54 protein-coding genes and 1 pseudogene (2 of these 55 only partly in view) are annotated in these 55,488 nt (G+C 72.3%); 37 read left to right on the top strand and 18 right to left on the bottom strand.

Annotated elements, in window-relative coordinates:
• The 4 genes in view from ACFYW5_RS32695 to ACFYW5_RS32710 are tightly spaced (at most 59 nt apart) and all read left to right on the top strand, a layout consistent with a single transcriptional unit that may run on beyond the window.
• Positions 1-659, top strand: partial view of an LD-carboxypeptidase gene (locus ACFYW5_RS32695; protein ID WP_389420747.1) — the 3' portion only. 265 nt of this gene lie to the left of the window's left edge; the window shows 659 of its 924 coding nt (coding positions 266-924); its start codon lies off the left edge, out of view; it ends in the stop codon at positions 657-659.
• Between the two features lie 57 nt (positions 660-716).
• Positions 717-2,519 carry a CocE/NonD family hydrolase gene (locus ACFYW5_RS32700; protein ID WP_389420748.1) on the top strand — a complete coding sequence of 601 codons (1,803 nt, stop codon included), beginning with the start codon at positions 717-719 and terminating at the stop codon, positions 2,517-2,519.
• A 59-nt stretch (positions 2,520-2,578) separates the two neighbouring features.
• Positions 2,579-2,854 carry a DUF1049 domain-containing protein gene (locus ACFYW5_RS32705; protein WP_389420749.1) on the top strand — a complete coding sequence of 92 codons (276 nt, stop codon included), beginning with the start codon at positions 2,579-2,581 and terminating at the stop codon, positions 2,852-2,854.
• A gap of 19 nt (positions 2,855-2,873) precedes the next feature.
• Positions 2,874-3,440 carry a GNAT family N-acetyltransferase gene (locus ACFYW5_RS32710; RefSeq protein WP_389420750.1) on the top strand — a complete coding sequence of 189 codons (567 nt, stop codon included), beginning with the start codon at positions 2,874-2,876 and terminating at the stop codon, positions 3,438-3,440.
• Here ACFYW5_RS32710 and ACFYW5_RS32715 read toward each other — a convergent pair.
• Positions 3,431-3,778, bottom strand: a complete 348-nt coding sequence (locus tag ACFYW5_RS32715) for a VOC family protein (RefSeq protein ID WP_389420751.1) — start codon at positions 3,776-3,778, stop codon at positions 3,431-3,433. The two genes, ACFYW5_RS32710 and ACFYW5_RS32715, sit on opposite strands and share 10 nt — an antisense overlap.
• A gap of 100 nt (positions 3,779-3,878) precedes the next feature.
• Between ACFYW5_RS32715 and ACFYW5_RS32720 the strand changes: the two genes are divergently transcribed.
• Positions 3,879-4,367: a phage holin family protein gene (locus ACFYW5_RS32720; RefSeq protein ID WP_389420752.1), complete on the top strand. Its 489-nt coding sequence runs from the start codon at positions 3,879-3,881 to the stop codon at positions 4,365-4,367.
• Positions 4,368-4,480: 113 nt separating this feature from the next.
• On the opposite strand, the gene ACFYW5_RS32725 is transcribed toward ACFYW5_RS32720, so the two are convergent.
• On the bottom strand, positions 4,481-5,437 hold the full coding sequence (locus ACFYW5_RS32725) for a TIGR03557 family F420-dependent LLM class oxidoreductase (protein WP_389420753.1): 957 nt from the start codon (positions 5,435-5,437) through the stop codon (positions 4,481-4,483).
• Between the two features lie 172 nt (positions 5,438-5,609).
• Here ACFYW5_RS32725 and ACFYW5_RS32730 point away from each other — a divergent pair, with 172 nt between their 5' ends.
• Genes ACFYW5_RS32730 through ACFYW5_RS32790 form a run of 13 tightly spaced genes read left to right on the top strand, consistent with a single transcriptional unit; the run spans position 5,610 to position 15,101 of the window.
• Complete coding sequence (locus tag ACFYW5_RS32730) at positions 5,610-7,091, top strand: NAD(P)/FAD-dependent oxidoreductase (protein WP_389420754.1); 1,482 nt, start codon at positions 5,610-5,612, stop codon at positions 7,089-7,091.
• Between the two features lie 9 nt (positions 7,092-7,100).
• Positions 7,101-8,948 carry a transketolase gene (locus tag ACFYW5_RS32735; RefSeq protein WP_389420755.1) on the top strand — a complete coding sequence of 616 codons (1,848 nt, stop codon included), beginning with the start codon at positions 7,101-7,103 and terminating at the stop codon, positions 8,946-8,948.
• Positions 8,945-9,883 carry a non-homologous end-joining DNA ligase gene (ligD, locus tag ACFYW5_RS32740; protein WP_389420756.1) on the top strand — a complete coding sequence of 313 codons (939 nt, stop codon included), beginning with the start codon at positions 8,945-8,947 and terminating at the stop codon, positions 9,881-9,883. Before ACFYW5_RS32735 ends, ligD begins: the two co-directional genes overlap by 4 nt.
• Positions 9,884-9,935: 52 nt before the next feature.
• The gene (locus tag ACFYW5_RS32745) at positions 9,936-10,274 is read left to right on the top strand and encodes a gas vesicle protein (protein ID WP_389420757.1); all 339 of its coding nucleotides are present in this window, start codon (positions 9,936-9,938) and stop codon (positions 10,272-10,274) included.
• 54 nt (positions 10,275-10,328) lie between these two features.
• On the top strand, positions 10,329-10,751 hold the full coding sequence (locus ACFYW5_RS32750; protein ID WP_389420758.1) for a gas vesicle structural protein GvpA: 423 nt from the start codon (positions 10,329-10,331) through the stop codon (positions 10,749-10,751).
• Positions 10,748-11,509, top strand: coding sequence for a GvpL/GvpF family gas vesicle protein (locus ACFYW5_RS32755; RefSeq protein WP_389420759.1), 762 nt, complete (start codon positions 10,748-10,750; stop codon positions 11,507-11,509). Before ACFYW5_RS32750 ends, ACFYW5_RS32755 begins: the two co-directional genes overlap by 4 nt.
• A 4-nt stretch (positions 11,510-11,513) precedes the next feature.
• Positions 11,514-11,741: a gas vesicle protein GvpG gene (locus tag ACFYW5_RS32760; RefSeq protein ID WP_389420760.1), complete on the top strand. Its 228-nt coding sequence runs from the start codon at positions 11,514-11,516 to the stop codon at positions 11,739-11,741.
• Entirely contained in the window at positions 11,738-12,409 is a 672-nt protein-coding gene (locus tag ACFYW5_RS32765) for a DNA primase (RefSeq protein ID WP_389420761.1), read from the top strand. Before ACFYW5_RS32760 ends, ACFYW5_RS32765 begins: the two co-directional genes overlap by 4 nt.
• Positions 12,406-13,512 (top strand): SRPBCC family protein, encoded by a 1,107-nt coding sequence (locus ACFYW5_RS32770; RefSeq protein WP_389420762.1) that lies wholly within the window; start codon positions 12,406-12,408, stop codon positions 13,510-13,512. The genes ACFYW5_RS32765 and ACFYW5_RS32770 overlap by 4 nt, the downstream gene beginning before the upstream one ends.
• A complete protein-coding gene (locus tag ACFYW5_RS32775) occupies positions 13,509-13,844 on the top strand; it encodes a gas vesicle protein (RefSeq protein WP_389420763.1) in 336 nt (111 codons plus the stop codon). The genes ACFYW5_RS32770 and ACFYW5_RS32775 overlap by 4 nt, the downstream gene beginning before the upstream one ends.
• Entirely contained in the window at positions 13,844-14,638 is a 795-nt protein-coding gene (locus tag ACFYW5_RS32780) for a GvpL/GvpF family gas vesicle protein (protein ID WP_389420764.1), read from the top strand. Before ACFYW5_RS32775 ends, ACFYW5_RS32780 begins: the two co-directional genes overlap by 1 nt.
• Complete coding sequence (locus ACFYW5_RS32785; protein WP_389420765.1) at positions 14,635-14,823, top strand: gas vesicle protein; 189 nt, start codon at positions 14,635-14,637, stop codon at positions 14,821-14,823. Before ACFYW5_RS32780 ends, ACFYW5_RS32785 begins: the two co-directional genes overlap by 4 nt.
• A complete protein-coding gene (locus tag ACFYW5_RS32790) occupies positions 14,820-15,101 on the top strand; it encodes a gas vesicle protein K (RefSeq protein WP_389420766.1) in 282 nt (93 codons plus the stop codon). The genes ACFYW5_RS32785 and ACFYW5_RS32790 overlap by 4 nt, the downstream gene beginning before the upstream one ends.
• 48 nt (positions 15,102-15,149) lie before the next feature.
• On the opposite strand, the gene ACFYW5_RS32795 is transcribed toward ACFYW5_RS32790, so the two are convergent.
• A complete protein-coding gene (locus ACFYW5_RS32795) occupies positions 15,150-15,971 on the bottom strand; it encodes a class I SAM-dependent methyltransferase (RefSeq protein ID WP_389420767.1) in 822 nt (273 codons plus the stop codon).
• A gap of 90 nt (positions 15,972-16,061) precedes the next feature.
• The gene (locus ACFYW5_RS32800; protein ID WP_389420768.1) at positions 16,062-17,555 is read right to left on the bottom strand and encodes a bifunctional phosphatase PAP2/diacylglycerol kinase family protein; all 1,494 of its coding nucleotides are present in this window, start codon (positions 17,553-17,555) and stop codon (positions 16,062-16,064) included.
• A 61-nt stretch (positions 17,556-17,616) separates the two neighbouring features.
• On the opposite strand from ACFYW5_RS32800, the gene ACFYW5_RS32805 reads away from it, so the two are divergent.
• The 3 genes from ACFYW5_RS32805 (at position 17,617) to ACFYW5_RS32815 (ending at position 20,306) form a co-directional block, all read left to right on the top strand.
• The gene (locus tag ACFYW5_RS32805) at positions 17,617-18,273 is read left to right on the top strand and encodes a histidine phosphatase family protein (protein WP_389420769.1); all 657 of its coding nucleotides are present in this window, start codon (positions 17,617-17,619) and stop codon (positions 18,271-18,273) included.
• A 42-nt stretch (positions 18,274-18,315) separates the two neighbouring features.
• Entirely contained in the window at positions 18,316-19,935 is a 1,620-nt protein-coding gene (locus ACFYW5_RS32810) for an ABC-F family ATP-binding cassette domain-containing protein (RefSeq protein ID WP_389420770.1), read from the top strand.
• A 122-nt stretch (positions 19,936-20,057) separates the two neighbouring features.
• Positions 20,058-20,306 (top strand): DUF6158 family protein, encoded by a 249-nt coding sequence (locus ACFYW5_RS32815; RefSeq protein WP_389420771.1) that lies wholly within the window; start codon positions 20,058-20,060, stop codon positions 20,304-20,306.
• A gap of 15 nt (positions 20,307-20,321) precedes the next feature.
• Here the strand turns inward: ACFYW5_RS32815 and ACFYW5_RS32820 are convergent, their stop codons facing one another.
• The 5 genes from ACFYW5_RS32820 to ACFYW5_RS32840 all read right to left on the bottom strand — a co-directional run bounded on the left by ACFYW5_RS32820 (position 20,322) and on the right by ACFYW5_RS32840 (position 25,941).
• Positions 20,322-22,418: a catalase gene (locus tag ACFYW5_RS32820; RefSeq protein ID WP_389420772.1), complete on the bottom strand. Its 2,097-nt coding sequence runs from the start codon at positions 22,416-22,418 to the stop codon at positions 20,322-20,324.
• Positions 22,418-22,960: a type 1 glutamine amidotransferase domain-containing protein gene (locus ACFYW5_RS32825; protein WP_389420773.1), complete on the bottom strand. Its 543-nt coding sequence runs from the start codon at positions 22,958-22,960 to the stop codon at positions 22,418-22,420. The genes ACFYW5_RS32820 and ACFYW5_RS32825 overlap by 1 nt, the downstream gene beginning before the upstream one ends.
• A gap of 139 nt (positions 22,961-23,099) precedes the next feature.
• Entirely contained in the window at positions 23,100-23,519 is a 420-nt protein-coding gene (locus ACFYW5_RS32830; RefSeq protein WP_389420774.1) for a CBS domain-containing protein, read from the bottom strand.
• A 17-nt stretch (positions 23,520-23,536) separates the two neighbouring features.
• Positions 23,537-23,911 (bottom strand): DUF2795 domain-containing protein, encoded by a 375-nt coding sequence (locus ACFYW5_RS32835; protein ID WP_389420775.1) that lies wholly within the window; start codon positions 23,909-23,911, stop codon positions 23,537-23,539.
• A gap of 236 nt (positions 23,912-24,147) precedes the next feature.
• The gene (locus ACFYW5_RS32840; protein WP_389420776.1) at positions 24,148-25,941 is read right to left on the bottom strand and encodes a thiamine pyrophosphate-requiring protein; all 1,794 of its coding nucleotides are present in this window, start codon (positions 25,939-25,941) and stop codon (positions 24,148-24,150) included.
• Positions 25,942-26,185: 244 nt separating this feature from the next.
• On the opposite strand from ACFYW5_RS32840, the gene ACFYW5_RS32845 reads away from it, so the two are divergent.
• From ACFYW5_RS32845 to ACFYW5_RS32860, 4 genes are all read left to right on the top strand, one after another.
• Positions 26,186-26,977 carry an RNA polymerase sigma factor SigF gene (locus tag ACFYW5_RS32845; RefSeq protein WP_389420777.1) on the top strand — a complete coding sequence of 264 codons (792 nt, stop codon included), beginning with the start codon at positions 26,186-26,188 and terminating at the stop codon, positions 26,975-26,977.
• Positions 26,978-27,138: 161 nt separating this feature from the next.
• Positions 27,139-27,813 carry a hypothetical protein gene (locus tag ACFYW5_RS32850; RefSeq protein WP_389420778.1) on the top strand — a complete coding sequence of 225 codons (675 nt, stop codon included), beginning with the start codon at positions 27,139-27,141 and terminating at the stop codon, positions 27,811-27,813.
• Between the two features lie 34 nt (positions 27,814-27,847).
• Positions 27,848-29,095 (top strand): aminotransferase class I/II-fold pyridoxal phosphate-dependent enzyme, encoded by a 1,248-nt coding sequence (locus tag ACFYW5_RS32855; protein ID WP_389420779.1) that lies wholly within the window; start codon positions 27,848-27,850, stop codon positions 29,093-29,095.
• A complete protein-coding gene (locus ACFYW5_RS32860; protein WP_389420780.1) occupies positions 29,092-30,210 on the top strand; it encodes an MBL fold metallo-hydrolase in 1,119 nt (372 codons plus the stop codon). The genes ACFYW5_RS32855 and ACFYW5_RS32860 overlap by 4 nt, the downstream gene beginning before the upstream one ends.
• 16 nt (positions 30,211-30,226) lie before the next feature.
• On the opposite strand, the gene ACFYW5_RS32865 is transcribed toward ACFYW5_RS32860, so the two are convergent.
• Entirely contained in the window at positions 30,227-30,847 is a 621-nt protein-coding gene (locus ACFYW5_RS32865) for a DedA family protein (RefSeq protein ID WP_389420781.1), read from the bottom strand.
• Positions 30,844-31,617 (bottom strand): MBL fold metallo-hydrolase, encoded by a 774-nt coding sequence (locus tag ACFYW5_RS32870; RefSeq protein WP_389420782.1) that lies wholly within the window; start codon positions 31,615-31,617, stop codon positions 30,844-30,846. Before ACFYW5_RS32870 ends, ACFYW5_RS32865 begins: the two co-directional genes overlap by 4 nt.
• A gap of 85 nt (positions 31,618-31,702) precedes the next feature.
• Here ACFYW5_RS32870 and ACFYW5_RS32875 point away from each other — a divergent pair, with 85 nt between their 5' ends.
• The 8 genes from ACFYW5_RS32875 (at position 31,703) to dnaK (ending at position 41,907) form a co-directional block, all read left to right on the top strand.
• The gene (locus ACFYW5_RS32875; RefSeq protein WP_389420783.1) at positions 31,703-32,104 is read left to right on the top strand and encodes a hypothetical protein; all 402 of its coding nucleotides are present in this window, start codon (positions 31,703-31,705) and stop codon (positions 32,102-32,104) included.
• An 86-nt stretch (positions 32,105-32,190) separates the two neighbouring features.
• A complete protein-coding gene (locus ACFYW5_RS32880) occupies positions 32,191-34,257 on the top strand; it encodes an alkaline phosphatase family protein (RefSeq protein ID WP_389420784.1) in 2,067 nt (688 codons plus the stop codon).
• Between the two features lie 79 nt (positions 34,258-34,336).
• On the top strand, positions 34,337-35,398 hold the full coding sequence (locus ACFYW5_RS32885; protein WP_389420785.1) for an ATP-binding protein: 1,062 nt from the start codon (positions 34,337-34,339) through the stop codon (positions 35,396-35,398).
• A 53-nt stretch (positions 35,399-35,451) separates the two neighbouring features.
• Complete coding sequence (locus ACFYW5_RS32890; protein ID WP_389420814.1) at positions 35,452-37,221, top strand: hypothetical protein; 1,770 nt, start codon at positions 35,452-35,454, stop codon at positions 37,219-37,221.
• A 63-nt stretch (positions 37,222-37,284) separates the two neighbouring features.
• On the top strand, positions 37,285-37,713 hold the full coding sequence (locus tag ACFYW5_RS32895) for an OsmC family protein (protein ID WP_351981101.1): 429 nt from the start codon (positions 37,285-37,287) through the stop codon (positions 37,711-37,713).
• A 99-nt stretch (positions 37,714-37,812) separates the two neighbouring features.
• Positions 37,813-39,195: a CorA family divalent cation transporter gene (locus ACFYW5_RS32900; protein WP_389420786.1), complete on the top strand. Its 1,383-nt coding sequence runs from the start codon at positions 37,813-37,815 to the stop codon at positions 39,193-39,195.
• A gap of 6 nt (positions 39,196-39,201) precedes the next feature.
• Positions 39,202-39,951: a glycerophosphodiester phosphodiesterase family protein gene (locus ACFYW5_RS32905; protein WP_389420787.1), complete on the top strand. Its 750-nt coding sequence runs from the start codon at positions 39,202-39,204 to the stop codon at positions 39,949-39,951.
• Between the two features lie 93 nt (positions 39,952-40,044).
• Complete coding sequence (dnaK, locus tag ACFYW5_RS32910) at positions 40,045-41,907, top strand: molecular chaperone DnaK (protein WP_389420788.1); 1,863 nt, start codon at positions 40,045-40,047, stop codon at positions 41,905-41,907.
• A 3-nt stretch (positions 41,908-41,910) separates the two neighbouring features.
• On the opposite strand, the gene narI is transcribed toward dnaK, so the two are convergent.
• The 5 genes from narI to ACFYW5_RS32935 all read right to left on the bottom strand — a co-directional run bounded on the left by narI (position 41,911) and on the right by ACFYW5_RS32935 (position 49,365).
• Positions 41,911-42,633, bottom strand: a complete 723-nt coding sequence (gene narI / locus ACFYW5_RS32915; protein ID WP_389420789.1) for a respiratory nitrate reductase subunit gamma — start codon at positions 42,631-42,633, stop codon at positions 41,911-41,913.
• A complete protein-coding gene (gene narJ / locus ACFYW5_RS32920; protein ID WP_389420790.1) occupies positions 42,630-43,124 on the bottom strand; it encodes a nitrate reductase molybdenum cofactor assembly chaperone in 495 nt (164 codons plus the stop codon). The genes narI and narJ overlap by 4 nt, the downstream gene beginning before the upstream one ends.
• Positions 43,124-44,719 (bottom strand): nitrate reductase subunit beta, encoded by a 1,596-nt coding sequence (narH, locus tag ACFYW5_RS32925; RefSeq protein ID WP_389420791.1) that lies wholly within the window; start codon positions 44,717-44,719, stop codon positions 43,124-43,126. Before narH ends, narJ begins: the two co-directional genes overlap by 1 nt.
• Positions 44,719-48,387, bottom strand: coding sequence for a nitrate reductase subunit alpha (locus ACFYW5_RS32930; protein WP_389420792.1), 3,669 nt, complete (start codon positions 48,385-48,387; stop codon positions 44,719-44,721). Before ACFYW5_RS32930 ends, narH begins: the two co-directional genes overlap by 1 nt.
• Positions 48,388-48,501: 114 nt before the next feature.
• Positions 48,502-49,365, bottom strand: a complete 864-nt coding sequence (locus ACFYW5_RS32935) for a helix-turn-helix domain-containing protein (protein WP_389420793.1) — start codon at positions 49,363-49,365, stop codon at positions 48,502-48,504.
• Positions 49,366-49,594: 229 nt separating this feature from the next.
• Between ACFYW5_RS32935 and ACFYW5_RS32940 the strand changes: the two genes are divergently transcribed.
• Positions 49,595-50,020: a hypothetical protein gene (locus tag ACFYW5_RS32940; RefSeq protein WP_389420794.1), complete on the top strand. Its 426-nt coding sequence runs from the start codon at positions 49,595-49,597 to the stop codon at positions 50,018-50,020.
• Here ACFYW5_RS32940 and ACFYW5_RS32945 read toward each other — a convergent pair.
• The gene (locus ACFYW5_RS32945; RefSeq protein ID WP_389420795.1) at positions 50,002-50,802 is read right to left on the bottom strand and encodes a helix-turn-helix domain-containing protein; all 801 of its coding nucleotides are present in this window, start codon (positions 50,800-50,802) and stop codon (positions 50,002-50,004) included. The two genes, ACFYW5_RS32940 and ACFYW5_RS32945, sit on opposite strands and share 19 nt — an antisense overlap.
• Before the next feature lie 117 nt (positions 50,803-50,919).
• Here ACFYW5_RS32945 and ACFYW5_RS32950 point away from each other — a divergent pair, with 117 nt between their 5' ends.
• The 3 genes and pseudogenes from ACFYW5_RS32950 to ACFYW5_RS32960 all read left to right on the top strand — a co-directional run.
• The gene (locus tag ACFYW5_RS32950) at positions 50,920-51,225 is read left to right on the top strand and encodes a 4a-hydroxytetrahydrobiopterin dehydratase (protein WP_389420796.1); all 306 of its coding nucleotides are present in this window, start codon (positions 50,920-50,922) and stop codon (positions 51,223-51,225) included.
• 7 nt (positions 51,226-51,232) lie between these two features.
• Entirely contained in the window at positions 51,233-51,982 is a 750-nt protein-coding gene (locus ACFYW5_RS32955) for a class I SAM-dependent methyltransferase (protein WP_389420797.1), read from the top strand.
• 306 nt (positions 51,983-52,288) lie between these two features.
• Positions 52,289-54,145 (top strand): annotated as a pseudogene (locus tag ACFYW5_RS32960) (rhamnogalacturonan lyase); the annotation flags it as partial.
• A gap of 35 nt (positions 54,146-54,180) precedes the next feature.
• Here ACFYW5_RS32960 and ACFYW5_RS32965 read toward each other — a convergent pair.
• A protein-coding gene (locus ACFYW5_RS32965; RefSeq protein ID WP_389420798.1) for a cellulose binding domain-containing protein crosses the window boundary here: on the bottom strand, positions 54,181-55,488 show its final stretch. It continues 1,353 nt past the right edge of the window; the window shows 1,308 of its 2,661 coding nt (coding positions 1,354-2,661); its start codon lies off the right edge, out of view; it ends in the stop codon at positions 54,181-54,183.

Below are 55,488 nucleotides of genomic sequence, written 5' to 3' on the forward strand. Positions count from 1 at the left end.
GCTACGGCGCCCAGCGGCTGACCGGTCTGCTCGACTGGGAGGCGATGCGCGCGGCCGGCCCGAAGGTGTTCGTGGGGTTCAGCGATCTCACCGTCCTGCACGAGGCGTTCGCGCGGCGGCTCGGGCTCGCCACGCTGCACGGGCCGATGGCGGCGGGCATCGACTTCGTCAAGAGCACACGGGCCCAGGAACACCTCAGGGCCACGCTGTTCACCCCGGAGACGGTCCGTCACATCGCCTCGGACGGGCGGGCCATGGTGCCGGGACGGGCCCGCGGGGTCACCCTCGGCGGCTGTCTGAGCCTGCTCGCCTCGGAGCTGGGCACCCCGGACGTCCGGCCGTCCGCCCGGGGCGGGCTGCTGTGCCTGGAGGACGTGGGGGAGGAGACGTACCGCATCGACCGGTACCTCACCCAACTCCTGCGCTCGGGCTGGCTCGACGGGGTCGGCGGGCTGCTGCTCGGCTCGTGGGACCGGTGCGATCCCTACGACCGGCTGCACCCCCTGCTCGTGGACCGGCTCGGCGGGCTCGGGGTGCCGGTGGTGGAGGAGTTCGGGTTCGGGCACTGCGCGGACGCGCTGACCGTCCCCTTCGGGGTGATGGCCGAACTGGACGCCGAAGCGGGCACGTTGACCCTGGACGAACCCGCGCTGCGCTGAACTCCCGTCAAGAAACACCCGGCACGGTGATTGACCTCCTCTGACACGTGTCACACCATGACTACCGGCCGGTACTTACCGGTCGGTAATCCGGGTTGTCCTCAGTGTGGAGGTCTCGTGTCCCGTCGTGTGCTCGGATCCTGCGTTCCCCTCGCTCTCCTGCTCGGTGCCACGCTCGCCCCTCCCGCCGGCGCGACCTCGCCGTACACGGTCACCGCGCTGAAGTTCACCGTCCGGGCGGGTGACCGCAGTTGCACGATCGACGCCGATCTGTACCGGCCCTCCGGCGTGGACCGCGCCCCCGCCGTGCTCGCCACCAACGGCTTCGGAGGCAGCAAGAACGACGGCTCCACCGACGCCATCGGCAAGGCCTTCGCCGAGCGCGGCTATGTCTCACTCGTCTACTCCGGACTCGGCTTCGGCCGCTCCGGCTGTCTGATCTCCCTCGACGACCCGGCGATCGACGGCGCGGCGGCCTCCCGGCTCATCGACTTCCTCGGCGGCAAACGGTCCGCCGACGACGGCACCACCGCCGACTTCGTCACCCTCGACTCCGCGGGCGACCCGCGCGTCGGCATGATCGGCGGTTCCTACGGCGGCGCGGTCCAGCTGGCCACGGCCGCAGTCGACCAGCGCGTCGACGCGATCGTCCCGATGATCACCTGGAACGATCTCGCCTACTCCCTCGACCCCAACAACGCCGTCGGCGCCGACTCCGTGCCGGGTGCCTTCAAGTGGCAGTGGGCCAACGGCTTCTACCTCATCGGCGAGGGCCAGCCGCTGCTCCAGCCGAGTCTGGACCCGTCCCGGATCAACTCCCTGGCGTGTCTGCACTTCGTCACCCGGGCCTGCGAGACCGTCCGCACCCTCAACTCCGGCAGCTACCCGGCCGACCGGACCGCCGAGATGCTCTCCTACGCCCGCAGCGTCTCGCCGGTCTCCTACCTGAGCCGCGTCGAGGCACCCACCCTCCTCGTCCAGGGCCAGGCCGACAGCCTCTTCAACCTCAACGAGGCGACCGCGACGTACCGGGCGCTGAAGGCGCAGGGCACGCAGACCAAGATGATCTGGCAGAACTGGGGGCACAGCGGTGGCATGGTTGCCGGTGAACTCGACCTGAGCCGGGGCAATCTGGAGACCAGCTACGTCGGCCGGCGCATCCTCTCCTGGTTCGACCGCTACCTCGACCGGGAGAACGTCGACACGGGTCCCGCCTTCGCCTACTACCGCGACTGGATCAGCGACCCCGACGACACCTACGCCACCGCGGACGCCGTGCCCTCCGTCAGCCGGAAGCTCTACCTCTCCGGCGACGGCAAGCTGGTCGACAACCGGTCCAAGGTGGTGCGCGGCAGCCGTACGTACACCAACTGGGCGGTCCCCACGAGCCATTCGGAGAGCTCGCTGGCCGGCCTGATCGGCCTGCCCGACCCGGCACCGTACGACACCGCGGGCACCTACCTCGGCTGGACCAGCGAGCCGCTGGCCCGCACCACCGATGTCGTCGGCGCGCCCCGGGCCACGCTCAAGGTGGTCTCCCCGAAGGCCGAGCGGACCCAGGACTCCGGTGACGCCGCCGACCGGCTCGTCCTGTTCGCCAAGCTCTACGACGTCGCGCCCGACGGCAGCAAGACCCTGGTGCACCGGCTCGTCGCGCCGGTACGGGTGCCGGACGTGACGAAGAGCTTCACAGTGACCCTGCCCGGCATCGTGCACCGGTACGAGAAGGGGCACCGGCTGCGGTTCGTGGTCGCGGCGAGTGACGGCGCCTACGTCGGCAACCGGGGGATCAAGCCGGTGACCGTGGTGAGCGCCCCCGAGGAGACCGGGGTGCTCCAGCTGCCGGTGACCGACGGCTGAGTCACCCGGAGGAGCGGCCTCACCATGCGTGACGAGGTCTTCGGGCGCACCCTGGTGACATGACGACCTCCGAGAAGGGCGGCGGCAAGGCCGGCGGCACGGGCGGTGGCAAGGGCGGTGGCAAGGGCGGGGGCCGTAACCCGGCGATGACGCCCGCCCGGATCGCCGTGCTCACGCTGGCCGTCCTCGCCCTGATCTTCATCTTCGAGAACACCCGGCAGACCAAGATCCGCCTGCTGGTCCCCGAAGTCACGATGCCCCTGTGGACGGCGCTCCTGGCCACCGGGCTGATCGGGGCGCTGTGCGGGGCGTACTTCACGAGGCGGCGCGGATAGTCCGCCGTAGGCTGGCGGGATGCCGCACATCGCATCCCGCTACCTGGCCGAAGGCCCCCGCGTGGGCATACGCCCCTTCCGCCCCGAAGACTCCGCCGAGTTCACCGCCCGGGCCCGGGAGAGCAAGGAGCTGCATCAGCCCTGGCTCTTCCCGCCGGACACCGACGCGGCCTACGCGGCCTACGCCGGACGCCTGATCGAGGACCCGACCAAGGCGGGCTTCCTGGTGTGCGAGAAGGACGACGGTGGCTCGATCGCCGGGTACATCAACATCAACAACATCGTCCGGGGCGCCTTCCAGTGCGGCGCCCTCGGCTACGGCGCCTTCGCGCACTCCGCCGGGCGCGGACTGATGCGGGAGGCGCTCGGACTCGTGGTGGACCACGCGTTCGGGCCGCTCGGGCTGCACCGGCTGGAGATCAACGCGCAGCCCGGCAACACCGCGTCGCTGGCGCTGGCCCGCTCCTGCGGCTTCCGTCTGGAGGGCTTCTCCCCGGCGATGCTGTACGTCGACGGGGCCTGGCGCGACCACGAACGCTGGGCGCTCACCACCGAGATGCGCGCCCGCGCCCCGCGTCAGGACTGACGGTCCACGTACTCGTAGACCGCGCCGTCGGGATGCATGGCGATCAGATTGCGGCCCGCCGGGGTGGGCAGCGGGCCGGCGATCACCCGGGCACCGAGCTCGACGAGCACGTCCCGGGCCTCCACGACGTCCTGCACGGCGATCGTCGCGGCGACCTTGCGCAGCACCTCCAACTCCGCCTCCGGGCCGCTCATCAGCAGGAAGCAGCCGACCGCGGCGACCTGGACGCCGCCGCGCTCGAAGCGGAGGGCCCGGCCGCCGGCCAGGCGCTCGTAGAAGGGGACCGCGGGCTCCAGGTCGTCGACGCATACGCGCAGCGTGGCTCCCAGAATCTCCATGGGGAGGAGCCTAGTTGGGGCGCGCCGCCGAAGGAGATCGTTTCGCCCGATCTCCACAGGGCCCTTGTTACGCCCACCCCGGCGCGGGTACCCGCCGGCCATGGAGCGCTTGGATCACCTTGAACATCTGGACAGGCATCTGGTCGACGAACTGGCGCAGGTGGCGCGGGAGACGATCCGCGAGGAAGTGCGCGAGCAGACCCGCAGGCAGCGCCGTACGGCGATGCTGTACGCCGCTTCCGGCACCGTAGCCCTGTACGCGGGCGCCGCCCTTGCGCTCGCCGCCGGACTGGCCCTGGCCCTCGTCCTGCCCGACTGGGCGGCGGCGCTGATCACCGCGGCGCTTCTCGCCGTGGTGGCCTACGTGCTGCGCGGGGCGGCCCGGCCCAAGCACACCGGCGCGTCCTCGCCCGGGCAGGCGCTCGGCGGCACGGCGCCGACCGGCCCGACGGGCGGCACCGGCATGCCGTACCAGCCGAGCGGCACGGCTGGGCCGTACCCGCCGATGCCGTCCGCCACGCCCCCCGTCCCCGCGAACCCGCCGAGCCCCGGCGGCACGCCCCCCGAGCAGCCGCACCCCCGGGCCTGACCCACGCCGGCCAGGCCCTGTCCGGGTCGCGTGTTCGGCACCCGGGCCACGCTGCGGAAGAGGCGGGCACCCATTACGGGTGCCCGCCTCTTCGTCACCGGTCCAGCCTTTCGTCAACGGTCCAGCTGCGGCAGCACCTTCGTGCGGTAGAAGTCGAAGAAGCCGCGCTGGTCCGGGCCGATCTGGTTGACGTAGACCCGGTCGAAGCCCGCGTCGGCGAAGGCCGTCAGCGCCGCGACATGTTCCTCGACGTCGTCCCCGCACACCGCCTTCTCGCTCACCGTCTCCTCGGTGACCAGCGGCTGCAGCTGCTCGAAGTGCTTCGGAGAGGGCAGGATCTGGGCCATCTCACCGGGCAGGAACTGGTTGGACCACAGCCGGCGCACCGTGCGCACCGCCTCGTCGCGGTCCGTGCCCCAGCAGACCTTGGTCCCGCCGCTGACGGGCTTCGCGCCCCCGCCGCCCTTGCGGAACTGGGCCACCATGTCCTCGTCCGGCGTCATCGTGATGAACCCGTCGCCCACCCGCGCCGCGAGCGAGGTCGCCGCCGGGCCGAAGCCGGAGATGTCGATCGGGACGGGCTCGTCGGGGACGGTGTAGAGGCGGGCGTTCTCGACCTGGTAGTGCGTGCCGTAGTGACTGACCTCCTCGCCGGAGAACAGCCGGCGCATCACCTGGATCGCCTCCTCCAGCATCTCCAGGCGCATCCGCGCGGGCGGCCAGACATGGCCGAGGATGTGCTCGTTGAGTGCCTCGCCGGTGCCGACGCCGAGCCGGAAGCGGCCCTGGGACATCACCGCCGCGGTGGCCGCGGCCTGGGCGATCACCGCCGGGTGGATCCGTACGGTCGGGCAGGTCACGGCCGTCTCCACGGGCAGTGACACCGCCTCGGAGATCGCGCCGATCACCGACCACACGAACGGGCTCTGGCCCTGCGCGTCGTTCCACGGGTGGTAGTGGTCCGAGATCCACAGCGACTGGAATCCGGCCTGCTCCGCCATCCTCGCCTGCTCGACGAGCTCGGCGGGCCGGAACTCCTCGCACGAAAGGAAATAGCCGTATTCGGGCATCAGGAGACACCTCCGGTACTGCCGCGGGGGGCGGCGGGTCGGGACGCGGTCCGGGTACCCGGCCGGGGAGACGGAAACCGGGCTGTCCGGGGTGACGTTTGGCGGTCCTGACCAGGGGGACGCGGAAAGCTTCCGAGGTACGCGAACCAGCCGCCACAACGGCCGGAGGCCCATGGTGAGTCGCCCCCGCATCGTGATCGTCGGCGCCGGTTTCGCCGGGTACCGGACGGCCCGGGTGCTGTCCCGGCTCACCCGTCACCGTGCGCACATCACCCTGCTGAACCCGACCGACTACTTCCTGTATCTGCCCCTGCTGCCCCAGGTCGCCACCGGCGTCCTGGAGCCGCGCCGGGTGACCGTCTCGCTCCCCGGCACCCTGCCCGGCGTACGTCTGGTGCTCGGCGCGGCGGAGGCCATCGACCTCGACGGCCGCACCGTGCACTACAGCGGACCGGAGGGCGATCCCGGCACGCTCTCCTTCGACCGGCTGGTGCTGGCCGCGGGAAGCGCCAACAAGCTGCTGCCGGTCCCGGGGGTCGCCGAGCACGCGCACGGCTTCCGCGGCCTGCCCGAGGCGCTGTACCTGCGCGATCACGTGACCCGGCAGCTGGAGCTGGCCGCCGCCGACGACGATCCGAAGACCTGCTCGGCGCGCTGTACGTTCGTGGTGTCCGGCGCCGGATACACCGGCACCGAGGTCGCCGCGCAGGGCAAGCTCTTCACCGACGCCCAGACCAGGCGCCGCCCCCTGAAGCCGCGCTGGCTGCTCCTCGACACCGCCGACCGGGTCCTGCCCGGACTGGACCCACGGCTCTCCCGCACCGCCGACAAGGTGCTGCGGGAGCGGGGCGTCGACATCCGGACCGGCACCTCGGTGAAGGAGGCCACACCGGACGGAGTGCTGCTGAGTGACGGCGAGTTCATCGACACCCGCACCCTGGTGTGGTGCGTGGGCGTACGGCCCGATCCGCTCGCCGCGTCGCTGGAACTGCCCCTGGAGCACGGCCGGCTGCTGGTCGACCCGCACCTTCGGGTGCCGGGCCGCCCCGAGCTGTTCGCCTGCGGGGACGCGGCGGCCGTACCGGATCTGGAGCGGCCCGGCTCGTACACGCCGATGACAGCGCAGCACGCCTGGCGGCAGGGGAAGGTCGCCGCCCGCAACGTGGCCGCCTCGCTGGGCATGGGGGAGAGCGGGGTCTACCGCCACCGGGACCTGGGCTTCGCCGTCGACCTCGGCGGGGTGAAGGCCGCCGCCAATCCGCTCGGCGTGCCCCTGTCCGGGGTGGCCGCCGGCGCGGTCACCCGCGGCTACCACCTCGCGGCGATGCCCGGCAACCGCGTCCGCGTCGCCGCCGACTGGCTCCTGGACGCCGTACTCCCGCGCCAGGCGGTCCAGTTGGGGCTCGTACGGTCGTGCGCGGTGCCGCTGGACACGGCCTCGCCGGAGCTGGTGCGGGCGCCGGGGGCGGCGCAGGCACCCGGCCGTCAGACCCGCACGGACGGGACCGAACCGGTCAGGAATCAGCCGGGTGGTGGGCACGCGGTCCAGCCGGGCGGCGCACCCGCCAGGCACCAGCCCGGTGGTTGGCCCGCCGGGAAACGGTCCGCCGAATCACCCCGCCGCCCCGTCAAACGTCGCGGCAATCCCGCGTAAAGGAGACTCATGAACACCGCCGAACTCGTCGAACTGGGCCAGCAGTTGCGCGTGGACAGCGTGCGCGCCTCCGACGCCGCGGGGTCGGGGCACCCGACCTCGTCCATGTCCGCCGCCGACCTGATGGCCGTACTCCTCGCCAACCACTTCCGTTACGACTTCGACCGCCCCGCCCACCCCGGCAACGACCGCTTCGTGCTGTCCAAGGGACACGCCTCGCCCCTGATGTACGCCGCCTTCAAGGCGGCCGGTGTCGTCGAGGACGCCGAACTGCTCACCTTCCGCAAGCTCGGCAGCGCCCTCGAAGGGCATCCCACGCCGCGGCGGCTGCCGTGGGTCGAGACGGCCACCGGATCGCTCGGGCAGGGGCTGCCGGTCGGCGTGGGGATCGCGCTCGCGGGCAAGCGGCTCGACCGCAGCGGCTACCGGGTGTGGGTGCTGTGCGGGGACAGCGAACTGGCGGAGGGCTCCGTGTGGGAGGCCGCCGAGCACGCCGCGTACGAGCATCTCGACAACCTCACCGCCGTCGTCGACGTCAACCGGCTCGGCCAGCGCGGGCCCACCCGGCACGGCCATGACCTCGACGCCTACGCACGGCGCTTCCGGGCCTTCGGCTGGCACACCATCGAGATCGACGGACACGACGTCGACGCGATCGACCGTGCCTACGGCGAGGCCAGGTCCACCACCGGACAGCCCACCGTGATCCTCGCCCGCACCCTCAAGGGCAAGGGCGTCGAGGCCGTCGAGGACCGGGAGGGCCTGCACGGCAAGCCGCTCAAGAGCGCCGAGGAGGCCGTCGCCGAACTCGGCGGGCGGCGCGACCGCGTGATCCGGGTGCACGAACCGGCCGCCGCGCGCCTGCTGCACGCCGTCGAGGACGGCGACGTCGACCTCCCGCAGTGGGCGATGGGCGAGGAGGTGGCCACGCGCGACGCCTACGGCAAGGCGCTCGCCGCGCTCGGCGCCGGACGCGGCGATGTCGTCGCCCTGGACGGCGAGGTCGGGGACTCCACCCGCGCGGAACTGTTCGCCAAGGAGCACCCCGACCGGTACTTCGAGTGCTACATCGCCGAGCAGCAGATGGTCGCCACCGCGATGGGACTCTCCTCGCGCGGCTGGGTGCCGTACGCCGCCACCTTCGCCGCGTTCCTGACGCGCGCGTACGACTTCGTGCGCATGGCGTCCATCAGCGGCACCGGCCTCAACCTGGTCGGCTCGCACGCGGGCGTCGCCATCGGCCAGGACGGGCCCTCGCAGATGGGCCTGGAGGATCTGGCGATGATGCGCGCCGTGCACGGCTCGACCGTGCTGTACCCGTGCGACGCCAACCAGACCGCCCGGCTCGTCGCCACCATGGCCGGCCTGGAGGGCATCCGCTACCTGCGCACCTCGCGTGGTGAGGCCCCGGTGATCTACGGCCCGGACGAGGAGTTCCCGGTCGGCGGCAGCAAGGTGCTGCGCTCCTCCGGCGCGGACCGGATGACGCTGGTCGCCGCGGGCGTCACCGTGCACCAGGCGCTGGCCGCGGCCGACGCGCTGGAGCGCGAGGGCATCGCGGCCCGGGTGATCGACCTGTACTCGGTCAAGCCCGTCGACCGGGTCGTCCTGCGCCGGGCCGCCGAGGAGACCGGCTGTCTGATCACGGTGGAGGACCACCGCGAGGAGGGCGGCCTCGGCGACGCCGTCCTGGACGCCTTCCTCGACGGGCGCCCGGTGCCCCGGCTGGTGCGGCTCGCGGTCCGGACGATGCCCGGCTCGGCGTCCCCGGACGAGCAGCTGCACGCCGCGGGCATCGACGCCGAGTCGATCGCCGCCGCGGGCCGGCTGCTGGTGGCGGAGGCGATCGTGCCGTGAGCGGGGAGGACGGCGTACGGAGCGTGCGGGCCGGGCGGCGCACCGTCGAGGTGCACCGGCCCGAGAAGGTGCTGTTCCCCGGCGACGGCGGCACGAAGGAGTACACCAAGGCCGACCTCGTCGACTACTACCGGTCCGTCGCGCCCTTCATGCTGCCGCATCTGCGGGGCCGCCCGCTGATGCTGGAGCGGCACCCCGACGGGCTCGACGGGCCCCGGTTCATGCAGAAGAACACCCCGGAGAGCTACCCGGACTGGGTCACCCGCATCGAGGTGCCCAAGGAGGGCGGCACGGTCCGTCACACCGTGTGCGACGACACCGCCACCCTCGTCCTCCTCGCCGACCAGGCCGCCCTCACCCTGCACCGCTGGCTCTCCCGGACCGGGCGGCTCGACCGGCCCGACCGGATGGTCTTCGACCTGGACCCGGCGGGGGACGACTTCGGGCCGGTGCGCGAGGCGGCCCGGCTGCTCGGCGAACTGCTGGACGAACTGCATCTGCCGTCGGCCCTGATGACGACCGGCTCGCGCGGACTGCATGTGATCGTCCCGCTGAACGGCCGGCACGACTTCGACGAGGTGCGGGAGTTCTCCCGGGACGTCGCCGACACCCTCGTCGCCGCCCACCCCGACCGGCTCACCACCGCGGCGCGCAAGAAGGACCGCGGCGACCGCCTCTACCTCGACATCCAGCGCAACGCCTACGCGCAGACCACCGTCGTGCCCTTCACGGTCCGCGCCCGGCCAGGCGCCCCCGTGGCGGTCCCCATCGGCTGGTCCGAACTGGACGACCCGGAGCTGCACGCCCGCCGGTGGACCATCACCGACGCGGTGGACCAGGCCCGCACCGATCCGTGGGCCGGACTGCTCGGCCGGGGCCGGGCTCTCGGGCCCGCCCGGCGCAGGCTCAACGCCCTGAGTGGCCACGGAAAGTAAAGCCAGGGGTTTGACCACGCCCTCTCGGGCCACCCGATGTCGGGAGGGGACCATGACTGATTCACACGACACACACAAGAAATCCCAAGAAGAAACGGATGAATCGGACGCCGAGTCGACGCCGACGCCGATGGAGGTGCTCCGCCAGGCCCGCGCCCAGCTGGCCGAACTCACCGGCATGACCGCCGAGTCGGTCTCGTCCTTCGAACAGACGGAGGACGGCTGGGCGCTCGAGATCGAAGTCCTGGAGCTGGTTCGTGTCCCCGACACGATGAGCCTGCTCGCCAGCTACCAGGTGGAACTCGACCGGCAGGGCATGCTCACCGGCTACCGGCGGGTGCGCCGCTACGAGCGAGGGCGTTCCGACGCACGCGGGCAGGGCGGCCGCTAGGCCGTCCCCCCGTCCCGTTTCGATCACCATCACAGAAGAGGAGGATCGGTCGGCATGACCGTAGTCCCGGCACAACAGAGCGGTGGCGGAGGCGGCAGCAGCGGTCTCTACGACGTCTTGGAGCTCGTCCTGGATCGGGGGCTCGTCATCGACGCATTCGTCCGCGTGTCCCTGGTGGGCATCGAGATCCTCAAGATCGACGTACGAGTCGTCGTCGCCAGCGTCGACACCTATCTCCGCTTCGCCGAGGCGTGCAACCGCCTCGACCTGGAGGCCGGTCCGCGCAAGAGCCCGGGTCTGCCCGACATGGTCGGCCAGATAACCGAGTCCGGCGCCCGCGGCAAGTCCAAGGGAGCGCTGTCCGGCGCGGCCGAGACCGTGTCCGAGGCCTTCAAGCAGGCCCGGGGCGAGGGGCAGGCCGAACCCCGGCGCGCCCGCAAGTCCACCACGACGCGTAAGAAGGAGGAGCAGGAGTGAGCACGTACGTCTATGGCATCACCGCGAGCTCGCATCCCTCCCTCCCCCACGACATGACCGGGGTCGGCGAGCCGCCGCGCCCGGTGCGGGTGCTGAAGGCGGGCGAGCTGGCCGCGCTCGTCAGTGACGCGCCCGAAGGGCTGCGCCCCAAGCGGCGGGACCTGCTCGCCCACCAGAGCGTCCTCGCGGAGACCGGCGCGGCCGGCTGTGTGCTGCCCATGCGGTTCGGCAGCATCGCCCCCGACGACGACACGGTGACCGGAGTGCTCACCGAGCGCGCCGACCACTACCAGGAGCGGCTGCGCACGCTGGACGGCAAGGTCGAGTACAACATCAAGGCCACGCACGACGAAGAGGCCGTGCTGCACCGGGTGATGTCGCAGAGCCCGGAGATCCGCAGCATGACCGAGGCCAACCGGCAGGCGGGCGGCGGAAGTTACGACCAGAAGCTGAAGCTCGGCGAGATGGTGGTGGCCGCCGTCAAGGCCCGCGAGGCCGAGGACGCCGCCGAGGTCCGGCGGGTCCTGGAGGCCGAGGCGTCAGCGGTCAGCGTGGGCCCCGAGTCCAGTGGCTGGCTCGCCAACATCTCGTTCCTGGTCAGCCGGGACACCGCGGATGTGTTCCTGGCCGCCGTCGACGAGCTGCGCAAGAACCGGCCGCACCTGGAGGTGCGGGTCAACGGTCCGCTGCCGCCGTACAGCTTCGTCGAGCCCGGACCGGCGGAACCCGCGACCACCCTGTCCGCAGCGGAGGAGTAGGCACATGGGTCTGCTCGGAGAGGTCCTGCTGCTGCCGTTCGCCCCGGTGCGCGGTAGCGCGTGGGTGATGGGCCAGGTGCTCAGCGAGGCGGAGCGCATCTACTACGACCCCGCCACGATCCGGGCCGAACTCGCCCGCCTCGAAGAGCAACTGGACGCCGGAGAGATCGACGAGGAGGAGTTCGACCGCCGGGAGGACGAACTACTCGACAGGCTGGAGCACACACCATGAACAGAGTGGGACTTGGCCTCGCCGTAGGGGCGGGGTATTTCCTCGGACGGACGAAGAAGCTGAAGCTGGCGTTCGCCGTCGGCACGCTCGTCGCCGGCAAGCGCATGAACCTGAGCCCGAAGATGCTCGCGGACCTGGCCTCCCAGCAGCTGCGCAACAACCCGCAGTTCAAGGAGATCGGGGACCAGCTGCGCGAGGACATGCGCGGCGTCGGGAAGGCGGCCAGCGGGGCGATGCTCGAGCGGCAGCTCGACGCGTTCGCCGACCGGCTGCACGGCCGCACCGCGCAGGTGCGTGACCAGCTGTCGGGCGTGGTCCCGAACCTCGACTCGGAGGACTCGGAGGACTCGGAGGACTCCGAGGAGTACGAGGAAGAGGACGACGCCGCCGAGGGCTACGACGACCGCGACGCCGAGGGCTACGAGGACGACGCCGACGAGGACGACGAGCCGGAGCAGCGCGCGCCGCGCAAGAAGGCGCCTCCGGCGAAGAAGGCGGAGGCTAAGAAGACCGCCCCGGCCAAGAAGACGGCGAAGAAGATGGTCCCCGCGCAGCAGGGATCGGCCTCCAAGACCGCCTCAGCCGGAAAGAAGACGGCTCGCAAGACCGTCGGCAAGAAGGCGCCCGCGGCTCGCGGTGCCCGCTCGAAGGGCGGTGAAGGGCGATGAGCGAGAACACCGGACCCGTGAGCTCCCTGGCCCGCAGCGAAGCCGTCGAACGGTTGAAGGCGGAGTTCCAGGAGTATCTCGCCGCGCAGGCCCAGCGCCTGCTGGTCGGCGCCGGCCAGAAGCTCGGCGAGACCACGATGAAGCTGAACGACGTAGCCGACGGCAAGAGCCCCGGCTTCGCCAAGCTCGCCCTCGACGGCGGCCGCAAACTGGCCGAGGGCAAGGGCCCGCTGCGCAGCGCGCTGGAGATCGGCGCCTCGCGCGCCAAGGACAGCGTGACCGACGCGCTGCGCAACCTCGGCGGCGGCAAGGGCAAGAGCAAGACCGCGGCGGGCAAGAAGCCCACCGTCATCATGGAGTTCATCGATGTCGGCGTCCCGCTGCGCACCGCCTACGACCAGTGGACCCAGTACCAGGAGTTCAGCACCTTCGCCAAGGGCGTGCAGAGCGCGAACCGCGCCGACGACACCACCTCCGACTGGCGGATGAAGATCTTCTGGTCCAGCCGGAGCTGGAAGGCGCACACGACCGAGCAGGTGCCGGACGAGCGGATCGTCTGGACCTCGGAGGGTGCCAAGGGCACCACGAAGGGCGTCGTGACCTTCCACCAGCTCGCCGACAACCTCACGCGCGTGCTGCTGGTGATCGAGTACTACCCCAAGGGGCTGTTCGAGAAGACCGGCAACATCTGGCGCGCCCAGGGCCGCCGGGCCCGGCTGGACCTCAAGCACTACGCCCGGTTCGTCTCGCTCAAGGGCGAGGTCGAGGACGGCTGGCGCGGCGAGATCCGGGACGGTGAGGTCGTCGTCAGCCACGACGACGCGGTGGCCGAGGAGGAGCAGGAGCAGGAGGAGTCGCAGGACGCCTACGAGGAGGACGAGGCGGACGACGAGGCGACGGACGAGGTCCAGGACGAGGCGGACGACGAGCCGGAGGACGCCTACGAGGACGACGCCGAGGAAGCCGCTGAGGACGACACCGAAGAAGTGGCCGAGGACGAAGCGGCCGAGGACGAACTCGCCGAGGACGAGGCGGACGAGGGAGAGGAAGAGTACGAGAGCGAGCCGGAGGAGACCCACGCCGGCACCGGGGACCGCCGATGACGATGCCCAGCCGGCTCCCGGATCCCTATGGCCAGGGTGGCGGTTCCAACCTCGCCGACATCCTGGAACGCGTCCTGGACAAGGGCGTGGTCATCGCGGGCGACATCCGGATCAACCTCCTCGACATCGAACTGCTCACCATCAAACTGCGTCTGATCGTCGCCTCCGTCGACAAGGCGCGGGAGATGGGCATCGACTGGTGGGAGGACGACCCGGCGCTGTCCTCGCGCGCCCGGCGCGACGAACTCGCCCGGGAGAACGCCGAGTTGCGTGAGCGGCTGGCCCAGCTGGAGCCCAGCCTGGAGCCCAGTCGCTCGCAGGAGGAGGCCTGATGTCCGGGCTGCGCTATGTGTACGCCGTCTGCCGGCCCTTCGGGTCGGCCCTCCAGTCCCAGCTCACCGGCGTCGGCGGGCAACCGCCGCGCCAGCTGACCCATCACGGCCTGATCGCCGTGTACAGCGTGGTGCCGGAGGAGGACTTCGCCGAGGAGCCGCTGCACGCCCATCTGGAGGACCTGGACTGGCTCACCGAGACGGCCAGGGCCCACCAGGGCGTCATCGACGCGCTCACCGCCGTCACCACCCCGCTCCCGCTGCGGCTCGCCACCGTGTTCCGGGACGACAGCGCCCTGCGCACGATGATGGAGTCCCGCGAGGAGTACTTCCAGCGCACCCTGGACCGGCTGACGGGCCGGGTGGAGTGGGGTGTCAAGGTCTACGTCGAACCGCCGGCCGAGGACACCCGGGCGCCCGCCGGGAAGCCGGCCTCGGGCCGGGACTACCTCCGCCAGCGACGCCGCAGCGTGCGCAGCCATGAGCAGACCTGGCAGGAGGCGTCGGCCTTCGCGGACCGCCTGCACGCGACGCTTTCCTCCTTCGCGGAGGAGTCCCGGCTGCACAATCCGCAGAACTCGGCGCTCTCCGGTGCCACCGGGCAGAACGTGCTCAACGCGGCCTATCTCGTGACGCGCGGGAACTCCGAGGAGTTCGTGGAGATGGTGGACCGCACGAAGGACGAGGCCGAGGGGATGCGGGTGGAACTCACCGGCCCCTGGGCGGCCTATTCCTTCACGGACGAGGGGCCGGGCGAGGAAACGGGAGCGGACAGGAGGGGCGAGGGCAGGTGACGGTCATAGAACGCCGGGAGGTCGCCCTGGTGGACCTCCTGGACCGGCTGCTGGCCGGCGGCGTCGTCATCAAGGGCGACATCACGCTGCGCATCGCGGACGTCGACCTCGTGCGCATCGACCTCAACGCGCTGATCAGCTCGGTGAACGCCAACGTCCCCTCGCCCTTCGGAGACCTCACGTGAGCGCCCGCAACCGGCTCGACCTCGACCCCGAGAGCGTGGACCGCGACCTCATCAAGCTCGTGCTCACCGTGGTGGAACTGCTCCGCCAGCTCATGGAGCGCCAGGCGCTGCGCCGCTGCGACGAGGGCAATCTGAGCGAGGAGCAGGAGGAGCGGATCGGGCTCACGCTGATGCTGCTCGACGAGCGCATGGGCGAGCTGCGCGAGCGCTACGGACTGCGGCCCGAGGACCTGAACCTCGACCTCGGGCCGCTCGGTCCGCTGCTGCCCCGGCAGTGATCCACCTGTACCTAGCGGCCCCTGCCTCCGGCGGCAGCGGGGCCGCTTTCAGTTGTCCTTGCGGCACAGGATCTCGCCGTGCAGCACGCTGAACCAGCCGTCCGCCCGCTCCCCCCACTCCCGCCAGGCCGCCGACACCGCGCGCAGCCGCTCCTCGGTGGCGTGGCCGCCCTCCACGGCCCGCTCGGCATAGGCCGAGGCCAGCGTCCGGTCGGCCCACAGCCCGCTCCACCAGGCCCGCTCCTCGGCGGACGCGAAGGTCCAGGTGTCCGAGGTGGCCGTGATGTCGCGCAGCCCCGCCGCCAGCGCCCAGGACTTCAGCCGCCGCCCCGCGTCCGGCTCGCCGCCGTTGGCGCGGGCCACCCGCCGGTACAGATCCAGCCAGTCGTCCATCCCCGGGGACGCCGGGTACCAGGTCATCGCTGCGTAGTCCGAGTCGCGGACCGCGATGAGCCCGCCGGGCCGGGTCACCCGGGTCATCTCGCGCAGCGCCCGCACCGGGTCGCCGACGTGCTGGAGCACCTGGTGGGCGTGGACCACGCAGAAGGTGTCGTCCGGGAAGTCCAGCGCGTGCACGTCGGCGACCGCGAAGTCGACGTTGTCCAGGCCCCGTTCGGTGGCGGTGGCCCGGGCCTGTTCCAGCACCCCCGGCGCCCGGTCCACCCCGGTGACCCGGCCGTCCGGCACCAGTGCCGCGAGATCGGCGGTGATGGTGCCGGGCCCGCAGCCGATGTCCAGGATCCGCATGTGCGGTTCGAGCGAACCCAGCAGGTAGGCAGCGGAGTTGGCGGCGGTGCGCCAGGTGTGCGAGCGCAGCACCGACTCATGGTGCCCATGGGTGTACACGGCGGTCTCCCGCGGCTTCGACATGCGTTCCCCTCGTTTCGTCGTGGTGGCGCCACGGTACGCCCGCATGTCGAATGATGAGACCCGCGTTTTGAATAGTGGAATGACGGGTGGTCAGCTCTCGGGCAGCGGCCGGTACACGGTCAGCGCCTCCGGCAGCTTCTCCAGCGTCACCTCGCCCTCCACCTCGGTCACTTCACCGTCGTAGGCGAGGAGCGAACCGGGGGCGACGCCGGACAGGCGCAGCCGGCCGACCTGGACCGCCGCGTGGGCGGGGGAGCGGGTCAGCGGCCCGGCGACGGCGGCCGCCAGCAGCCGGGCCGCGGGGCGGCGGCCGCCGTGCACGACCCGCACGTCCAGCACCCCGTCGGCGAGGTCGACCCGGCGGCCGGGGGCCAGGCCCATCCGGTGGTAGGTGCCGTTCCCGGCGAACAGCAGCCACAGCGGCCGGGTGCTGGTGCCGATCTGCGCCTCCAGCGGATGTCCGTCGGTCCGCAGGACCCGCAGCGCGGCCAGGACCCCGGCCGGCCAGCCGCCGATCCGGGGCGACCAGCGGTCCCGCTCGCGCACCAGCTCCGGATAGACGCCCAGGCTGCACGTGTTGACGAACACGCCCTCCCGCGCGCCGCAGCGGAACCGGCCCAGGTCCACCCGCACGGCCTGTCCGTTCACCAGGGCATGGGTCAGATCGCGCACGTCCTCCACGCCCAGGTCGTAGGCGAAGTGGTTGAGGGTGCCGCCGGGCAGGACCGCGAGCGGCAGTCCGTACCGCAGGGCGACCTCGGCGGCGGTGTTCACTGTGCCGTCGCCGCCGCACACCCCGAGCACCCGGGCCCGGGCCGCCGCCTTCTCCAGCTCCGGCCGCACCTGGCCGGGTTCGCACTCCACGACCTCGGCGCCGGGCAGGACGTCCAGCAGGGTGCGCACCCGGTCGGCGGTGCCCGAGCCCGTGTTCGCCACTAGCACCAGGCCCTCGCCCTCGGTCAGCGCCGGCACCTCCGCCCGCGGCCGGGCGGGCGGGCGGAGCTGGGCACGGGTCGGCACCAGACCCCGTACGGCGTACGCGGCGCCCGCGCCGAGCACCGCGCCCGCCAGCACATCGCTCGGGAAGTGGACCCCGGTGTAGACCCGGGACAGCGCCACCGACCAGGCGACGGGGGCCACCGCGGCCCCCCAGGCCGGGGACTCCAGCGCCACCCCGGTCGCGAAGGCCGCCGCCGAGGCGGAGTGGCCGGAGGGGAACGAGGTGGTGATCGGCTGCCGCTTCAGCTGCCGCGCCCGCGGTACGGAGTCCAGGACCGGGCGGGGCCGGCGCACCGAGCGCTTGCCGAGCGTGTTGATCGTCAGTGAGGCCAGGCTCAGCGAGGCGAGCCCGCGGACGGCGGCCCGGCGGGCCCGCGGGGTGCGGCTCGCCGCGATGACGGCGCCGGCGGCGAACCAGAGGGCGCCGTGGTTGGCGCTCCGGCTCAGCCGGGGCAGTACCCGCTCGGCGCCCGGCCAGTGCTGCCCGGCGGCGAATTCGAAGAGCTGGGAGTCGAGGGCGAGGAGCCGGTCGCGCAGCGCGTGGCGGCCGGGCTTCGGCAAGGTGAGGTCGACATCGGGACTCATAAGGTCACAGGTACCCTGATGTGGCTGTGTCTTGTCCGGTCCCGTCCCCGGAGGGCCCTCGATGCGACTGCTCCTCGTCCGCCACGGCCAGACCCCCACGAACGTCGACTGGCTGCTGGACACCGCCGTGCCGGGACCGGGTCTGACCGCACTCGGCGAGGCCCAGGCCGCCGCGCTGCCCGAGGCGCTCGCCGACGAGGACATCGAGGCCCTGTACGCCTCCACCCTGGTGCGCACCCAGCTCACCGCCGCCCCGCTGGCCGCCGCCCGCGCCCTGGAGGTGACCGTCCGTGACGGCATCCGGGAGATCACCGCCGGCGACCTGGAGATGCTGCCCGGCGACACGGAACTGGGCGAGCTGTACATGCGTACGGCGTTCTCCTGGGCGGCCGGGGACACCGAGCTGCGGATGCCCGGCGGGGAGAACGGCACCGAGTTCCTGGCCCGCTACGACGCCGTGGTCGAGGAGGCCGCGCGCAGCGGCGCCGGCACGGTCGCGATGATCAGCCACGGCGCTGCCATCCGTACCTGGACGGCGGCCCGCGCGCACAACGTCGACCTCGCCTACGCCGCCGAGCACCGGCTGGCGAACACCGGCGTGGTGATCCTGGAGGGCTCGCCGTCCGACGGTTTCAAGGCGCTGTCGTGGGCGGGCGCGAGCGTGGCACCGGCGGGCGCGGGCGGTCCGGCGGGGGAGCCGCTGGCGGACGCCGGATAACGGTTTGCCGCATCCGGCGGCGGACCCGCAGAATGCCACCTCATGGGACATCTGGAAGCCGCGCACCTGGAGTATCACCTCCCCGACGGGAGGGCGCTGCTGGGCGATGTGTCCTTCCGGGTGGGCGAAGGGTCCGTGATGGCCCTGGTCGGCCCGAACGGCGCGGGCAAGACGACCCTGCTGCGGCTGATCTCCGGTGAGCTGAAGCCGCACGGCGGCTCGGTCACGGTCAGTGGCGGCCTCGGGGTGATGCGCCAGTTCGTGGGGTCGGTACGGGACGAGACGACCGTACGGGACCTGCTCGTGTCGGTCGCGCCGCCCCGCATCCGGGAAGCGGCGCGGGCCGTCGACGAGGCCGAGCACGCGATCATGACGGTCGACGACGAGGCCGCCCAGCTCGGGTACGCGCAGGCCCTCGCCGACTGGGCCGAGGTGCGCGGGTACGAGGCGGAGACCCTGTGGGACATGTGCACCACGGCCGCGCTGGGCGTGCCGTACGACAAGGCGCAGTTCCGGCAGGTGCGCACGCTCTCCGGCGGTGAGCAGAAGCGGCTGGTGCTTGAGGCGCTGCTGCGCGGCACCGACGAGGTGCTGCTGCTCGACGAGCCGGACAACTACCTCGACGTGCCCGGCAAGCGCTGGCTGGAGGAGCGGCTGAAGGAGACCCGCAAGACGGTCCTGTTCGTCTCCCACGACCGTGAACTGCTGGCCCGGGCCGCCGAGAAGATCGTCTCGGTCGAGCCCTCGCCGGCCGGCGCGGACGCCTGGGTGCACGGCGGCGGCTTCGCCACCTACCACGAGGCCCGCCGCGAACGGTTCGCCCGCTTCGAGGAGCTGCGCCGCCGCTGGGACGAGAAGCACGCGCAGCTGAAGAAGCTGGTGCTGACGCTCCGTCAGGCCGCCGCGGTCAGCCATGAGATGGCCTCCCGCTACGCCGCGGCCCAGACCCGGCTGCGCAAGTTCGAGGAGGCGGGCCCGCCGCCGGAGCCGCCGCGCGAGCAGGACATCCGGATGCGCCTGAAGGGCGGCCGGACCGGAATCCGCGCGGTCACCTGCGAGGCGCTGGAGCTCACGGGCCTGATGAAGCCGTTCGACCTGGAGGTCTTCTACGGCGAGCGGGTCGCCGTGCTCGGCTCCAACGGCTCCGGGAAGTCGCACTTCCTGCGGCTGCTCGCCGGGGAAGAGGTGGCGCACACCGGCACCTGGAAGCTGGGAGCGCGGGTCGTGCCCGGCCACTTCGCCCAGACGCACGCCCATCCGGAGCTGGCGGGCCGCCCCCTGCTGGACATCCTCTGGCAGGAACACGCCCAGGACCGGGGTGCGGCGATGTCCCGGCTGCGCCGCTACGAGCTGACCCAGCAGGCCGAGCAGACCTTCGACCGGCTCTCCGGCGGCCAGCAGGCCCGCTTCCAGATCCTCCTGCTGGAGCTGGAGGGAGTCACCGCCCTCCTGCTGGACGAGCCGACCGACAACCTCGACCTGGAGTCGGCGGAAGCTCTCCAGGAGGGGCTGGAGGCCTTCGAGGGCACGGTTCTCGCGGTGACCCACGACCGCTGGTTCGCGCGCGCGTTCGACCGCTATCTGGTCTTCGGCACGGACGGCCGGGTACGGGAGACCGCGGAGCCGGTCTGGGACGAACGGCGGGTGGAGCGGGCGCGCTGACGCCCTCCCGCCCGCGGGCCCGGGGCCGGGGATGTTCGTAGAGTGGACGCAGGCGGGCGAAATCCCTCCAGGCGGGTACCCGGACCGCGGACCAGACACGGACGAGACGAGTGGGGCACACCATGACCGGAGTCGACCCCGGCCGGCTGGACGACCAGCAGCTCATGAAGGAGCTGGAGACCATCCACCGCACGCGCCACGACACCCTCCTGTACGGCTCGAACGACGCGCTGCGGGCCCACAACGAACGCATGGCCCAGCTGGAGGGCGAATACCTCCGCCGCAACCCGCGCCGCCCGGTCGCCTCCGGCCGTACCCGCGAAGGAGCCCGGGACCGCGGCTCGGGCGACGCCGCGACCCCGGGCACCTGACCGGCCCGCCTCCCCTCAGCGGCGCAGCGGCGAACGGTCCCAGAACCGGTGGGCCGCCACCGCCGCCGCGAAGGCCCGGCAGAACTCCTCGCTCGCCGTGCCCGGCGAGGTGTCCGTCACCACGCCCTGATCCTCGACCACCCGGTGGAACTCGGTGGAGACGTCGAGGCTCTCCGGCTCCAGCGACGACAGGATCCCCACGCCCGAGCCGAGCGCGCCGACCGGCTTGCCGTGCCGGTAGGCGTCCCGCACGAAGCGCAGGACGTCCGGATCGGCCGCGCCCGGCGGGGTGCCTCCCGGGCCCCCGGGCAGCAGCACCGCGTCGTACAGCACCGAGGCCATGGTCGGCAGCGCCCGGTCCACCGGGACCCGGTCGCCGTCCGCGCCGGCGACGGTGCCGTCGGTGGCCGCGAGCACCTCGACGACCGCACCCTCGGCGGTCAGGCTCTCGCGCACCGACGTCAGCTGGTCGCCGTCGACGCCGTCGGTGACCAGGGCCGCGATCCGCCGGGTGCGCAGGGAGCCGTCGCCCCGCAGCGCCTCAAGGCTCAGCGCGGGGGAGAGCACCTCGGGGGTGCCCTCCGCGGCCCCGGACGGCTCCGGAACCCCGATGCCGCGGGCCACCTGGGTCGCCAGCTCGCCGTTGACCTTGGCCAGCTCCTGCACGGTCCGGGTGCGGACGGCCATCGTGTCCACCTTGCCGAGCTCGAACCGGAAGGCCTCGACGATGTGCTGCCGCTCCCAGTCCGTCATGCTGTGCCAGAACAGCGCGGGCTGGCTGTAGTGGTCCTGGAAGCTCGGGCTGCGCCGGCGGATCTTCGCGCCGTCGACGCGTTCGGCGTAGTGCGTGAAGGCGCCGCTGTCCACGCCCGCGTGCGCGGGGCAGCCGCCGCCCAGGGAGTTGGGGAAGTAGTTGGTGCCCCGGTGGATCGCGCTCTGGCCGTAGCCGTCGCGCTGGTTGGTGCGGACCGGCACCACGGGCCGGTTCACCGGCAGCTGCGCGAAGTTCGGCCCGCCGAGCCGGATCAGCTGCGTGTCCAGATAGGAGAAGTTGCGGGCCTGCAGCAGCGGGTCGTTGGTGAAGTCGATGCCGGGGACCACATTGGCCGTGTGGAAGGCGACCTGTTCCGTCTCGGCGAAGAAGTTCTCCGGGTTGCGGTCCAGGACCATCCGGCCGATCGGCCGCACCGGCACCAGCTCCTCCGGGATGAGCTTGGTGGCGTCCAGCAGATCGAAGTCGAAGGCGAACTCGTCCTCCTCCGGCACGAGCTGGACGCCCAGCTCCCACTCCGGGTACTCGCCCGCCTCGATCGCGTCCCACAGGTCCCGCCGGTTGAAGTCCGGGTCGCGGCCCTGGCACTCCTGCGCCTCGTCCCACACCAGCGAGTGCACACCGAGCCGCGGCTTCCAGTGGAACTTCACGAACGTGCCGCGGCCCTCGGCGTTCACGAACCGGAAGGTGTGCACGCCGAAGCCCTGCATCATGCGGTAGCTGCGCGGGATCGCCCGGTCCGACATCAGCCACATGATCGCGTGCAGCGTCTCGGGCTGCAGCGACACGAAGTCCCACAGGGTGTCGTGGGCGGACGCCCCGGTCGGCATGTCGTTGTGTGGCTCGGGCTTCACGGCGTGCACGAAGTCCGGGAACTTGATGCCGTCCTGGATGAAGAAGACCGGGAAGTTGTTCCCGACGAGGTCGTAATTGCCCTCGGACGTATAGAACTTGGTCGCGAAGCCGCGCACGTCCCGTACGGTGTCCGCCGACCCCTTCGGGCCCTGCACGGTGGAGAACCGCACGAACACGGGCGTCCGCACGGACGGGTCCTGGAGGAACGCCGCCCGGGTGAACTCCGCGCAGGACTCGTACGGTTCGAAGTAGCCGTACGCGCCCGCGCCCCGGGCGTGCACCACCCGCTCCGGGATCCGCTCATGGTCGAAGCGGGTCAGCTTCTCCCGGAAGTGGAAGTCCTCCATCAGGGTCGGCCCGCGCTCACCGGCGGCCAGCGAGTCGTCGGTGTGGTCCACCGGCACGCCCTGGTCGGTGGTGAGCGGCCCGCCCTTCGGGTCGTCCGCCCGGAACCGGTCGCGCTGCTGCTGCTTGCGGTCCTCCATCAAGCGGCCTCCTTCGCGAACACGTCCAGGAATGTCTCGCAGAACGCCGTCAGGTCGTCGGGCTTACGGCTGGTGACCAGCTTGTTGGGACCGTGGTCGCACACCTTCACCTGCTCGTCGACCCAGGTGCCGCCCGCGTTGCGGATGTCGGTGCGCAGGCTCGGCCAGGAGGTGAGCACCCGGCCCCGCACGACGTCCGCCTCGACCAGCGTCCACGGCGCGTGACAGATCGCGGCGACCGGCAGGCCCCGCTCGAAGAAGGCGGCGACGAAGGCGACGGCCTGCTCGTCCATCCGCAGGAAGTCCGGGTTGGCGACGCCGCCGGGCAGGACGAGGCCCTCGAAGGAGTCGGCCGTGGTCTCACCGACGACCTCCTGCACCGGGAAGGTGTCGCCCTTGTCGAGATGGTGGAACGCCTGGATCTTCCCCGGCTCCGTCGACACCAGCACGGGTTCGTGACCGGCGTCCACCGCCGCCTGCCAGGGGTCGGTCAGTTCGACCTGTTCCACGCCCTCGGGCGCGGTGAGAAATGCGATGCGCATGGTGGTTCAGCTTCCTTTCGTCCTCTAGCGCGTGCTCGTGCGCGGCGTCGCCCGCCGGTCCCGCGGCAGCACACGGGCCGGGACAGCGGGCGCCCGCGGCGTCCGGCGCCCCGGCCCTCCTGCAGCAGGGACCGCGCGCTCACTCGTCCGGTGTGGCGCGACTGATGTCGGCCAGTGCCGAGTCCGGGTCCTGCGCCTCGGCCAGGTCGCCGAGGCTCACCACCCCGACCGGCAGGCCGTCCTCGACGACCGGCAGCCGGCGCACGGCGTGCTGCCGCATCAGGGCGACCGCGGCCGCCACCGGGTCCTGCGGGGCGACCACCAGGGGATCGGGCGTACACACCGACCTCACGCTCGCCGTCAGCGGGTCGACGCCCTCGGCGACCGCCCGCACGGTGATGTCACGGTCGGTGAGCACGCCCACGATCCGCTGGCCGTCGGCCACCAGCACATCACCGATGTCCTGGTCGCGCATCAGCTGCGCCGCCTCGGCCAGTGAGGCGTCCGGGCGGACGGCGACCACTCCGGCGGTCATCACGTCCCTGACGAAATCGGCCATCGTGTTCCCCTCCGGGGCTAGCGTCGGGTGAGGGCTTCGGCGAGCTCCTGGACAGTGGTGTAGCGCTCCGTGCGCGGCAGCCGCTCCACCGGCTCCACCAGGGCATCGGGCGCGTAGGCGCGGCGCAGGGTGCCGGCCAGCTCGTGCGGGCTCGCCGGGAACAGACTGCGACTGAGGTACCGGGCCAGCTCCTGGCGCACCGCCGCCAACGAGGCCGTACCCCCGCCGGGTGCCACCGGTCCGCCCGCGACCTGCGGGTCGTCGTCGGCGCTCGGCTCGGGGTCGTACCACTCGTCGACCCGGGTCGGATGACCGGACCTGAGCAGGCCCTGGAGTTCGTGCTTCATCTCGTCGTCACGGTGAACGTTCAGCCGGTCGCTGCCTCGCTGCATGACTCCCTCCAGATCTTCGGGTCCGCACCGCGTACCCGAAGAGCCACGGCCGACACGGTCCGGCCGGGTTTGCCCGGTGCACGGCGGGAGACCCGGCCTGCGCCCCCCGCGCTTCATCCCCGGGGAAGGACAGGCCATGGTGTTGCTCGCTGTGATAGTTCCGCTGCTCATGCTCGGCGTCATGCTGGCCATGGGCCGCTACGAGGAGCTCCTGCTGCCCAAGGAGCCGGGTGAGGCTACTTCTTCGCCCGTCCCGGCAGGAACTCCTGCATCTTTGCCTTGAATCCCTGCTTGACCATGGAGCCGCGGTCCGCGTCACCCTTCAGGATCGACGCGGCCGTGGCCTCCATCTGGTCCCAGGTGGCGTGCGGCGGCACCGGCGGCACCGCGGGGTCGGTGAGGAACTCGATCACGGCCGGGCCGTCCGCCTCCAGACCGGCCCGCCAGGCGGCCTCCACGTCCTCCGGCTTCTCCACCCGGATCCCGGTCAGCCCCAGCGAACGGGCGAAGGCGGCGTACTGCACGTCCGGGAGCTCCTGCGAGGGCAGGAAGGACGGGGCGCCTCCCATGGCCCGCATCTCCCAGGTGACCTGGTTGAGGTCCTGGTTGTTCCAGATGCCGATCACCAGCCGCGGATCCTGCCACTGATCGCGGTACTTCGCCGCCGTGATCAGCTCCGCCATTCCGTTCATCTGCATCGCCCCGTCCCCGACCAGCGCGATCGCGGGCCGGTCCGGATGCGCGAACTTCGCGCCGATGGCGTACGGCACCGCGCAGCCCATCGTGGCGAGCGTGCCGGACAGCGAGCCGCGCATGCCGGGCCGCATCGTCAGATGCCGTGCGTACCAGTTCGCCATCGAGCCCGCGTCGGAGGTGACGATGGCGTCGGCCGGCAGCAGCGGGTCCAGGGCATGGGCGACGTACTCCGGGTTGATCGGGTCCGCCGACAGCTTCGCCCGCCGCTCCAGCACGTCCCGCCAGCGCGTCACGTTGTCGCACACGGTGTCGAACCACTCCCGCCCGCGCGCCGGGTCGATCATCGGGATCAGGCGTTCCAGGGTGGCCCGCGCGTCGCCGACGAGATTCACCTCGTACGGATACCGCATCCCGACCATGTGCGGGTCGATGTCGATCTGCACGCCCCGCGCCTCGCCGAAGTCCGGCAGGAACTGGGAGTACGGGAAGGAGGACCCGATGGTCAGCAGCGTGTCGCAGTCCCGCATCAGCTCGTACGACGGCCGCGTGCCCAGCAGGCCGATGGAACCGGTGACGTACGGGAGTTCATCGCTCAGCACGTCCTTGCCGAGCAGCGCCTTGGCGACACCCGCGCCGAGCACCTCCGCCAGCCGCTCCACCTCGGCCCGCGCCCCGGCGGCGCCCTGACCGACCAGGATCGCCACCTTGTCACCGGTGTTGAGGATCTCCGCGGCCCGCTCGATCGACTCCCGCGAGGGGAGCGCCGTCCAGGAACTGCGGTCCAGGCTGGACGGCACCATCTTGAACTCGTGCGTGGGCGGTTCGTAGTCCAGGTCCTGGACGTCGCCGGGGATGATGACCGCGGTCGGGCAGCGCCGGGCGTACGCGGTGCGGATCGCCCGGTCCAGCACGTTCGGCAGCTGCTCGGGGACCGTCACCGTTTCCACGAAGTCCGAGGCCACGTCCTTGAACAGGGTGTGCAGATCGACTTCCTGCTGGTACGAGCCGCCCATCGCCGTGCGATGCGTCTGGCCGACGATCGCCAGCACCGGGACATGGTCCAGCTTGGCGTCGTACAGGCCGTTCAGCACATGGATCGCACCCGGCCCGGAGGTCGCCACGCACACCCCGAGACGGCCGCTGAACTTCGCGTACCCGACGGCCTGCAGCGCCGACATCTCCTCGTGCCGGGACTGGATGAAGCGCGGCTGGTTCTCCGCCCGCCCCCAGGCCGCGAGCAGGCCGTTGATGCCGTCACCGGGATAGCCGAAGACATGCTCGACCCCCCACTCGCGCAGCCGCTGAAGTACGTGATCGGAGACCTTGGTGCTCATACGGGGACCTCCCGGCCGGGATGAAATGGGCAGCATCCCTACGAGTCACCCTGGTCGTCCGCCGAAAACCTGAGCCGGTGTTTGCGGGACAGGGGCACGGGCAGGCGCACTCCCAGTGCTTCGGACAGGAGGCACATCCGTGGGAGCGGCGGAACGTCGACACGGCTGCGTACCGTCCGGTTCCGCTGCGCGCTCCCACGCTGACCGTCCAACCCAGAGCACCGACGAGGGAGTTGCGACGCACATGCCCACACGAGTGAGCGCGAAGCACCACCCGCACGACGACGCCCCCGACACCGCGGAGGCGTTCCGCACGCTCAGCACGCTGCCGGCGGGTCCGGAGCGCGACGCGCTCCGTGGGCGGATCGTCGAGGCCTGGCTGCCGATGGCGGACCGGCTCGCGGGACGGTTCCGCAGCCGAGGCGAGAGCTACGAGGATCTGCGTCAGGTCGCGGCCCTCGGCCTGGTCAAGGCCGTCGACCGGTACGACCCCGAGCGCGGCAACGCGTTCGAGAGCTACGCCGTGCCGACCATCACCGGCGAGATCAAGCGGCACTTCCGGGACCACATGTGGACGCTGCACGTGCCGCGCCGGGTCCAGGACCTGCGCAACCGGGTGCGCTTCGCCGTGCAGGACCTGCAGACCGTCTCCGGGCGCAACCCCTCGGTGGCCGAGATCGCGGAACACGCCGACATGAGCGAGGCCGACGTCCGGGCCGGCCTCGAGGCGCTGGAGAGCTTCACGGCGCTGTCCCTGGACGCGGAACTGCCCGGCAGTGAGGACGGGTACTCCCTGAGCGACGCGCTCGGCTCCGCGGATCCCGCCCTGGACACGGTGGTGGACCGGGAGGCCGTGAAACCGCGGCTCGCCGCACTGCCGGAGCGGGAGCGGGTGATTCTGTACATGCGGTTCTTCGGGGACATGACGCAGAGCCGGATCGCCGAGGAGCTGGGCATCTCGCAGATGCACGTGTCCCGGCTGATCAGCCGGTGCTGCGGACGCGTCCGGGAACAGATCCTCCGGGACGCGGCCTAGACCTACCGGCGGGCAAAGCTTTCCCTCGGTTTTCACCCGCACGGCCGCCTCGCGTCCCGCTAACGGCGGACGCCGCGCGCGGCCGGGCCCCGGGCGGGCTGTGATGGCTGCGGGACACGTGTCTGCGTGTCCCGCAGCCGTCCGCGCGAGGAGCCCGCACCATGCGCCGCAGAGTCCGTGTCCTGTCCGCCCTCGCCCTGGGGGGTGTCCTCCTGGGCTTCGCCGCCTCCTCGGCCTTCGCGGAACCGGCCGCGGAGGTCAGCCCGGCCACCGCGCATCCCGGCGGAAGCATCACCGTCTCGGTCACCTGCGACCCCACCGGCGGCCCCGCGCCCGCCACCCTCGACGCCACCTCGCTGGCCTTCGAGGAGGAGACCGTCGCCCTGCACAAAGCCACCGGCGACGACGGGGCCGCCTACCGCGGCACCGCCCGGATCGCCTCCGCCGAGGAACTCGAAGGCGGAGTCGAACCGCTGGGCCCCGACACCGCCTGGACCGTCGAGGGAACCTGCCCCGCCGCCCCCGGCGGCCAGGGCAAGCAGTGGAGCGCCACCTTCACCGTCGCCAAGGGCGGCCCCACCGCCCCGCGGCCGTGCCCCACCGAGCACCACACCCCGTCCTGCCCCCCGACGGCCGTCACCCCTCACCCGTGCGTGACCGGCGGACACCGCGCGTCCTGCCCGCCCGCGGTCGTCCAGCGCGGGGTACGCGCCGGCGAGGGCGGTACGTTCACCGACTCCGTCCCCGCCCTGGTGGCCGGCGGCGTGCTGATCGCGGGAGCGCTGGGCGGTGCCGTGTACCGGCTGCGCCGCACGGGAAGAGGTGCCGACAGCTGATCTCGTACCGTGTACGTACCAGGAGGGAGTCCAGGTGGCGCGGAGCGTTCCCGAGAGCCACGGCCCCGTCCGGTACGGGCCGCCGCTGCCCGGGGACGGGCTGCCCGTGCTGCCCGAGCTGTCCGCCGAGCTCGCCGCTGCCGCCGCCCGCCCGGAGAGCGAACCCGTCGGAGGCGGCGGGGCCCTGCTCGACGCCGCCTGCGGCCACTGGGACCGGCGTGGTCTGCCCGCCGTGCCCGACCGGGTGGTCGCCGCACCCGGCGCCCCCGCCCTGCTGCTCGCGCTGACCGCCGCGCTCGGCGGTGACGTCCTGGTGCCCCGGCCCTGCGCGGCCTGGTGGGGGCCGTACGCCCGGCTGCTGGGACGACCCGTCTTCCATGTCGCCACCCCGGCCGAGTGCGGCGGGGTGCCCGACCCGTACGCCCTGCTGGAGACCGTGCGCCGGGTCCGCGCCGAGGGCGGCGACCCCCGCCTGCTGGTGCTGTCCGTCGCCGACGACCCCACCGCCACCGTGGCGCCGCCCGAGCTGCTGCACGAGACCGTCGAGGCCGCCGCGGGCGAGGGACTGCACCTGGTCAGCGACGAGACCTGGCGCGACACCCGGCACCTCCCGTACGACACCGTGCTGCTCAGCCCCGCCGAGATGCTGCCGGAACGGGTCACTGTCGTCACCGACCTGGCCGGAGCCCTGCTGCCGCCCGGCTGGCCGGCCGCGATCGCCCGGTTCCCCTCGGACGAGGTCGGCGCGGACCTGCACGCGCGCGTGCTCGACGTGCTCACCGCGATGGGCGCCCGCGTCGCCGGTCCGGTCGCCGCCGCGGCCGGATACGCGCTGACCGAACCCGAACCGGTCCTCGCCCGCCGGGCGGCCGCCGTGGCCCTGCACACGCACCTGGCCGCCGCCCTGCACGCGGCCGTCGTCGGGGCGGGAGCCCTCGCCCTTCCCCCGCAGGCCGGCCGCCACCTCTACGTCGACCTCGGCCCGCTGCGCCCCACACTGAGCGTGCACGGAGTAGGGGACGCCCAGGACCTGGAGGACTTCCTGACCGCCCGCCTCGGCCTGCCCGCGCCGGGCGGCCACCGTTTCGGCGACGACCTTGGGGCGCCGCGCGTACGGCTGTCCACCGGGGACCTGCTCGGCGCCACGGACGAGGAACGCGCGGCCTGCCTCGGATCCCCCGCGCCCTGGGAACTGCCGCATGTGCGACGGGCGTTGAGCCGTGTGACATCGGTCTTCGACGATCTCCGCGACGACGCCCGGCGAGGGGAGCCCGCTCGATGACGCAGCAGTCCGAGACCACCCGGGAAAAAGAAGGGGCAGCCGAGCGGGAAAGGGCGGCCGAGCAGGAAAGGGCAGCCGAGTTGGAAGGGGCAGCCGAGTTGGAAGGGGCAGCTGGTCACCCCGCCTCCACGGCACCGTTTCCGCCGCTCGCCGAACCCCGCCCGCTGGGCGAGCGCCGGGTGTGGCCGCGTACCTTCCACGACCGGCTGACCGCCCCGCTGCCCGGCCTCAAGGCCATGGCCCGGTTCGCCCGCGAGGGCGCCGTCCGACCCGGCCGGGAGGGCCTCGCCGACCTCCCGCTGCTGCCCTTCGAACCCGGCCCGCTGCCGAGCGTCGACGCCCGCACGGTCGCCGTCTCCTGGGCCGGGCACGCCAGTTGGGTGGTCCGGATCGGCGGGCTCACCGTCCTCACCGACCCGGTCTGGTCCCGCCGCATCATCGGCACGCCCGCCCGGATCACCCCGGTCGGCATCGACTGGGACGCCCTGCCGCGCGTGGACGCGGTCGTCATCAGCCACAACCACTACGACCATCTGGACGCCCCCACCCTGCGCCGGCTCCCGCGCGACACACCGGTGTTCGCGCCGGCCGGCCTCGCCCGCTGGTTCCACCGCCGCCGCTTCACCCGCGTCACCGAACTGGACTGGTGGGAGGCGGCCGAACTGGACGGCGTGCGCTTCGACTTCGTTCCGGCCCACCACTGGTCCAAGCGCAGCCTCACCGACACCTGCCGCAGTCTGTGGGGCGGCTGGGTCCTCACGGCCCCGGACGGCCGGCGCGTGTACTTCGCGGGCGACACCGGCTACGGCCACTGGTTCGCCCGCATCGGCCAGCGCCACCCCGGGATCGACCTCGCCCTGATGCCGGTCGGCGCCTACGACCCGCGCTGGTGGCTCAGCGACGTCCACTGCGACCCGGAGGAAGCGGTGCGGGCCGTGCAGGACCTGGGAGCGCGCAGGATGGCCCCCATGCACTGGGGCACGTTCGTCCTGTCCGCGGAGCCGGTCCTGGAGCCGCTCACCAGGGTGCGGGCGGCGTGGCAGGCGGCGGGGCTGCCCAGGGAGGACCTGTGGGACCTGCCCGTCGGTGCGTCCCGGGTACTGGAGGACCGGTGACCGGCGGTGACTGACCTCACCCGGCAGCCCGGAGGCGCCGCCAGACGCTGGGCGCCGCACTGACGGCCAGCGTCAGCCCCACCGCCGCGACGACCCCCTCCCAGGGCTCCGGGAACAGCGACCCGCCCAGGATCCCGATCAGCTGATACGTCACCGCCCACGCCAGGCACGCCGGGAAGTTCCCCCGGGCGAACCTCCGCATCGGCCACTTCGCGACCAGACAGGCGAGCATCACCGGAAGCCGCCCCGCCGGAACCAGCCGGGACAGCACCAGCACCGCCACCCCGTGCTCGGCCAGCTTGGTCTGCGCCTGCTCCAGACGCTCCTCCGGCGCCCGCGACCGTATCGCCTCCAGCCACCGCGACCCGTTCTTCGACTTCATCCCCCGCCGCCCGAGCCAGTACAGCGTGGCATCCCCCAGGAACGCGGCCAGGGACGCCGTGACGAACACCATCGCCAGCGCGAAGGGCGCCGTCTGATGGAACGCCACCACCGCGGCCGTACTCACCAGCACCCCCGTCGGCACGACCGGCACCAGCGCGCCCAGCAACACCAGGACGAACAGCGTCGGGTAGCCGATCGCCTGGTGCGTGGACTCGGCCGACACCGTCGCCGACGCGGCGGTGAGCCAGGTCACGCGCTCACCCCCAGCCGTATGCTCTCGCCGTGCCCGAGCCGGTGCACGGTGACATCGGGCGCGCGCTGCGCGGCGAGCCGGACGAACTCGTGGCCGGGCGAGTGGAACTCGTGGGGGCGCACGGCGTCCATGCCGATCGGCCAGTACGTGCCGTAGTGCACCGGCACGGCACTGCGGGGCGCCAGCCGCGCCAGTGCCTCCGCCGCGCGCCCCGCGTCCAGATGACCCTCGCCGAGATACGGCCCCCAGCCGCCCACCGGCAGCAGCGCCGCGTCCACCGGCCCGACCTCCTCGGCCATCTCGTCGAACAGGCCGGTGTCCCCGGCGAAGTAGGTGCGCGCCTCGCCCTCGACGACGAAACCGAGAGCGGGGGAGTGATGGCGCCCGACCGGCAGCCGGCGGCCGTCGTGCCGGGCCGGCACGACACGCACCCGCACCGCGCCCACCTGTGCCACATCCCCGGGCGCCACCTCGGTGACCCGCAGGTGCGTGAGCCGGCGCAGTCCCGGCACGGCCCGTGGTGCGCCCCGGGGCACGAGCAGGCGGGTGCCCTCCGCGAGCCGCGCCAGGGAGGGAACGTGCAGGTGGTCGGCGTGCAGATGGGAGACGAGCGCGACGTCCGCGCGCCAGGCACCGGGCGCCGGGAGCGCGCCTCGGCGCCGGCGCAGATGCGCGAGCCGGCGGGCGAACAAAGGGTCGGTGAGGACGCGTACGTCCGAGTCGGCGACCGTGCAGGTGGCGTGACCCCACCAGGTGATCTCCACGGACACCTCTTTGCCTCCTTCGCGCGACTCCCCCGAAGCCTACGGGCAGGAGTAGTGTCGGCGCCTGAAACCCGGAGGTGAGGGGGACCCCATGGGACCGGTGCGGGTCACGGCGATCGCGAGTCTGACGCCGCTGGAGGAACTGGACGCCGACCCCTTTCTGGTGGACTCCCGCAGCCAGCACGCCATCTGCGCGCGATGGGCGGCGGAGCGGGGCTACACGGTCAGCCGGGAGCTGCTGGTCCGCAAGCTGCGGCCGGACCACCTGGTGCTGTGGGACGGGGTGCGGCCCGGCGTCGACCTGTTCGTGGTGCCCAGCCGCCGGGTACTGGAGAGCGCGCTGTCCTCCGCCGAGGAGTTCACCGCGGAGTGCGCGCGGCGCGGGGTGCGGGTGGAGACCGTGGGCTGCGAGGAGCCGCGGTACGACTCCCGGATGAAGGCCCAGGTGCACCGGCGGCTGTCGCTGCCGACCGCGGGGTACGACGGCCGCTAGCAACGGCGCCCTGCCCCTGCGCGTCCATATGACAAGGTGGAGGGCAGGCCCGCCGGTGTCGGGCCGGGACGTGAGGTGTGCGGGGAGTGCAGGGGCGGCGTTGGCGGCGGGTCGCCAGTCAGATCGGGCGCAGCGTCGCGGTGTGGGCGGTGTCGACGCTCACCCTGCTGGTGCTCGCCGGGATCCTGCCGGACTTCCAGCTCCAGTCCCCCCACGGCGACAGCTCGACCCGGATCGCCGTCACGGCCGCGTTCGGCGCCGGCGCCTTCGGTGTGCTGTCCGCCCTGGTCTGGCCGCTCCTGGTCCGGTTGCTGCTGCTGGTGCCCGCCCTCGTCCTCGGCCTGCTGGTCTTCTTCCTCAACGGCGCCCTCCTGCTGGTCGCCCTGCGGCTGAACCCCGCCGAGCGCGGCGGCGTCGCCTGGGAGACCGCCGTGGTGGTCGCCGCCGTGATGTCCGCGGTCGCCTCCGCCACCGGCGCCGCCCTCGCCGTACGGGACGACGACGCCTACCGCCGCCGGCTGTACCGCCTGGCCGACCGCCGGCGCGGCACCGGGCCGCCCTGTCCGTCCACTCCGGGCACCGTCTTCCTGCAGCTCGACGGGGTCGGTCACGACGTGCTGCGGGACGCCGTCCGCAAGGGGCTGATGCCGACCCTGGCCCGCTGGACCGGCGGGGACCGCCCCACCCACCGGCTCACCCCCTGGCGCACCGACTGGTCCAGCCAGACCGGCGCCAGCCAGCTCGGCATCATGCACGGCAGCAACCACGACGTCCCGGCCTTCCGCTGGTACGAGAAGGACAGCGGGGAGGTGATGGTCTGCAACCGCCCGACCAGCGCCGCCGAACTCCAGCGCCGGGCCGTGCGGCACAGCGGCGACGGCGGACTGCTCACCGTCGACGGCGCCAGCCGCGGCAACCTGTTCAGCGGCGGCGCCGAGGAACAGGCCCTGGTGCTGTCCATCGCGACCATGCGCCGCAGCCGCGAAACCCGCTCCCGCGCCGGCTACTTCGCCTATTTCTCCGACCCGGCCAACGCGGTGCGCACCGCGCTGTCGTTCGTCGCCGAGGTCGGCCGGGAGATCGGCGAGTCCACCCGGGCCCGGCTGCGCAAGACCCGCCCGCGGGTCTCCCGAGGCGGCCTCTACCCCTTCGTACGGGCCTTCGCGACCGTCGTCGAACGGGACGTCGTCGTCTCCGCGGTGATGGGCGACATGCTCGCCGGGCGCACCGCCGTCTACGCCGACCTCGTCGCCTACGACGAGGTGGCCCACCACTCGGGACCGGCGAGCCGGGACGCCGAGAAGGTCCTCGAACGCCTGGACCGGGCGCTGGAGCTCATCGAGAACGTTGCCGAGCACGCCCCCCGGCCGTACCGGATCGTGGTGCTGTCGGACCACGGGCAGAGCCCCGGCGAGACCTTCCGCGCCCGCTACGGCCTCACCCTCGGCGACCTGGTGCGGGCCGGCTGCGGGCTGCCCGTGCCGCGCCGGGCCCGCCGCACCCACAGCGATGCCGAGGCCCGCACCGCCGTGCGCGCGGCGCTGCGCATCCCCGTCGAGGAGCGCGGCGAGAAGGACCGCCCGGCCCGCCGCTCGGAGCCGATCGTGCTGGCCTCCGGCAACCTCGGCCTGATCTCCTTCCCGGACGTCCCCCACCGGATGACCAAGGAGGAGATCGACGCCCGCCACCCCGCGCTGCTGACCACGCTCGCCAACCACCCCGGCATCGGCTTCCTGCTGGTGCGCAGCGAGCGGCACGGCGGGGTCGTGCTCGGCCCGTTCGGCACCGAGATCCCGCTGGACCGCCTCGACCAGGACCCCGGCCCGCTCGCCCCCTTCGGGCCCGGCGCCGCGGACGCCGTGCGGCGCACCCACTCCTTCCCGCACACCGCCGACATCATGGTCAACTCCATGTACGACCCCGCCGACGGCGAAGTCCTCGCCTTCGAGGAGCAGATCGGCTCGCACGGCGGGCTCGGCGGCGCCCAGGGCCGGGCCTTCCTGCTCTCGCCGCTCGTGCTGTCCGCGCCGGCCGCGGACGGGGCGGAACTCGTCGGCGCCGAGCACATCCACCGTGTGCTGCGCCGCTGGCTGGACGAGGCGGGCGGGCCCCAAGTGCCGGTGGAGCGGCCCGCGGAGGAGCGGGCGGCCTGAAAACCGGGTGCGTCAAAAGGGTCGTACGCCCACACTGTACGCAGCCGACATCGCTCGAACACCCCTGAGGAGTCCTGCTTTGCAGGCTGCCGTCACCGTCACCCCCGCCCGCCTTCCGGAACTCCTCCTCGGCCTCGCCACCGTGCGGCCCGTGTTCGTCTGGGGCGCCCCCGGCATCGGAAAGTCCTCCCTGGTGCGGGACTTCGCCGCCTCGCTCGGACTGGAGTGCGTCAGCCTGCTCGGCACCCAGCTCGCGCCCGAGGACCTGATCGGCGTGCCGCAGATCAAGGACGGGCGGTCGGTGTTCTGCCCGCCGGAGACGATCGCCCGCGACGAGCCGTACTGCCTGTTCCTGGACGAGCTGAACGCGGCCGGCCCGGATGTGCAGAAGGCGTTCTACTCGCTGATCCTGGACCGCCGGATCGGCAGCTACGAGCTGCCCGAGGGGTCGATCGTCATCGGGGCCGGCAACCGCGCCACCGACAACGCGCTCGCCCGCCCGATCGCCTCCGCGCTGATCAACCGCCTCACCCATGTCCATCTGGCGGCCTCCCCGAAGGACTGGCTGGTCTGGGCGGGGGAGAACGGCGTGCACCCCTGGGTGGTGGACCACCTCACCGACCGGCCCGACCAGCTGTGGTCCAAGCCGCCCAAGACCGAGGAGCCGTTCTCCACGCCCCGGTCCTGGCACATGCTCTCCGACGCGCTGCACTCCTTCGGACGGGACCTGGACGAGGAGACCCTGAAGGTCCTCGCGCACGGCACGCTGACGCCCGCCCACGCGACCGCGTTCTGCGGCTACGTCAAGATCGTCCGCAGCCGGTTCGGCATCGAGGCGATCATCAAGGGCGAGGCCCGCTGGCCGAACCGCCCGGAGGACCGCGACCTGCTCTACTACCTCGCCGACTCCTTCCGCGGCCGGCTGGTCAAGGAACTGCCCGCCGGCAAGGAGCACATGTCGGCGAGCGGCCGCCAGACCGCCTACCGCGCCAAGTCGCTGCTGGTGCAGCTCGCGGAGATCTCCGTCGAGGTCGCCCAGACCGTCATCGCCTCCGACGCGGACGGCAATCCCGTGCTGCCCTCGTGGTTCCTCGTCGAGGCGGCCCGGGACATGCCGCGGCTGGTGGAGGCCCGCCGGTGAGCCGTCAGCGGCCGAAGAAGCGGGACCTGGCCGCGGAGGCGCTCGCCGAGGGGATGCGGCTGGTGAAGGCCAACCCGGCGCTGGCGGCCGTGGAGTTCGACCTGTGCCGCCAGGAGGACTGCGCGCTGGCCCCGCGCGAGGGGCTGGTGCGCGTCACCTCCTCCGCCACCCTGCACGTCCACCCCGACCTCCCCCACGCTCGAACAGACTCGCGCGGGGGGACCCCCATGGCCACGCCGGCCGCGTGGGCCTGGGCCCTCGCCCACGCGATCCTGCACCTCGGCTTCGGCCATGTCCCGGCGGCCCCAGGCGTCCGCGAGCAGCCCGACGCCTGCGACCTCGCCGCCCGCTGTGTCGTCGTCAACCGATTCCTGCTCGGCTTCACCATCGGCGAGACCCCCGAGGAACTGCCCGCCGCCTACCCCGACGGCGACGAGGAGCAGCTCGCCGCACGCTGGCGCCGCACCGGCCTCCCGGCCGCGTACGAGCGCTGCGGCACCGCGGGCGGCGAGCCGGACCTGCGGCTGGTGGAGTGGCAGGGCTGGTACGGGCAGCCGCCCGACCACCAGCTGGCCTTCGCCACCGCGCTGACCCGGACCGTGTCCGCAGCGATGGACATGGCGGGCGGCCGCCGCGAGAGCCTGGACGGCGAACCGGCCCGGCAGCGCCCCTGGCAGCGCGCCCTGAGCTGGTTCATCGCCTCCTACCCGCTGCTCGCCGGGATCGCCTCCGGCATCAGGCTGGTCGCCGACGCCGAACTCGCCCGCGCCCACGGCATCTCCGTCGCCGCGGTGAACGCCGAGGCGGGCGAGATCTACGTCAACCCGCTCCGCTCCCTCGACGACGAGGAGTGGCGGTTCGTGCTCGCCCACGAGATGCTGCACGCCGCCCTGCGCCACGGCGACCGCTGCGGCGCCCGCGACCCCTACCTCTTCAACGTCGCCTGCGACTACGTCGTCAACGGCTGGCTCAAGGAGATGGACGTCGGCACCATGCCCGAGGGCCTGCTGTACGACGCCGGGCTCACGGGGCTGTCCGCCGAGGAGGTCTACGACCGCATCGCCGGCGATCTGCGCCGGATGCGGCGCCTGGCCACCCTGCGCGGCAAGGGCGTCGGCGACATCCTCGGCGCGCCGCTGTGCCCGCCGGGCGACTTCGCCGACCTCGACGAGTTCTACCGGCGCGGCCTGTACCAGGGCCTGGATCTGCACCAGCGACAGGAACGCGGCTTCCTGCCCGGCGGCCTGGTCGAGGAGATCCGCGCCCTGAGTCATCCGCCGCTGCCCTGGGACGCGCGACTGGCCCGCTGGTTCGACGAGTTCGTGCCCCGCCCCGAGCCGGTACGGACGTACGCCCGCCCGGCGCGCCGGCAGGCCGCCACGCCCGGCATCCCGCGCGCGGGACGCCGGTTCCCGCCCGAGGAGGTCGCCCGCTGCACCTTCGGCGTGGTCCTGGACACCTCCGGCTCCATGAACCGCATCCTGCTCGGCAAGGCGCTCGGTGCCATCGCCTCCTACGCCGAGGCCCGGGACGTCCCGGCCGCGCGGGTGGTGTTCTGCGACACGGCTCCGCACGACGCGGGCTATCTGCCGGTCACGGAGATCGCCGGGCGGGTGCGGGTGCACGGCCGGGGCGGCACGGTCCTGCAGCCGGGCATCGATCTGCTGCACCGCGCCGACGACTTCCCGCCCGGCGCCCCGGTCCTGGTGATCACGGACGGCTGGTGCGACGTGCTCAGGGTGCGGCGCGAGCACGCCTATCTGATTCCGCAGGGCGCCCGGCTGCCGTTCTCCGCAGGCGGGCCGGTCTTCCGGGTGAGCTGAGCCGGAATGTGATCGGATAGTGCTCACGGACCCGAACACGGGACCTCACTGAAGGGAATCATCGTGGCAACCACGCGCTCCGCACACACCGTGTGGGAAGGCAACCTGTTCCAGGGCAACGGCGTCGTGACCTTCGACTCCTCCGGCAGCATCGCCGCGCAGCCGGTGTCGTGGCCGTCGCGCGCCGAGGAGGCGAACGGCAAGACCAGCCCCGAGGAACTGATCGCGGCGGCGCACTCCAGCTGCTACTGCATGGCCTTCTCCAACGGCCTGGACAAGGCGGGCACTCCGCCCACCAAGCTCGTCACCTCCGCGGACGTGACCTTCCAGCCCGGCCAGGGCATCACCGGCATCCACCTCACCGTCGAGGGCACGGTGCCCGGCATCAGCGAGGAGGACTTCCTGGCCGCCGCCGAGGACGCCAAGGCCAACTGCCCGGTCAGCCAGGCCCTCAAGGCCGTCCCGATCACGCTGTCCGCGAAGCTCGCCTGAGCGTCGGGGAGCATGGTTCGCGCAGGCCGCCCGCCGGGGTGGCCTGCGCGACGTCGGTTCGGGGTATGACATGGACGCCGATGAGTCGGAAGGACCGCGATGGTGACGGGAACCGCAGGCGGCGGGACGGTGCTCGACTCCGCCACCCGGGAACTGACCCGCGTTCTGCTGCTGTTCAGCCTCGGCTGCCGGGTCCGCCCGCCCGACCCCGCCCCGGACACCCTTGTCGACCGCTTCCCCTTCGGCCGGTTCCGGCCGCACCTGGAGTCCGGCGAGGCGGTGCTGCCGGTACCGGTGCTGGCCGAGACGACGGCCCCGGGCGAGCTGAGGCTGCCCGGCGGCGACCACGGCCTGACCCTGGCTCGCGTCGACCTGCTCGTCGTCGCCACCCCGCGCGGGGACGCCACGCTGCTGCTGGACTGCGAGTTCGCCGGAGACACCGAGGCGCTCGCCGTCGCCTCCTGGCTCGCCACCACCTGCTTCGAGCGCGACCGCCTGCGGCTCGGCGGCCGACCGCTGCTGGAGGTGCTGAGGGAACGCCTGGGCCTGCGGGAGCCGGTCACCTTCGGCCTCAACGTCCACCAACTCGTCTACCCGGGCGGCCGGTTACGCGAGGACGTGCTCTCCCACGCCGACGACACCCACCGGGCGGCGCTGCTGAACAGGATCATCTACCGCGGCATGATGCCCGCCGAGGCCGCCGACCGGCTCGCGGTCAGTGTGCCGCCCAACCTCACCCACCACGGCGTCACGCTCACCGCCCACGGCCGCGGGGTCTCCGTCCAGGCGGGCTGGGCGGTCCATGTGGAGAACGGCCTCGCCGTCGTCGCGCTCGGCATGATCTCCGCGCTGGCCGTGCTCCAGCGCACCCGGCTCGCGGCCTTCGCGATGATGAAACAGAACGAACAGGCCCTGACCGACTCGGCGTCCGAGGTCCGCACCCTGATCTCCCGCCTGTCCGACGGCGTGAACGAGCTCCAGCTGGACCTCGCCTTCGGTGTCGAGGCGTACGTCGACAGCCTGCTGATCCCGGAGATGCTCACGGAGGGTTTCCAGTCGTCGCTGCGCGACACCCTCGGCATCCGCGACAGCCTCGACAACTCCGCCCGCATGGTCGAGCGGCTCACCTCCGTCATCAGCGCCCGCTCGGCGGCCCTGGACGCCGCCCTCGCGGAACGGGACGAGCGGCAGAACCGGGTCGTCTCCGCGCTGGTCGCGGTGGCCACCCTGATCGCCCTGCCACCGACCCTGCTGCTGGCCTTCTTCGGCGTGAACGCCACCGACGTCGACGAGGGCCGCTCCATCCTCGACCTCGGCCGGTACGGCACCGCGTACGCGCTGGCCTGGCTGCCCTTCGTCGCGCTGGCGGTGATCGGCTACCTGCTGCTGCGCAGGGTCGGCAGACGGCCCGGCACGCTGCTGCCCGCCTCCGACCCGCCGACCGCTCCGGTGCCCGCACCACGTACCTCTCCCGGGAGTTGACCGATCATGCCGCGACGACCCGCCGTCTCCGCCCACCGCGGCGGCTCCGAACGCGCCGGTGCCGCCACCTGGGAGGCGTACGAGGACGCGCTGCTCAGCGGCGCGGAGTACGTCGAGTTCGACATCCGGCGGACCGCGGACGGCGTCCTCGTCGTCTACCACGACGCCCGCGCCTGCCACACCGGGCCGCTCCTGTCGACGATCACCCACGCGGAGCTCAGCGAGCGGGCCGGGTACGCGGTGCCGGTCGTCGACGAGGTGATGGAACTGATCGCCGGGAAACTCGTCGGCCACCTGGACCTCAAGGAGGTCGGCTACGAACGCGAGGTGATCGACCGGGCCGTCGCCCTGCTCGGTGAGGACGGCTTCGTCGCCACCACCCTGGAGGACCGTTCCGTCGCCGCGATCTCCCGGGCCTTCCCCCGGGCGCGCACCGCCCTCTCGCTGGGCCGCGACCGGGACGAGGTCGGCTGGGCCCGGCTCCCCGGGACCCGGCTCAGCGAACTGCTGCCGATGCGGCGGGTGCGGGCCTGCGGGGCCGGCGGGGTCGCGGTGCACCAGCAGCTGGCCCGTGCCCGGGTGCTCAGGGAGGCGACCCGCAACGGCCTGTTCACCATGGTGTGGACGGTCAACGACGACACCCTGATGCGGACCTTCCTCGGCCACCCGCGGGTGGACGTCCTGATCACCGACCGGCCGCGGCGGGCCGTGGCCCTGCGCGGCGAGCCCCGGGAACCGGAGCGGGTGACCGGCTGAGCCCGCGCCCGGGGTACCCGCACCATTGACAAGAGCGCACTCAAGTTTTGTGCTGGAGTTCGGGGAAGTGCCCTGGCACGGAAGGGGACAGCGATGGGACGTGCGGTCGGTATCGATCTCGGGACCACGAACTCGGTGGTGGCCGTGCTGGAGGGCGGCGAAGCCACGGTCGTCGCCAATGCGGAGGGGGCCAGGACCACCCCCTCGGTCGTGGCCTTCGCCAAGAACGGCGAGGTGCTCGTCGGTGAGGTGGCCAAACGGCAGGCGGTGACCAACGTCGAGCGCACCGCCCGCTCGGTCAAGCGCTACATGGGGGACGGCGGCTGGCGCTTCCCGCAGGAGGGCTCGGTCGACGGCACCCGCTACCGCGCGCAGGAGCTGTCGGCCCGGGTGCTGCAGAAGCTGAAGCGGGACGCCGAGTCCTATCTCGGCGAGGACGTCACCGACGCCGTGATCACGGTCCCCGCCTACTTCGACGACGCCCAGCGGCAGGCGACCAAGGAGGCCGGTGAGATCGCGGGCCTGAAGGTGCTGCGGATCATCAACGAGCCGACCGCGGCCGCCCTCGCCTACGGTCTGGACCGCGGCGAGGAGCAGACCGTACTCGTCTTCGACCTCGGTGGCGGCACCTTCGACGTCTCCCTGCTGGAGATCGGCGACGGCGTCATCGAGGTCAAGGCCACCAATGGCGACACCCACCTGGGCGGCGACGACTGGGACCAGCGGGTCGTCGAGCACCTGGTGAAGAAGTTCAAGGGGCAGTACGGCGTCGACCTGGGCAACGACAAGATGGCCCTGCAACGGCTGCGCGAGGGCGCCGAGAAGGCCAAGATCGAGCTGTCCAGCTCCTCGGAGACCACGATCAACCTGCCCTACATCACGGCCTCCGCCGAAGGGCCGCTGCACCTCGACGAGAAGCTGACCCGCGCCCAGTTCCAGGAGCTCACCGCCGATCTCCTGGACCGCTGCAGGACGCCCTTCCACCAGGCGGTCAAGGACGCCGGGATCAAGCTCGCCGCGGTCGACCACGTGATCCTCGTCGGCGGCTCGACCCGGATGCCGGCCGTGACGGAGCTGGTGAAGGAGCTGACCGGCAAGGACCCGCACAAGGGCGTCAACCCCGACGAGGTCGTGGCGGTCGGCGCGGCCCTCCAGGCGGGGGTGATCCGCGGCGATGTCAAGGACGTGCTGCTGCTCGACGTGACCCCGCTGTCCCTGGGCATCGAGACCAAGGGCGGCATCATGACGAAGCTGATCGAGCGCAACACCACGATCCCGACCCGGCGTTCGGAGATTTTCACCACCGCCGCCGACAACCAGCCCTCCGTCGGCATCCAGGTCTACCAGGGCGAACGCGAGATCGCGGCCTACAACAAGAAGCTCGGCGTCTTCGACCTGACGGGTCTGCCGCCCGCGCCCCGGGGGGTTCCGCAGATCGAGGTCGCCTTCGACATCGACGCCAACGGCATCATGCACGTCTTTGCCAAGGACCTGGCCACCGGCCGCGAGCAGAAGATGACGGTCACCGGCGGCTCGGCCCTGCCCAAGGAGGACATCGACCGCATGATGCGGGACGCCGAGCAGTACGCGGAGGAGGACCGCAAGCGCCGCGAAACCGCCGAGACCCGCAACCAGGCCGAGCAACTCGTCTACCAGACGGAGAAGTTCGTCCGCGAGAACGAGGACAAGGTGCCCGCCGACACCCGCTCCGAGGTGCAGTCCGCGCTCACCGAGCTGAAGGCGCTCCTGGAACGCGAGGCGGACACCGCCGAGTTGCGCACCGGCGTCGAGAAACTCGCCACCGTCAGCCAGAAGATGGGGCAGGCGATGTACGCGCAGGCCGACTCGGAGCCCACGGACCGGCCCACCGCACCCCAGGAGGACGAGGGCGTGGTGGACGCGGAGATCGTCGACGACGAGAAGGACCAGAAGGACCAGAAAGGAGGGGCCGCCTAGCGGTCAGCGGCGGGTCGTCTCCCAGCCCCGCCGCTCCGGTCGCGGGCCGAGCCGCTTCGGGTCCCGGCTGCGGTACACCACGTACGGCCGGAACAGATACTGCACCGGCGCGCTGAACATGTGCACCAGCCGGGTGTACGGCACCAGCGCGATCAGGACCATGCCGATCACCGCGTGGACCTGGTACAGCACCGGCACCCCCGCCATCGCACCGGTGTCCGGGCCGAGCGTGAACAGGCTGCGGGCCCACGGGGCGAGGGAGTGCCGGTAGTCGTACCCGTCGCCGGAGGAGTGGGCCAGCTTGGCGGCCATGCCCAGCACGATCGCCGCGACCAGCACCAGGTACATCAGCTTGTCGTTGGCGGTCGTGGCGCGGAACACCGGGGCCCGGGTGCGACGGCGGTAGACCAGCAGCGCGATCCCGGCGACGGTGACGACACCGGCCGCGGTGCCGCCGTAGAGGGAGAACAGGTGGTAGGCGTGCTCGCTCACGCCCAGGGCGGCGGTCCACGACTCCGGGACGAACAGGCCGACGAGGTGGCCGACCAGGACGAAGAGGATGCCGTAGTGGAAGGCGGGCGAGGCGATGTTCAGCAGCTTCGACTCGTACACCTGGGAGGAGCGGGTGGTCCAGCCGAACCTGTCGTAGCGGTGGCGCCAGAGCAGTCCGGCGACGAGCAGGACGAGGACGAGGTACGGCAGGACGCCCCACAGGAACAGTGTCATCGGCGCGTCCCGGTGGGCGTGGTCGGCAGCGTGGCGCACACGGCGTCCAGGACGGCGGCGTACGGCGTGCCGAAGTCGGTGAGCCGGGAGCGGAGCTGCTCCAGGGCGTCGCGGTGTTCGAGGAGCAGGTCGAGGTTGCCGGTGCGGGCCGCGAACTCCAGTACCGCGGGCAGGAAGTCGGGCAGTTCCTCGCCGCTGAACTCCAGGCCGTGCTCGCGGTAGAGGTCCTTGAAGCGCACCAGCGACATCCCGCGCCGCCGGGTGTCCCCGTCCCGCCACCAGCTCAGGTACAGGCTGTGCCGGTTCTTGAAGTCGAAGACCTGCACATAGTGCGCGGCCAGCTCCTGGGCGTCGGTCACCGCCGCGTGGTCGGTGAACTCCCGCAGCTGGGGCGCGGCTTCGCGCAGCAGCGGAAGCCGGGCGCGGAAGTCGTCGTCGGGATAGGTCAGGCAGAGCGCCGCCGCCTGGTAGAGCACCGCGTCCGAGGGCATCAGGTCTCCTCCGCGTCGTCCGAGGTCTGGCGTCTGCGCAGCAGGTGGAAGTTCTCCACGCTCACCAGGGGAAGCAGCCGGCGGCCCGAGTCCTGGCCGAACGGCCCGTCCCCGCCCATGCCGGGCCCGCCGTCGTGGTCGAGGGAGCAGTCCTGCGGCAGCGCGGACTCCTCCAGGCGCCGCGCGTCACCGACGGCGGCGGTCGGAATCACGTACCGGTCCTCGTACTTGGCGATGGCCAGCAGGCGGTACATCTGCTCGATCTCCTCCGGTCGCATCCCGACGGCGGCCGGCACCGCCGGGTCCGGTTCCTCGCCGAGGTTCAGCGCCCGCATGTGGGAGCGCATCGCGGCGAGCTTCTCCAGCGAGGCCCGCACCGGTGCGGTGTCCCCGGCGGTGAAGAGCTCCGCGAGGTACTCCAGCGGGATGCGGAGGGTGTCGATGGCGCCGAACAGGTTGTCCGCGTCCTCGCCGTCGTGGCCCGTCTCCGTCAGCGCGTCCACCACCGGTGACAGCGGCGGGATGTACCAGACCATCGGCATCGTGCGGTACTCCGGGTGCAGCGGGAGGGCCACCCGGTAGGTGCTGATCAGCGCGTGCACGGGGGAGCGGCGGGCAGCCTCCAGCCAGTCGTACGGGATCCCCGCCTCCTCGGCCGCCCGCCGCACCTCCTCGTCCTCCGGGTCGAGGAAGACACCCAACTGGGCCTCGTACAGGGCCTTCTCGTCCCGCACGGACGCGGCGGCCGTCACCTGGTCGGCGTCGTAGAGCACGACCCCGAGATAGCGCAGCCGTCCCACGCAGGTCTCCGAGCAGACCGTCGGCAGCCCGGCCTCCAGGCGCGGGTAGCACAGGGTGCACTTCTCGGCCTTGCCGGTGCGGTGGTTGAAGTAGACCTTCTTGTACGGGCATCCCGTCACGCACATCCGCCAGCCCCGGCAGCCGTCCTGGTCGACCAGGACGATGCCGTCCTCCGCCCGCTTGTACATCGCGCCGGACGGACAGGCGGCCACGCACGCCGGGTTCAGGCAGTGCTCGCAGATGCGCGGCAGATAGAACATGAAGGTCTGCTCGAACTCGAAGCGCACCTTGTCGGCGACCTGCTGCCGGGTGCGTTCCACCATCGGGTCCAGGTCGCCGTAGGCGGGGGCGCCCGCGAGGTTGTCGTCCCAGTTCGAGGACCACTCGATCTTCATCGGCTTGCCGTCGAGCCGGGAGACCGGGCGGGCCACGGGGTAGTCGTCGCCGAGCGGGGCGTCGGTGAGGTTCTGGTAGTCGTACGTCCAGGGCTCGTAGTAGTCCTTGATCTCCGGGAGCTTGGGGTTGGAGAAGATCCCGGCCAGCGAGCGCAGCCGCCCGCCCGACTTCAGTTTCAGCGCGCCCCGCCGGTTCAGCTCCCAGCCGCCGCGCCAGCGCTCCTGGTCCTCGTAGCGGCGTGGATAGCCCTGTCCCGGGCGGGTCTCGACGTTGTTGAACCAGACGTACTCCATGCCCTGCCGGTTGGTCCACGTCTGTTTGCAGGTGACCGAGCAGGTGTGGCAGCCGATGCACTTGTCGAGGTTCATCACCATGGCGATCTGGGCCATCGGGCGCATCAGTACTCGACCTCCTGCCCGCGGCGGCGGATCACCGTCACCTCGTCGCGCTGGTTGCCCGTCGGGCCCAGGTAGTTGAACGCCCACGACAACTGGGCGTAGCCGCCGATCAGATGGGACGGCTTGAGGATCAGCCGGGTGAGCGAGTTGTGGATGCCGCCGCGCCGGCCGGTCGTCTCCGCGGTGGGGACGGCGATCGTGCGCTCCTGGGCGTGGTGCATGTACACCGTGCCGGCCGGCATCCGGTGCGAGACGACCGCCCGCGCGACGACGACGCCGTTGCGGTTGACCGCCTCGATCCAGTCGTTGTCGGCGACCCCGATCGCCTCCGCGTCCTGCGGGGACATCCAGATGGTCTGGCCGCCGCGGGAGAGCGCCAGCATGAACAGGTTGTCCTGGTACTCGGAGTGGATGGACCACTTGTTGTGCGGGGTGAGGTAACGGACCGTCACCTCGCGGGTGCCGTCCGGACCCGGACGCGGTTCCCCGAACAGCCGGTGCATGTCCAGCGGCGGCCGGTACACGGGCAGCGCCTCGCCCAGCTCATGGATCCAGTCGTGGTCCAGGAAGAAGTGCTGCCGCCCGGTGAGGGTGTGCCAGGGCTTGAGGTGCTCGGTGTTGAGCGTGAACGCCGTGTAGCGGCGCCCGCCCGATTCGCTGCCCGACCACTCCGGCGAGGTGATGACCGGCACGGGCGCGGCCTGGGTGTCGGCGTACGTGACGCGCTTGCCCTCGTGCTCGGCGGCGAGGTGGGCCATCGGCTGCCCGGTGCGGGCCTCCAGGGTGCGGAAGCCCTGGGTGGCGAGGCGGCCGTTGGTGGTGCCGGAGAGGGCGAGGATGGTGTTGGCGGCCTTGACCGCGGTGTCGAGGGAGGGGCGGCCCTCGAAGCCGGTGCCGTTGAGCCGCCGCAGGTGCTCGACCTCCTCGTCCGGCCGCAGGGCGATTCCCTTGGCGGGCAGCCCCAGTTGCTCGACCAGCGGGCCGAGCGCCGCGAACTTCGCGCCGATCTTGGTGTAGTCGCGCTCCACGACGGCCAGGTGCGGCATCGTCCGGCCGGGCACGGGGTCGCACTCGCCGCGCTTCCAGTCCCGTACCACCCCGCCCGGCTGGGCGATCTCGCCCGGGGTGTCGTGCTGCAGCGGGGAGGCGACGAGATCCTTGCGCACGCCGAGGTGGCCGGCGGCCAGCTCGCTCAGTTTCTCCGCCAGCGCCTTGAAGGTGTCGAAGTCGGTGCGCGCCTGCCAGGGCGGGTCGACCGCCGGGGTGAACGCGTGCACGTAGGGGTGCATGTCCGTGCTGGACAGGTCGTGCTTCTCGTACCAGGTCGCGGCCGGGAGGACGACGTCGGACAGGAGCGTGGAGGAGGTCTGCCGGAAGTCCAGCGACACCAGCAGGTCGAGCTTGCCCTCGGGCGCCTCGTCCCGCCAGGTCACCTCGCGCGGCCGTTCCTCGGGCCGGGCCTCCTCGGCGCGCAGCGAGGAGTGCGTGCCCAGCAGGTGCTTGGTGAAGTACTCGGCGCCCTTGGCCGACGAGCCCAGCAGGTTGGCCCGCCACAGCGTCAGTACGCGCGGCCAGTTCTCCGGCGCGTCCGGGTCCTCGCAGGCGAACTTCAGGGTGCCCGCCCGCAGTTCGGCGACGGTTCTGGCCACCGGATCGCCGAACGCCTCGCCCAGCTCCAGCGGATTGCGGTCGAAGGTCGGGTACGACGGCATCCAGCCCGCCCGCGCGGACAGCGCGAGACAGTCCGCGCCCGTCATCCCCGCCAGCCGGCCCGCACCCAGCGGCGAAGTGAGCGCGTCGGCGGTGAACCGGTCGTAGCGCCACTGGTCGGTGTGGAGGAACCAGTACGCCGTGCCGATCATCTGCCGCGGCGGGCGGGACCAGTCGGAACCGGCCGCGAGGGTGGCCCAGCCGGTCGCCGGGCGGCACTTCTCCTGGCCGACGTAGTGCGCCCAGCCGCCGCCGTTGCGGCCCTGGCAGCCGGTGAGCTGGAGCAGCGCCAGAAAGGCGCGGTAGATCGTCTCGGAGTGGAACCAGTGGTTCGTCCCGGCGCCCATGAGGATCATGCAGCGGCCCTTGGAGCGCTCGGCGGTGCGCGCGAACTCCCGGGCGATCCTGACGCACTTCGCCGCCGGGACGGAGGTGTGGGCTTCCTGCCAGGCGGGGGTGCCGGGCGCGTCCGCGTCGTCGTAGGAGGCGGGCCAGCTGCCCGGCAGACCGGGGCGGGAGACCCCGTACTGGGCGAGCAGGAGGTCGTGGACCGTGGTGACCAGCGGGCCGTCGGCACCACCGAGACGGATCGCCGGGACGCCCCGGCGCAGGACGTCCCCGGAGCCCTGCGCGGTGTCGAAGCGGGGGAGCAGCACCTCGACCCCGGCCGCGCCGGAGTGGCCGTACAGGCTCAACCGCGGGACGGTGTCGCCGAGTTCCAGATTCCAGTCGCCCTTGCCGGAGTCGGTCCAGCGGAAGCCCAGGGAGCCCTTCGGGACGACGGCGCGGCCGGTGACCTCGTCGAGGACGACCGTCTTCCACTCGGCTCCCTCACCGTCCTGGCCGACATCGCGGGCGCGCAGGAACTTGCCGGGGACGTGGGCGCCGTCCCGTTCGGTGAGCGTGACCAGGAAGGGCAGGTCGGTGAACTGCCGTACGTAGTCCGCGAAGAACGGGGTCTCGCGGTCGACGAAGAACTCCTTGAGGACGACGTGGCCCATCGCGAGGGCCAGCGCGCCGTCCGTTCCGGGGTGCGGGTGCAGCCACTCGTCGGCGAACTTGGCGTTGTCGGCGTAGTCGGGGGCGACCACCACGACCTTCTGGCCGCGATAGCGGGCCTCCGCCATCCAGTGCGCGTCCGGGGTCCGGGTGACCGGGACGTTCGAGCCCCACATCATCAGATAGGCCGCGTCCCACCAGTCGCCGGACTCCGGTACGTCGGTCTGATCGCCGAAGACCTGCGGGGAGGCCACCGGAAGGTCGGCGTACCAGTCGTAGAACGACAGCATCGGGGCGCCGATCAGGGAGTGGTAGCGGGCGCCCGCCGCGTGCGACACCATCGACATCGCGGGAATGGGGGAGAAGCCGGCGATGCGGTCGGGGCCGTGGGTCTTGATGGTGTGGACCTGGGCGGCGGCGACGATCTCCACCGCCTCGTCCCAACTCGCCCGCACCAGACCGCCCTTGCCGCGGGCCCGCTGGTAGCGGCGGCGGCGCTCGGGGTCGCCCTGGAGGTCGGCCCAGGCGAGCACGGGGTCGTGCAGGCGCTGCTTCGCCTCCCGGTACAGCTCCAGCAGCACGCCTCTGACGTACGGGTGGCGGACCCGGGTGGGGGAGTAGGTGTACCAGGAGAAGGCGGCGCCGCGGGGACAGCCGCGGGGCTCGTACTCGGGGCGGTCGGGGCCGACACTCGGATAGTCCGTCTCCTGGGTCTCCCAGGTGATGATGCCGTCCTTGACGTACACCTTCCAGCGGCAGGAGCCGGTGCAGTTCACGCCGTGCGTGGAGTTCACGACCTTGTCGTGGCTCCAGCGGTCCCGGTAGAAGACGTCCGCCTCCCGGCCGCCCGTGATCCGGACGCTGTGCAGGTCCGGCGCGGCCGTGCCGGACCGGAAGAACCGGCCGGCCCGCAGCAGGGCCGCACCGGGCTCGGTGGGCGGTACCCGGGTGTCGGTCACCTGCGCTCCCTTGCTTGCCCGTGGCTTTCGAACCTAGGCCGGAGCGGGGAAGCGCACCCGCTGACGGCACCCGTACGGGTCAGACGGTGCGGGCGGGCGGGAAGCCGGGAGGGCTCAGAAGTCCGCGCGGCGGTCCCGCAGGAGCTTCCTGGTGCGGTCGGCGGTGGCGGCACTGGTGGACATGTGGTCCAGCACCTCCAGGTGCGCCGCGACCTCGGTGCGCGAGTCCAGGTACAGGGCGCCGGTCAGGTACTCGGTGAAGACCATGTCGGGCAGCTCGGGCTCGGCGAAGCGGAACAGGGTGAACGGGGCGTAGGTGCCGGGGTGCGGGCCCCGGGCGAACTCGGCGATCTGCAGGGTGACCCGGTCGCGCTCGGCGAACTCCAGCAGCTTGTCCAGCTGCGCGCGCATCACCGAAGGGTGGTCGCTCACCGGCCGCCGCAGCACCGTCTCGTCCATGATCACCCACAGGTGGGGGCGGTCCGGGCTCTCCAGCAGGCGCTGGCGCTCCATGCGCAGGGCCACATGCCGCTCGATCGCCGCGGGTCCGGTCTGGCCGATGGTGCCCGCCTCCAGCACCCCGCGCGCATAGTCCTCGGTCTGCAGCAGGCCCGGCACGAAGTGCGGCTCGTAGGAGCGGATGAGCCGCGCCGCGCCCTCCAGGCTCACGTACAGGCTGAACCAGTCCGGCAGGACGTCGTGGTACCGCTGCCACCAGCCCGGCTGGTTCGCCTCCTCGGCCAGGGAGACGAAGGCGGCCGCCTCCTCCTCGGGCACCCCGTAGGTGTCGAGCAGCACCTGCACGTACGGGATCTTCAGGGAGACCTCGGCCATCTCCATCCGCCGTACGGTCGCCGGGGCCACCCGCAGGACCTTCGCGGCCTCCTCGCGCTTGAGTCCGGCCGCCTCCCGAAGCTCCTGCAACCGCTTGCCGAGCACCACTTGCCCCACGGTCGGCGCGGGCCGCCGCTCACTCACGCCACGCCTCCCCTACGCGCCGAAGTACCCGTGCAGTGTGCCACGTTCCGCTTCCGCTCTCACCGGTTCGGCGGTGAGGCGCTCACCACTGCCCGGAACCGCATTACCCGGGAGGTAATCGACCCCGTCCCCGGGGCGCGGGATCGTAGGGGTCACCGGGCTCCGGATCGGCGCACTCCGATCCGGGGCCCGCCTCCCCTGACCCAGACCCGACGGAGGGTGATTCGTCATGTCCGCGACCCAGCTTGCCGCGCTCGCCAGGACCTCCGAGCCGGGGACCGTGCTGCGCCGGTTCCTCGCCCTCGACGCGGTGGTGACGGGCACCAACGCCCTGGCCTACCTGGCCGCGTCCGGTCCGCTGGGACGACTCCTCGGGGTCGATCCGGCGCTGCTGCTCGCCCTCGGAGCCTTCCTCGCGGTGTACGCCGCGGGCGTCGGGCTGCTCGCCTCCCGCGCCCGGCCGGCCGCGCTCGGGGTCCGGGCCGTGATCGAGGCCAACTTCGCCTGGGCCGCCCTGAGTCTGCTCGCCCTCGCGGTGTGGCTGTCCCCCACCACGGCCGGTGCCGTGTGGACCGCCGTGCAGGCGCTGACCGTCGCCGGGTTCGCCGCCCTGCAGCATCTGGCGCTGAAAAGCCGTCAGGACACCAGTTCCTGAAGGTACTTGACCGTCGCCGGGTCGGCCGGGAGCAGCGTCTCGATGGCCAGCTCGGCGACGGTCACGTCCATCGGGGTGTTGAAGGTGGAGATCGAGGAGATGAAGGACAGCGTCCGTCCCCCGTGCTCGATCCGGAGCGGCAGCGCGAAGTACGGGACCGGCTCCGCGGGTTCCTCGCTCGGGTCCTCCTCCGGCACCGGATAGGCCGCCACCTCCTCGTACAGCCTGCGCAGCGGCTGCGAGCGGTGCAGGGCGATCTGCCGCTGCATCTGCTCCAGCAGATGGCCGCGCCACTCACGGAGGTTGCGGATGCGCGGTGCCAGGCCCTCCGGGTGGAGGGTCAGCCGCATCGCGTTCAGCGGCGGAGCGAGCAGCTGCTCAGGCAGGCCGTCCAGCAGCATCAGGATGCCCCGGTTGGCGGCCAGGACGTTGTACATCGCGTCCACCACGATCGCCGGGTAGGGCTCGTAGCCCTGGATCAGCCGCTCCATACCCTGGCGCACGGCGTCCAGCGCCGGGTCGTCCAGCGGCGTCTCCGGGTAGTGCGGGGCGTAACCGGCGGCCAGCAGCAGGGCGTTGCGCTCGCGGACCGGCACGTCCAGGTGCTCGGCCAGCCGCAGCACCATCTCCTCGCTGGGCCGGGACCGGCCTGTCTCGATGAAGCTGATGTGCCGGGCCGAGGAGTCGGCGCGCAGCGCCAGTTCCAGCTGGCTGACCCGGCGCTGCTCCCGCCAGGCCCGCAGCAGCGGCCCGATGCCCCGGTCGGTGGAAGTGACGGTCATGCCACGACCGTAGACGACCCACCGGCCCCCCGGCGATGCCACCCTTTGCGACCAGGGCCCGGGCACTGGCTCTGTGGCAGTCTTGGAGGGCATCCGCAGCCCAGGAAGGAGCGGCGCATGGCCGTCGAACCGCTGTCCCAGAAGGAGATCGAGGACCGTCTCGCGGAACTGCCGGGCTGGTCGCTCGACGGGGACCGCCTCGCCCGTTCCTACTGGCTCTCCTCGCACTTCGCGGCCACCGCGATGGTCGTCCACATCGCCCAGGTCCAGGAGGAGCTCGACCACCACTCCGACCTCACGCTCGGCTACCGCTCCGTCTCGCTGACCGTGCACACGCACAGCGCGGGCGGCGCGGTCACCGAGAAGGACGTCGAGCTGGCGCGCCGGGTCGCCGAGCTGGCCCCGGGGCACGGGGCCGAGTGAGGGGCGGGTGCTCGACTACGACAAGGAAGCCGACGCCTACGACTCCTCCCGCGGCGGCGAACCCCGGGCCGCCGCGGCGGCCGAGGCGGTCCTCGGCCTGATCCCGGACGGCGCCCGGACCCTCCTCGACGTGGCCTGCGGCACCGGGATCGTCACCCGGCGGCTCGCGGCGGCGCGGCCCGCGCTGCGGGTGACGGGCGTGGACCTGACGTACGGGATGGCCCGGATGGCCGCCGCCCGGCTGCCCGGCGCGATCGTGCTGGCGGACAGCCGGCGGCTGCCGTTCCCCGACGGGACCTTCGACGCGGTGACCAGTGTGTGGCTGCTGCACCTATTGGACCGGGGCGACGACATGGGCGCGGTGGTCGCCGAGTGCGCCCGGGTGCTGCGGCCCGGCGGGGTGTACGTGACCACCGTCGACAAGGCCGCCGCCCATGACGTCGGCAGCGACATCGACGCCGTGCTCGCACCGCGCCCGCGCCGGTCCGCCCCGGACGCCTCGCCCCGCGTCGAGGCCCGCGCCGCCGAGCACGGCCTGCGCCCCGTCGCCGGCGCGCGGTTCCGGGGCGTCGGTCAGGGCCGCAGTCCTCGTGGCACCGCGGCCGACCTGCGCCGGGGCTGGTTCACCCAGCTGCCGCCCGGCACCCCCCTCACCGAACGCTTCGCCGCCGAGCTGGAATCCCTGCCCGACCCGGACCGCCGCCGCCCCGACCCGGTGTTCGGTCTGCGGGCGTTCCGGAAGCCGGGGACTCCCTGAGGGCGGGCCGCTGATACGTCGTGGCGGGACCGGGGCCGCGCACCTTCCGGGTCGGCCGGATCCTCCAACCGGCTGCCACGGCAGCGGAGTTCGACTCGCCCGGTCGTTCCCGCCGCGTACCGGGCCGGGTACCGGCGGGACTTCCAGGACCGGCTGCATCGGGGCGAGGCGCCGGGGCGGCGGACCCGGCCCAGGGCGCGCGACGCGCGTACGAAGGGGGCTCCGAACCGGCCGAGCGACGCGGCAACTTCGCGGACGGCGGTGGCGACTGAAGGGGAACGGAACCCGTCCGTCCTCCCGGGAGGTATCTCGCAGCACCCGCGCAAGCACCGCAGACGCAGCATCCTCCTGCCCGCCCTCGGCGCCACCGCGGCGCTCCTCGCCGCCGGGCTGACCTCGCTCACCGTCGCCGACCGCGCCGAGGCCGCCACCGCACGCCAGGTCGAGGCGCTGGACCGGGGTGTGGTCAGCGTGTACACCGGCAGCGGCAACCTGGTCAGCTGGCGCTGGCTCGGCACCGACCCCGACAGCGTCTCCTTCAACCTCTACCGGGCCGGTACGAAGGTCAACGCGGTCCCCATCACCGGCTCCACCAACTACTTCCACTCCGGCGCCCCCGCGCACGCCGACTACACGGTCCGCGCGATCGTGGGCGGCGTGGAGCAGGGCGACTCCGTCCACGCGATCCAGTTCCGCACCGGATACAAGGACGTCCCCCTCTCCCCGCCGGCCGGCGGCACCACACCCGACGGGGTGGCCTACACCTACGAGGCCAACGACGCCTCCGTCGGCGACCTGAACGGCGACGGCGCCCTCGACCTGGTCCTGAAGTGGCAGCCGACCAACGCCAAGGACAACTCCCAGTCCGGCTACACCGGCAACACGGTCGTCGACGGCATCACCCTCGACGGCACCCGGCTGTGGCGCATCGACCTGGGCCGCAACATCCGCTCCGGCGCCCACTACACGCAGTTCCAGGTCTACGACTACGACGGCGACCGCAAGGCCGAGGTCGCGATGAAGACCGCCGACGGCACCGTCGACGGCGGCGGCACGGTGATCGGCAGCGCCTCGGCCGACCACCGCAACTCCAGCGGGTACGTGCTGTCCGGACCCGAGTACCTGACCATGTTCAACGGGCAGACCGGCCGGGCCATGCAGTCCGTGGACTACGTCCCGGCGCGCGGCACGGTCTCCTCCTGGGGCGACTCCTACGGCAACCGCGCCGACCGCTTCCTCGCGGGCACGGCGTACCTGGACGGCTCCCGGCCCTCGCTGATCATGGCCCGCGGCTACTACACCCGGAGCGTGATCGCCGCCTGGGACTGGCGAGGCGGCTCCTTCACCCGCCGCTGGACCTTCGACACCAGTTCCTCCACCAACTCCGGCAAGGGGTACGACGGTCAGGGCTCGCACAGCCTGTCGGTGGGGGACGTCGACAACGACGGCAGGGACGAGATCGTGTACGGCTCGATGGCCGTCGACGACAACGGCAGCGGACTGTGGACCGCGCGGACCGGCCACGGGGACGCCCAGCACCTCGGGGACCTCGACCCGGCCGCCTCGGGCCTGGAGTACTACAAGGTCTCCGAGTCGACGTCCCAGCCGGCCGCGGTGTACCTCAACCCCGCGACGGGGGCGGTCCGTTGGAAGCTCGCCGCCTGCTGCGACAACGGGCGGGGAGTGGCCGCGGACGTCTGGGCCGGGAACGACGGCGCGGAGGTCTGGTCGGCCTCGGACACGAGCATCCGGGACGAGGCGGGCGCCACCAAGGGACGGGAGCCGTCGTCGGTCAACTTCCTTACCTGGTGGGACGGGGACACGGTCCGCGAACTCCTCGACGGCACCCGGATCGACAAGTACGGCACCTCGGCGGAGACCCGGCTGCTGACCGGCGCCTCGGTCCACTCCAACAACGGCACCAAGGCGACCCCGGCCCTGTCCGGTGACATCCTCGGCGACTGGCGCGAGGAGGTCATCTGGCCGACCAGCAACAACACGGCCCTCAGGATCTACTCGACGCCGCACGAGACGACCACGAGGATCACGACCCTGCTGCACGACACGGTGTACCGCACGGGTCTGGCCTGGCAAAACACCGCGTACAACCAGCCCCCGCACCCGAGCTTCTACCTCGGCAACGGCATGCCGCCGGCCCGCCGACGGGGGTGTGCCGGAATCGCCACACCCCCGCCGTCTCAGCTCACCGCGCAGTTCTGGTCGCCGACCTTGAATGTGGTCGGTTTGCCGTTCGTGCCGGACCAGTTGGCCGTGAAGCCGAAGTTCACCGACCCGCCGGCCGCCACGTTGGCGTTCCAGCCGACGTTCTTCACCGTGACCGAGGCGCCCGACTGGGTGCGCTCGGCGTTCCAGATCTGCGTGATCGTCTGGCTGTCGGGGAAGGACCAGGCCAGCGCCCAGCCGGACCAGGCGCTCGTGCCGGTGTTGGTCAGCCGCACGTCCGCCTGGAAGCCGCCCTGCCACTGGTTGGTGACCTTGTACGTCACCGCACAGGCCCCCGTGGGCCCGGGCCCGGGATCGGGATCCGTACCGCCGCCGCTGTCGGAGGAGTCCCCGTAGATGACGCCCCGGCCGTTGGTGGCGATGTAGACGCGGCCGTAGACCCTCGGGTCACCGGTGATCGCGGCGCCCGTCCAGCCCCACTGGTGGGCGTCGTCGTTGATGCGCGTCCAGGTGGCGCCCTGGTCGGTGGAGCGGAAGATGCCGCGGACCCCGCCGATCTTCGCGCTGGTGTAGAGCGTCTGGTACGAGGCTCCGGGCGCCGCCTTGCCGAACCCGATGGTGTCGGCCTGCTCGACGCCCGCGAGCTTCGTGAAGCTCGTGCCGCCGTTCGTCGACCGCCACAGCCCGTACGCGCCGTCACTCGCGCCGCCCGCCAGCCACACGTCGCCCTTGGTGCCGGGCAGCGCCTTGAAGCGGACGCTGTCGCCGCTCGGCAGCCCGGTCGCGGCGGAGGCGGCGAAGGTGGCTCCGCCGTCCGTACTGACGTAGAACTTCCCGGACTTGAAGCCGTAGAAGACCTTCGGGTCGACGCGGTCGGACTCCACGATCGCCCCCGCCGGGATGCCGGAGGACGCCGACCAGGAGGTGCCGAAGCCGGTCGTGTGGTGGACGCCGGTGCCCTGCGGGCTCCACACGAACCGGCTGCCGTCCGCCGCCGCGGCGACCGTGCCGCCCCCGGAGACACCCGAAGGGTCCGTCCCGGCGAACCAGTTGGCGCCGTTGTCGGTGGAGAACGCGATGTGCGGGCCCGAGTCCAGGTTGCCGGAGCGGACCACCGTGTTCGGGTTGGCCTCCGCGAAGTCCAGGCTGGTCGTCGAGGTGAAGTTGGGCTGCGTGAACATCATCGAGGGGACCTTGGTGAGGTCCGTGTGGCGGAAGCCGCCGATGTCACCGAGCGCGCTGAGCAGCGGGGCGCCGGACGGGGGAGAGATCAGGTCGTTGACCGCCGTCTCCTCCAGGCCCCGCACCATCGGCTTGATGGT

The organism is Streptomyces sp. NPDC002779 (assembly GCF_042888685.1).
Lineage (GTDB): Bacteria > Actinomycetota > Actinomycetes > Streptomycetales > Streptomycetaceae > Streptomyces.

Bases quoted from the DNA above. Each gene is read 5' to 3' on its own strand.
- ACFYW5_RS32700 (WP_389420748.1), top strand. From the start codon at position 717: ATGACTACCGGCCGGTACTTACCGGTCGGTAATCCGGGTTGTCCTCAG.
- ACFYW5_RS32705 (WP_389420749.1), top strand. From the start codon at position 2,579: ATGACGACCTCCGAGAAGGGCGGCGGCAAGGCCGGCGGCACGGGCGGT.
- ACFYW5_RS32710 (WP_389420750.1), top strand. From the start codon at position 2,874: ATGCCGCACATCGCATCCCGCTACCTGGCCGAAGGCCCCCGCGTGGGC.
- ACFYW5_RS32715 (WP_389420751.1), bottom strand. From the start codon at position 3,778: ATGGAGATTCTGGGAGCCACGCTGCGCGTATGCGTCGACGACCTGGAG.
- ACFYW5_RS32720 (WP_389420752.1), top strand. From the start codon at position 3,879: ATGGAGCGCTTGGATCACCTTGAACATCTGGACAGGCATCTGGTCGAC.
- ACFYW5_RS32725 (WP_389420753.1), bottom strand. From the start codon at position 5,437: ATGCCCGAATACGGCTATTTCCTTTCGTGCGAGGAGTTCCGGCCCGCC.
- ACFYW5_RS32730 (WP_389420754.1), top strand. From the start codon at position 5,610: ATGGTGAGTCGCCCCCGCATCGTGATCGTCGGCGCCGGTTTCGCCGGG.
- ACFYW5_RS32735 (WP_389420755.1), top strand. From the start codon at position 7,101: ATGAACACCGCCGAACTCGTCGAACTGGGCCAGCAGTTGCGCGTGGAC.
- ACFYW5_RS32745 (WP_389420757.1), top strand. From the start codon at position 9,936: ATGACTGATTCACACGACACACACAAGAAATCCCAAGAAGAAACGGAT.
- ACFYW5_RS32750 (WP_389420758.1), top strand. From the start codon at position 10,329: ATGACCGTAGTCCCGGCACAACAGAGCGGTGGCGGAGGCGGCAGCAGC.
- ACFYW5_RS32760 (WP_389420760.1), top strand. From the start codon at position 11,514: ATGGGTCTGCTCGGAGAGGTCCTGCTGCTGCCGTTCGCCCCGGTGCGC.
- ACFYW5_RS32765 (WP_389420761.1), top strand. From the start codon at position 11,738: ATGAACAGAGTGGGACTTGGCCTCGCCGTAGGGGCGGGGTATTTCCTC.
- ACFYW5_RS32770 (WP_389420762.1), top strand. From the start codon at position 12,406: ATGAGCGAGAACACCGGACCCGTGAGCTCCCTGGCCCGCAGCGAAGCC.
- ACFYW5_RS32775 (WP_389420763.1), top strand. From the start codon at position 13,509: ATGACGATGCCCAGCCGGCTCCCGGATCCCTATGGCCAGGGTGGCGGT.
- ACFYW5_RS32780 (WP_389420764.1), top strand. From the start codon at position 13,844: ATGTCCGGGCTGCGCTATGTGTACGCCGTCTGCCGGCCCTTCGGGTCG.
- ACFYW5_RS32795 (WP_389420767.1), bottom strand. From the start codon at position 15,971: ATGTCGAAGCCGCGGGAGACCGCCGTGTACACCCATGGGCACCATGAG.
- ACFYW5_RS32800 (WP_389420768.1), bottom strand. From the start codon at position 17,555: ATGAGTCCCGATGTCGACCTCACCTTGCCGAAGCCCGGCCGCCACGCG.
- ACFYW5_RS32805 (WP_389420769.1), top strand. From the start codon at position 17,617: ATGCGACTGCTCCTCGTCCGCCACGGCCAGACCCCCACGAACGTCGAC.
- ACFYW5_RS32810 (WP_389420770.1), top strand. From the start codon at position 18,316: ATGGGACATCTGGAAGCCGCGCACCTGGAGTATCACCTCCCCGACGGG.
- ACFYW5_RS32815 (WP_389420771.1), top strand. From the start codon at position 20,058: ATGACCGGAGTCGACCCCGGCCGGCTGGACGACCAGCAGCTCATGAAG.
- ACFYW5_RS32820 (WP_389420772.1), bottom strand. From the start codon at position 22,418: ATGGAGGACCGCAAGCAGCAGCAGCGCGACCGGTTCCGGGCGGACGAC.
- ACFYW5_RS32825 (WP_389420773.1), bottom strand. From the start codon at position 22,960: ATGCGCATCGCATTTCTCACCGCGCCCGAGGGCGTGGAACAGGTCGAA.
- ACFYW5_RS32830 (WP_389420774.1), bottom strand. From the start codon at position 23,519: ATGGCCGATTTCGTCAGGGACGTGATGACCGCCGGAGTGGTCGCCGTC.
- ACFYW5_RS32835 (WP_389420775.1), bottom strand. From the start codon at position 23,911: ATGCAGCGAGGCAGCGACCGGCTGAACGTTCACCGTGACGACGAGATG.
- ACFYW5_RS32840 (WP_389420776.1), bottom strand. From the start codon at position 25,941: ATGAGCACCAAGGTCTCCGATCACGTACTTCAGCGGCTGCGCGAGTGG.
- ACFYW5_RS32845 (WP_389420777.1), top strand. From the start codon at position 26,186: ATGCCCACACGAGTGAGCGCGAAGCACCACCCGCACGACGACGCCCCC.
- ACFYW5_RS32850 (WP_389420778.1), top strand. From the start codon at position 27,139: ATGCGCCGCAGAGTCCGTGTCCTGTCCGCCCTCGCCCTGGGGGGTGTC.
- ACFYW5_RS32860 (WP_389420780.1), top strand. From the start codon at position 29,092: ATGACGCAGCAGTCCGAGACCACCCGGGAAAAAGAAGGGGCAGCCGAG.
- ACFYW5_RS32875 (WP_389420783.1), top strand. From the start codon at position 31,703: ATGGGACCGGTGCGGGTCACGGCGATCGCGAGTCTGACGCCGCTGGAG.
- ACFYW5_RS32890 (WP_389420814.1), top strand. From the start codon at position 35,452: ATGCGGCTGGTGAAGGCCAACCCGGCGCTGGCGGCCGTGGAGTTCGAC.
- ACFYW5_RS32900 (WP_389420786.1), top strand. From the start codon at position 37,813: ATGGTGACGGGAACCGCAGGCGGCGGGACGGTGCTCGACTCCGCCACC.
- ACFYW5_RS32905 (WP_389420787.1), top strand. From the start codon at position 39,202: ATGCCGCGACGACCCGCCGTCTCCGCCCACCGCGGCGGCTCCGAACGC.
- dnaK (WP_389420788.1), top strand. From the start codon at position 40,045: ATGGGACGTGCGGTCGGTATCGATCTCGGGACCACGAACTCGGTGGTG.
- narI (WP_389420789.1), bottom strand. From the start codon at position 42,633: ATGACACTGTTCCTGTGGGGCGTCCTGCCGTACCTCGTCCTCGTCCTG.
- narJ (WP_389420790.1), bottom strand. From the start codon at position 43,124: ATGCCCTCGGACGCGGTGCTCTACCAGGCGGCGGCGCTCTGCCTGACC.
- narH (WP_389420791.1), bottom strand. From the start codon at position 44,719: ATGCGCCCGATGGCCCAGATCGCCATGGTGATGAACCTCGACAAGTGC.
- ACFYW5_RS32940 (WP_389420794.1), top strand. From the start codon at position 49,595: ATGTCCGCGACCCAGCTTGCCGCGCTCGCCAGGACCTCCGAGCCGGGG.
- ACFYW5_RS32945 (WP_389420795.1), bottom strand. From the start codon at position 50,802: ATGACCGTCACTTCCACCGACCGGGGCATCGGGCCGCTGCTGCGGGCC.
- ACFYW5_RS32950 (WP_389420796.1), top strand. From the start codon at position 50,920: ATGGCCGTCGAACCGCTGTCCCAGAAGGAGATCGAGGACCGTCTCGCG.